This window comes from Saccharopolyspora elongata, from assembly GCF_004348985.1.
GTDB classification, from domain to species: Bacteria; Actinomycetota; Actinomycetes; order Mycobacteriales; family Pseudonocardiaceae; genus Saccharopolyspora; species Saccharopolyspora elongata.
Window position 1 is genome coordinate 1 of record NZ_SMKW01000057.1, and the last position, 56,897, is coordinate 56,897.

The following is a 56,897-nucleotide window of genomic DNA, read 5'->3' on the forward strand; positions in this document are numbered from 1 at the left end:
GGTGCGCGGTTGGCGTTGCATCTGGCGTTGGAGTTGAAGCGTCGTGGTGGTGGGGTTGGTGCGGCGGCGTTGTGCGGTGGTGGTGGGCAGGGTGACGCCCTGATCCTCCGCGTACCAACAGCCTGACCCCGGCCGTCCCTGAGATCTACCCGGAGATCCCGCACCGTCGGTGATCGACCGGCTCCGGCGTGGCTACCCTGGACGGCATGAAGTGGCTTCCAGGGGGATGGCAACGGGCCGACCGGGTCGAGCAGGAACGGGCGACCGTCCCGGCACGCCCCCGCAACACCGCCCGTTACACCTCGGACCACGCCGGAGCTGCCGAGCCCGCCACCCGGGTGCAGCCCGGCGGCGGGCACCGCCCGACGCTGCTGAGCGCTGACGCGCAGGACGTCGACGTCAGCGCCAGCAGCTTCAAGGCGCTGCTCATCGGTGGCGGCATCAGCGGGCTGCTCACCGTGCTGGTCGCCGCGGCGCTGGTCAACAACGGCAACAGCGTCGGCTTGTGGATCTGGCAGCTCATCTTCGGCGTGATCTTCCTCTGGTTCCTCACCGCCTCCCGGGGCATGCTCAACAGCCGTGGCTTCCTGCTCGACCGCAGCGGCTTCTACGCCCGCACCCGCGGCGAGGTGTTCGGCGTCACATGGGACGAGATCAAGGCCGTCGGGGTCGGCACGCTGCCGTGGATCCAGCACCGCCGCCCGGTCGCGCCGGAGCGCCGCCACGCGCTGGAGCTCTACCCCGCGGATCCGGGATTCGCGGCGCGGCACCCGGAGCTGGACCGCTGGCGGGTGGAGGAGCAGCCGTCGATGCCGGGGCTGCCCGGCGAGCGCTACCGGTTCCACCTGCCGCCGATCAGCAGACTGCCGAAGGAGCTGGAAGGCGCCGTGCAGACGGTCGCCCCGCAGAAGTGGATCGGCCGGTACAAGCGGGAGCTCCCGCCGCCGCAGGCCTGACGGCTACCAGCCGAGGCTGTCGATCGGGTCCGCCGAGGTCAGCTCCGGGGCGTCGATGGCGAAGGTGCGGGCCACCCCGCGGCCGCTGGCGGCGGTCTCGAACCGGACGGTGACGCGGCCGTGCCCGGCGCCCTGCACCCAGCCGTGCCCGAACTCGCTGTGCTGAACGTCGTCACCCGCCCGCCAGTGCCGGGTCAACGGCTCCGGGCTCGGTCCGGGGGCGGGCAGGGCGGCGGGCGCCGGGGATTCCTGCTGGTCGGCGGGGTTGTCGAACAGCGGCTCCTGCTCCGAGGCCGCCAATCCCGAGTAGGAGACGCCGACCAGCCGGACCGGCGTGCCCGGCGGGACTGCGACGGGCAGCAGCCGTCGCGCCGCCGCAGCGAGCGCACCGAGATCGCTGGTCGCCGACGAGAACGTCTCCGCGCGGCTGATCGTGGTGAAGTCGGAGTCCCGGACCTTGATCGTCACGGTGCGCGCGGCGCGCCCCGACGACACCAACCGGCGATGCGCCGACTCGGCCATCCCGGTCACCTCGGCCTGCAGCTTCACCGGATCGGTGATGTCGACGTCGAACGTCGTCTCGGCGCTGACCTGCTTCGCTTCGGCGCGCTCGGCCACCGGATGCTCGTCGATGCCGTGCGCGAGGCGGTGCAGCTCGGTGCCGTGCGCCTGCCCGAGCAGCGACGTCACGTCGTTGGGGCGCAGCGCGGCGAGCTCGCCGATCGTCTGGACGCCGATGCGGTGCAGCTTCGACTCCGTCACCGGCCCGATGCCCCACATCTTGCGCACCGGCAGCCCCGACAGCAGTTCCAGCTGCTGCTCCGGCGGCACCACGAGCATGCCGTCCGGCTTGGCCAGGCCCGAGGCGATCTTGGCGAGCTGCTTGCCGGCGCCCGCGCCGATCGACGCCGTCACGCCGACCTCGCGGTGCACCCGCGCGCGCAGCCGCGTGGCGAAGTCCTCGACCTGCGCCGTGGTGGCCCCGGCGAGCTCGGTGGGTTCCAGGAACGCCTCGTCGACCGAGACCTGCTCGACGACGTCCGAAACCTCCCGGACGATGCCGAGCACCCGCTTGCTCACCGCCTGGTAGACGCGGAACCGCGGCGGGAGCACCACCGCGACGGGGCAGCGGCGGCGCGCCTCGGCCATCGGCATCGCGGACCGCGCGCCGTACTCCCGGGCCTCGTAGCTCGCGCCGGCGACGGTGCCGCGCGGGCCGAGGCCGCCGACGAGCACCGGGCGCCCACCGACCGTGGGGCGGGTGAGCTGCTCCACGGATGCGAAGAACGCATCCATGTCCATGTGCAGCACCCACCTCGGCATGACCGTCATTCAACGGGATGCCTCTGACAGCCGCCGCCGCGGCCGGGCGAGGTGAGAGCAAGGGAACCTTTCTGTCACCGCAGGCCGCTGACCTCCGCGGCGGGGCGCGAGGATGGGAACCTTCCTGTCACCGCGAGCCGGGGCGCGTGCATGGGAACTTTCCTGTCACCCCGCGCTGCTCGGCGGCCGGTCAGCGGAGCTTCGCCCAGGCGTAGGTGATCATCGCGTCGCGCAGGTAGTCGGCCATGCCCTTCGGCTTCCGGCGTTCGATGCGGCGGCGGAACTTCGGCTGGTTCACGTACATCTCCGCCAGCCGCAGGTAGGAGGACCGGTCCGGGGTCCAGAAGTGGCAGAGCCAGCGGTAGTGCTCGTGGATCACCTGCTGGGTGCGGGGGTCGTTCTCGGGGACGCCGGTGGCGAACAGCTCGGCGACGGCCGAGCTGATCCGGTTCCAGTCGGCGCCGATGCGCTGCGCGAGCGCTTTGCGCTGCTCCGGGGGGATGGGGCCGTTGGCTCCGGCGGGGGTGAGGTTTCCGATCAGAGCGGTGCCGTCCTCGACGGCTTCGGCCTGATCGAGACCGGGGCTCCCAAACGGCTGCACGGCGTTCCTTCCTCCCCTGACGTGCGGGCACGACGCATGACGATCAAGTACGGATCGTGATCGACATTGCGGGTGATCACGGCCCTGATCACCTGCCCGTGGCACATTAACGGAGCGAAGTGGACGCTGCGTGTGATTGTGGCGATCCGCTACCAGCCTGTGATGCCCCGGTCCGGTGCCGCAGCGCTCAGTCGGCTTCCGGACCAGCGGCGTCGTCCTGCTCGTCGGCCGCGGACCGTTCGGGCGGCGCGAGGAACACCACACCGCTTTCCAGGTCCAGCGGCCCGCCGGGGTCGTGCCCTCGCGAGATGCCGGTCTGGTCGCCTTCGTGCTGGAGCTTCCGGCCGGGGAAGAGTTCGCCGTATTTGCCCATGCACCCAAGGTAGCCCGGCGCCGGTGCCGAGGCCGGTGCGATGAGGCCGGCCCCGGCACGGGCGATCAGCAGTGCGCCTTGTAGAAGTACTGCGCCTGCTGGTCGATGTTGTCCTTGGTGATGGCGATCATCTCGGTCTTGGTCTCCCGTTCGACCGGCTGACCCTTGATCGCCGCGATGGCGCGCTTGACGCCTTCCTGCCCGATCTTGCCGGGGTCCTGCGCGATCAGCGCCTGGACCCGGCCGTTGCGCAGGTCGTCCACCTGCTTCGGGCTGGCGTCGAACCCGACCAGCTGCACCTGCCCGGACTTGCCTGCGTTGAACAGCGCGGTGGCGGCGCCTTCGCCGGTGTTGAGGTTGGTGCCGAACACGCCGACCAGGTCGGGGTTCGCGGCCAGCGTCGCCGACACGATCTGCGCGGCGGTCGCCGCCTCGTTCTCGGTGTACTGGGTGGGCAGCAGCTTCAGGTTCGGGTGCTTGGCGATCTCCTCCTCGAAGCCCTTGGCCCGCGCGTCGGTGGTCGAGGTGCCCGCCTTCGTGTTCAGCGCCAGCACCGACCCCGGCTTGTCGCCGACCAGTTGCGCCAGCGTTTGCGCGGCCAGCCGGCCGCCCGCGTAGTTGTCCGACGACAGCGAGGTGACCGAGATGGACCGGTCCTCCAGCGCGGTGTCGACCTCGACGACCTGGATGCCGTTGCTCTTGGCCTGCTGCAGCGGCGCGGCCAGCGCCTTGTCGTCGGTGGGCGCGATGATCACCGCGCCGGGCTTGGTGCTGACGATGCCGCCCAGGATCTGCGACTGCTCGGCCTGCTCGAACTTCTCCGGGGCCTGCGAGTTCAGCTGGTACCCCTGCGCGCTCGCCTCCTGCTGCGCCGCGCATTCGATGGACACGTAGAACGGTTCGCCGCGCATCCCGGTGATCAGGGCGAGGTTCTTGTTGTTGGGATCGGTCTGCCCGCTGCCGGTGTCACCGATCTGGCCGGACCCGCAGCCGGCCAGCAGCAGCGCCGCACCCAGCGCCAGCGCGGTTTTGTGCGTTCTCATCAGCGATTTACCTCCACACGCCGTTGTGCCGAAGATCGAGTGTCAGCGGTTGTTGCGCGCCCGCCGCCTGCGCTGGTCCAGCCAGACCGCGGCGACCAGGACCGCGCCGACCGCGATCGGTTGCCAGAACGGCCGCACCCCGGTCATCACGAATCCGGCGTCGAGCACCGCGGGGATGAACACGCCGATGACGCTGCCGAGCACCGTGCCGATGCCGCCGAACAGGCTGGTCCCGCCCAGCACCACGGCCGCGATCGCGTTCAGGTTGTCGTTGCTGTGCCCGCTGATCGTGGTGGTGCCGAAGTAGGCCAGCGACATGAACCCGGCCAGCCCGGCCAGCACCCCGGTGAGGGCGTAGACGGTGACCAGGTGCCGGGTGACCTTGATGCCGCTGCGGCGGGCGGCTTCGGCGTTCGAGCCGATCGCGTAGGTGTAGCGGCCGAAGACCGTGGTGTGCAGCAGCCACAGCGCCAGCAGCGTGATCACCGCCGCGAGGATCACCAGGTTCGGGACCACCACGAACGACGTCCCGGTGCCGAGGGTCTTGCGCAGCGCGCTGGGCACCGTGCGCACGTCGATGCCGTTGGTGAGCAGCTGCGCGGCACCGAGTGCCGCGCCGAACGAGCCGAGCGTGACGATCAGCGCCGGGACCCGGGCGACGGCGACGAGCAACCCGTTCAGCAGGCCCCACAGCGCGCCGCCGACGAGCGCGACCAGCAGGCCGATCGCGATCACGCCCCAGCCGGCGTTCGTCGCGTCGCCGCCGCTGAGCCATTCCATGGTCATCGCCGACACGACGCCGGAGAACACCAGCACCGATCCCACCGACAGGTCGATGCCGGAGGTGATGATCACGAAGGTCATGCCGACCGCGAGCATCAGCAGGGGCGCCGCCTGCACCAGCAGGTTCTGGACGTTGAACAGGGTGGGGAAGGCGTCCGGGCGGAGCACGCTGAACAGCACGCACAGGACGATGAGCACCAGGCCGGTCCACAGCGTGTTCGAGGAGGCCAGCCGCGCGCCGAACCCCTTCGCCGGGGCCGGCGCCTTTTCTTCCACAGTGGACTCAGGTGTTTCCTGCTGGGTGGCCATCAGCTCGCGTCCTCCTGCGACAGTGCGCCGGTCATGGCGCCGACCAGGTCCTCCAGGGTCGCCTCGGCGGCGCTGAACCGCGCCACCCGGCTGCCGAGGCGCAACACCTCGACCCGATCCGCGACCGACAGCACCTCCGGCATGTTGTGGCTGATCAGCACCACCGAGATACCGGTGTCGCGAACCCGCCGGATCACCTCCAGCACGCGTTCGCGCTGCACGACGCCCAGCGCGGCGGTGGGCTCGTCCATGAACACGAGCTTGTCCGCCCAGGTGACCGAGCGCGCGACGGCGACGCTCTGCCGCTGCCCGCCGGACAGCGAGCCGATCGGCACCGACAGGTCTTGCAGCGACACGCCGAACTTCGCGAACTGCTCGGCGGCCTGCTCGCGCATCTTCGCCTTGTCCAGCATGCCGAGCCGGCCGAGCAGCCCGGGCCGCCGGATCTCACGCCCCAGGAACAGGTTCGCGGCCGGGTCGAGGTCCGGCGCCACCGCGAGGTCCTGGTAGGCGGTCTCGATGCCGTGCGACCGGGCGGCGGCGGGGGAATCGAGCGTCACCGGCTTGCCGCCGACCAGGATCTGCCCCGAATCCGGCAGCTCCACGCCCGAAAGGCATTTCACCAGCGTCGACTTGCCGGCGCCGTTGTCGCCGATGAGCGCGACGACCTCACCCGGGTCCACGGTGAACGACGCGCCGCGCAGCGCCTCCACGCTGCCGTAGCGCTTGACCAGGTTGCGGGCTTCCAAGAGCGGTTCGGTCATCTCGGGCTCCCGGCGGCCGGCGGGCGGCAGTGCACCACGGTGACGTCCCCTTCGAGCTGAGCGGCCCCAGCGGAATGCGGGATCACGGCTGTGCTGCCGCGGTGCAGCGGCAGTTCGGCGCCGCCGTCCGTGCGCAACTTCCCGCTGCCCTCCAGCGCGATGAGCACGCCGAACGACGGCTCAAGCTCGACGCCGCTGTGCAGGCGCTCGGCGCGGAAGAAGGGTGCCGCGTCGTCGGCCAGCAGCGGGACGCGGGGCTCGGACCGGTCCGCGGTTCGCTTGATCAGCGAGTCCAGCACCGCATCGCCGAAACCGTCGCGGTTGACCGTTTCGAGCGCGGTCTGCCGGTCCATGCCGAGGAAGGCGCCCTCGGCGTCGGCTAGGAAACCCTGCCATTCCAACGTGATCGAGAAGTCCGTCGGCTGCTGCAGCTCGACGATGAACACGCCTTCGCCGATGGCGTGCGGGGTGCCTGCGGGGACGTGCACGGTGTCACCGGGCCGGACCGGGATCTCGTTGAGCGAACCGAGCATCGCCGACGAATCCTGCGTGGCCACCCAATGCGCGACCGTCTCCGGCGCGACGTCCTCGCGGAAACCCAGGTACACCAACGGGTTCGCGCCGGACGTGCCGACCACGATCCACGCCTCGGTCTTGCCGAACCGGGAACCGAGGTGCTGCTGGGCGAAGGCGTCCGAGGGATGGCAGTGCACGGGCAGCCGCTGCCCTGCGTCCAGGAGCTTGACCAGCAGCGCGGTGCTGTCGCCGAAGGCGGCCACGTGCTCGGAGCCCAGCCATCGCTCGGGTTCGGCGGTCACCGCATCGCGCAGCAAACGCCCGTCCGGCAGGCGGGACAGGCCCGACTCGGCCTGGCCGAACCGCGTCGTGGTGGACGCGACCCAGTCCTCCGGGCCGAATTCGCGGTCGTCCGAGCCGCGCAGCGCGGCGATCGACGCACCGCCCCGGTAGAACTGGCGGGGCTGGTTGGCCGGCAGGGCGATCGGAACCGCCGGGCCGGACTGATCATTGTGGACAGAACTCAACGTGATACCTCTCCGGAACCTCTGGCGAGCAGCCGAGTGGGAACGACCAGGCGACGTGGTGGCGTGCGGTCGCCGTCCAGCCGCGCGAACAGCAGTTCTGCCGCCGACCGGCCCAGCGCCCAGGTGTCGTGGGTGACCACGCTGATCGGCGGGTCGAGGAGGTCGGCGAGCTCGAAGTCGTCGAAGCCGACGAGCGCCGGCCGACGCGGTCGACCGGCCAGCGCGCGCAGCGCGTGCACGGTGATCCGGTTGTTGCCGGTCACCAGCGCGGTCGCGCGCTGCAGCGTGGAGCGCAGCGCCTGCGCCACCGACTCGTCGGTGTGCGGGCCCATCAGGACCAGGTCGGGGTAGAACGGCACACCGGCTTGCGCGCAGCCTTCCCGGAAACCGCGCAGCCGCTCGGCGGCCGTGTGGATCTCCGGAGCGTCGCCGAGGAAAGCGATCTCGCGGTGCCCGTGTTCGGCCAGGTGGCGGGCGGCGAGCGCGGTGCCGCCCGCGTTGTCGATCAGCACGGTGTCGGCGTCGAGGTTGCCCGGCGGCCGGTCCACGAACACCACCGGCGTCCCGGCGTTGATCTCGTGCGCGATGTACCCGTGCTGGTGCCCGGCGGGAACCACGATCAGCCCGTCGACGCGGCGCGCGCAGAACTCCAGCACCAGCTCGCGTTCCCGCGCCGGGTCCTCATCGGACGAACCGGTCAGCACCTGCTTGCCGTGCACCCGCGCGATTTCCTCGACCGCGCGGGTCAGCACCGAGTAGAACGGGTTCGCCAGGTCTTCCAGGACCAGGCCCAGCGTGCCGGTCCCGGTGCCGCGGCGGAGGTTGCGGGCGCTGAGGTTGCGGCGGAACCCGAGCTGGTCGATGGCGGCCAGCACCCGCTCCGCGGTCGCCGGATGGACGCCGCTCTCGGCGTTGACGACCCGCGAAACGGTCTTGATGCTCACGCCCGCCAGCCGCGCCACGTCGTTCATCGTGGCGCGCCGGACGTTCCCGGACTCAGACAACGTTGTCATGATGGGCGGCATTGGATCGCAGCACCTCGCCGCCTGTCAATGCCACCACCCGGATCTGACTACGCCTGGCCCCGCGGCATCCGCTGATCGGCCCAACCCGGCCCCCGGCGTTCCGGGGCGGGGTGACAGGAAAGTTCCCATCCTCGCGCCCGCCGACCCCGGCCCGCACGACCCGCCGACCCGGCCGATCGACGACAGGAAGGTTCCCATCCTGCGGTTTTCCGGCCCTGGGTGACAGGAAAGTTCCCATGCTCGCAGCCGGGACCCGGGCCGGCGGGGTGTTGTCGCGGCCGCGCGGGTCAAGTCGTCGGGCGGCGGTATTCCGCGCGGCCGAACGCCGCGCCGCAGTGTCGAAACCGGACAAGAACGGCGATCCGCATTGACCTCCGCGGCGTCTCCGACGACGGTGAACCGGCCCGGCTTGACAAGGTTGTCCAGTGAGGAGGCGGCGATGCCCCGAAGCATGCCCAGGAGATCCGCGCTGCGTTTGTTCGGCGGCGCGGCCATTGCCGGCGGGCTGCTGGCTGCGGCGCCGGCGGTGGCGTCGGGGGCACCGGCCCGGCGGGACTGGAAGCCGGTCGCCGAGGCCGTCCGCCGCGAATTCCTGTGGGCATGGCAGCACTACGTCGAGCGGGCCATGGGCGCCGACCACATCAAGCCGATCTCCGGCGGCCGGGAGGATTTCTTCGTCGAGGGCCACTCCATCGGGCTGAGCCTCGTCGAGGCGATCGACACGTTGTGGCTGATGGAAGCCGACTCCGAAGTCGAGCGCGCCGTGCAGTGGGTCAAGGAGAACCTGAGCTTCGACGTCGACGCGTCGTTCCAGGTGTTCGAGACCAACATCCGGATGGTCGGCGGGCTCGCCGCCGCGTACCACTGCACCGGTGAGCAGCGGCTGCTCGAACTGGCCGTCGACGTGGCGGACCGGCTGCTCCCGGCCTTCACCGAATCCCCGACCGGCCTGCCCTACCGCTACGTGAACCTGGCGACCGGCGCGGTCAGCCGGCCGGAGACCAACATCGTCGAGGTCGGCACCTACGTCGCCGAGTTCGGGATCCTCTCGGAGTGGACTGGCGACCGGCGCTACTTCGACCTCGCCAAGCAGGCCATGCGGGTCGTCTACGACAAGCGGACCGAACTCGGCCTGCTACCGCACGACATCCACGCCGAAACCGGTGAGTGGCGGAACCGCCAGGCCACCGTCGGCCCGCCGGGCGACTCCTACTACGAGTACCTCTGGGACGGCTACGCGCTGTTCGGCGACGAAGAACTCCGCCAGTGGTACGACGCGCTCACCGACGCGATCCTCGCCCACCAGGCCGAACGCCACCAGAACATGCTGTGGTTCCCGCAGGTCGACGCGTTCACCGGGGAAGTCCTCAGCCGCGAGCAGAGCGTGCTCGCCTCGTTCTACGCCGGTCTGCTCGGCGAATCCGGCCGCGTCGCCGAGGGGCGCGCCTACCACGACGCGTTCAACACCGTGCAGGATGAGTTCGGGGTGATCCCGACCTCTGTGGACTACTCGACGATGTCGGCGAGCGACCGGAGCAACGCGTTGCGCCCCGAGTTCGCCGACTCGGCGCTCATGCTCTGGCTGGAAACCGGCGACGAGATCTTCCGGGAACGCGCGAACGTCCACTTCGATCACATGGTGAAGACGTCGAAGACGAAGTACGGCTTCGCCGCTCTCGCCGACGTCACGGGGAAGCCGCCGTCGCAAGAGGACACCTGTCCGGGCTACTGGTGGTCCGAGCAGATGAAGTACTACTGGCTGCTCTTCTCCGACACCCCGCGCTTCGACTACCGGAACAACTACCTGAGCACCGAAGCGAACCTCCTCCGCGGAGCCCGCCGCTGACGCAGGGGTGACAGGAAAGTTCCCATGCTCTCAGCCTGCCGCCGGCGGGAGTGGAGCATGGGAACCTTCCTGTCACCGCACCCGCCGCGGGCCGCTGGCTACGCTGGGCGCATGGCTGATCATGTGCAGGTCGTGACCACCACCGACTCCGAGCAGGCGGCCGCCGAGCTGGCCCGCGGCGTCGTCGAGGCGCGGCTGGGGGCTTGCGTTCAGGTCGTGCCGATCCGGAGCTTCTACGTGTGGGAGGGCGCCGCCCAGGACGACGCCGAGTGGCAGCTGCAGATCAAGACCTCGGCCGGGCGGCTCCCGGAACTCGTCGAGCACCTCAGGGCCAACCACGGCTACGACGTGCCGGAGATCATCGCCACCCCGATCGTCGGCGGCAACCCCGCCTACCTGGCCTGGGTCGACGACCAGACCCGCCCGTAGCGGACCGGCATCGGTGTGATCGGCGACACCCGGCACACTCGCAGGGGAGTGCCGTTGGAACGGAAGTGGGTTTGACGTGCCGCGTACGTATGCCGGGTGGTTCCGGGCGGTTGCGATCGCCGAGGCGTTCTCGTGGGTCGGTCTGCTGGTGGCGATGGCGTTCAAGTACGGCTTTCAGCAGCCGCTGGGCGTGACGGTCATGGGCTGGGTCCACGGGCTGGTCTTCACCGCCTACGTGGTGACCTGCCTCGTCGTGTTCAGCCCGCTGCGCTGGCGGTTCGGGGTGCTGGTGCTGGCGCTGGTGGCGTCCATCCCGCCGCTGGCGTCGGTGTGGTTCGAGCGCTGGGCGAACCGGCGCGGGCTGCTGACCGAATCGGACTCCGACGAGCCGACGTTCTGGGGTCGCGTCCGCTACGCGGTGCGCGAGCTGAACTGACTCAGAAGTCCCCGGCGGCGTGCCGCACCTTGCCGAGCAGCTCGGTGAGCTGCTGGGTCTGCCGCTCGGTGATGCCGCGCAGCCCGAAGTCGATCTCCGTGACCGACTCGGTCGCCTTCTTCATCAGGTCCAGGCCGTCCTCGGTGATCTCCACCAGGGTGGTGCGCCGGTCCGTGGGGTGCGGCACCCGCCGGACCAGGCCGTCCTGCTCCAGCCGGTCGACGATGTTGGTGACGCTGGTCGGGTGCAGTTGCAGCCGGTCGCCCATGACGCGCATCGGGAGGCTGCCGCGCCGCGAGAAGCTCAGCAGCACCAGCGCCTCGTACCGGGCGAACGTCAGGTTGTGCGGTCGCAGCGCACCGTCGACCGCCGATTGCAGGATCTGCTGGACCCGCATCACGCTCGTCACCGCGGCCATCGTCGTCGACGGGCCTACCCGGTCGGCCCAGATCTCGGCCGCGCGAGCGATTGGGTCGAAGGGCAGTGGACTACGGGTGCTCATGGTGTTCGACGCTAGCAGCGGTTACCGACGAGTTGGTGGCTGTGGTGCGGGTCGGGCGAAATCAGGAGACCGCGCCGCTGCCCGAGCATGATCGAGGTGACCGGCGGACCACGCCGCCGGTCCGGAATGGAGGAGCAGACGTGCTAGTTGCGTTCAGCGTGGCCCCGAGCGGGGCCGGGGACAGCGACAGTGTCAGCGAGGCGGTCGCCGCCGCGGTGAAGGTGGTGCGGGAGTCCGGGCTGCCGCACGAGACGACTTCGATGTTCACCACGATCGAAGGCGAGTGGGACGAGGTGATGGACGTCGTGAAGCGGGCCACCGAGGCGGCCTCGGCGAACGCGCCGCGCACCAGCCTCGTGCTCAAGGCGGACATCCGGCCGGGGCACACCGACCAGCTGCATTCGAAGGTGCGGCGGGTCGAGGAGCACCTGCGCGGGGAGTAGGCGCAGCAAAAGACCGGGGGCGGCGAGCAGCCGCCCCCGGTCCGGCGCTTTGGATGCGTCAGCCCTTGGGGTGGTCCACGACCGGCGCGTTGACGCAGTTGTTGGCCTGCGGCGACAGGATCGGCACGACAACACCGATGGCGGCACCGACGTTGTTGCCGCACGCCTGCACCGGGACGGCGCTGACGTTGTTGTCATTGACCGCGTTGATGCCGTCGTTGTCGGCGCTGTCCGCGAACGCGGCGGTGCCGAGGGTCAGGACACCGAGGGTGGCGGCACCGGCGACGCCGGCAACACGGGTAGCAATACGCACTGTTTCGTACCTCTCGTTGAACTACTGACTGAAGGTCCCCCAAACGGAGGCCCCGCAGACCCGTGAGAAAACAACCGTCACTCGCGGGCTCGGTTTCCACTTCGGTGGTCAAAGCCGCCGAGCCTTAGGGGTGAACCCGCTTAGTCACCTGTTCGAGCGACATTTCCTCACTGCTTCGGTTTGATCTCGGGAGCCGTCGGCGTGTCGGTTCTGGACGTGTGGTTTCGCAGGCCGCGGAAGATCTGCCGCCCAGCGACCACGCGACCGGCGGGACGTGTCAGGATGGAGGTGTGACGAGGCCGGATCCACGCCAGCAAGCAGCAGCGATGTCCGCCGCGATGGCGGGCGCAGTCGACCTGTCGGCCCTGAAGAACCGGGCCGACGCCACCGCCCGGGCCGCCGCCCAGCCGCCCGCCAACGGCGACAGCCCGGCGGCGCCGGCGAGCGCCGCGGTCATCGATGTCACCGAGGCCACCTTCCAGGCCGAGGTCGTCGAGCGGTCGCTGCAGGTGCCCGTGATCGTCGACCTGTGGGCGACGTGGTGCGGACCGTGCAAGCAGCTGTCGCCGGTGCTGGAGCGGCTCGCCCAGGAGAGCAACGGCGCCTGGGTCCTGGCCAAGGTGGACGTCGACGCGAACCCGCGCATCGCGCAGCTCTTCCAGGTGCAGTCGGTGCCCACGGTGATCGCCATCGCCGGCGGTCAGCCCGTGGACGCCTTCTCCGGCGCCCAGCCGGAACCGCAGATCCGGCAGTGGATCGACTCGCTGCTGAACGCCCTACGCGACCAGCTGCCCGGCATCCGCGCGGCCGAGGAGGGCGTCGAGCCCATCGCCGAGGAGCCCGAGGACCCGCGGTTCACCGCCGCCGAGGACGCGCTGGAGAGCGGCGACTACGCCGCCGCCGAGGCCGCCTATCAGAAGATCCTCGACAGCGAGCCGAACAACGAGCAGGCCAAGGCCGCGCTGGCGCAGGTCCGCTTCACCGCCCGCGCCGAACAGGCCGACCCGGCCGCGATCGAGCGGGCCGACGCGGCCCCCGATGATGTCGACGCGCAGCTCGCCGCCGCGGACGCGGAGGTCGCCGTCGGCCGGGTGGCGGAGGGCTTCGACCGGCTGATCCGCGCGATCAAGCGCACGTCCGGCGACGACCGGGACCGGATCCGCCGGCACCTGATCGAAATGTTCGAGGTCTTCCCCGAAGGCGACGACCGGGTCGCCGCGGCCCGCCGGGCGCTGGCCAGCGCCCTGTTCTGAGCGGGGTTTCCCGGGCGCCGATTTCACGCGAAGTCGGCGCCCGGTCTTTTGCGCCCTAGTCGAGGAGCCTGTTCCGCAAGGCGGTCACATCCGCGTCGGGAAGGCCGCCGGAACGCAGGTATCCCGCCATGTCGCGCGAGGTCGCGGCCTCGTGGATGAGGTCGCCCGCCGTCGTGCCGTGCTCGGCGATGAGCTCTTCGATCTTCGGTGTGTCGTCGCCCAGACCCACCTTGGCGCACTGCTCGGCGCGGCGGACGTGGCTGAGGGCGTAGTCATCGGCGATATCCGCTGGGTCGGCGCCGACCAGGGCGAGCAGCACGAGCACGATCAGGCCGGTGCGGTCTCGCCCGCCGCCGCAATGCACCAGCACGCCGCCCGGTTCTGCGCGGGCGATCGCTCCGCACACCTCCGCGGTGCGCTGCGGGAACCGGTCCAGGAACGCCCGGTAGTACAGCGGGGTGCAGGAGATTCCGCCGCCCCACCGGTCCCAGAAGTCGGTGTCGGAGTGGTCGTCCAGCGGTAGGTGCACCGTCGTCAGTTCGGGCGGGCGCGGTGCTGCGTCCGGCTCCTGCTCGTCGTCTCCGGTCAGGTCGATGATCGTGCGGATGCCGTGCTGCTGGAGCCCGGACCACCCTGCCGCGGTGAGGGCCGCCGGGTCCTCTGAGCGAACCACCGCTGCCCAGCGGGTTGCCCGGCCCTCGCCGGTGCGGAGGCCGCCGAGATCCCGCGCGTTCAGGAAGCCTTCCCAGTCGAGAACTCGTTCCGTCATACCCGTGGGACGTGCGTGGCCGGTTCGGGTTGTGCGCAAGGAAAAAGCGGTGCCGCCCCGATCCGGGACGACACCGCCGGTTCCGTCAGCTCACGCGCCGTACTTGGTGCTGCACGGGGCGAATCCTTCCTGGACGCCGACCCGGAAGGCCTCCACCCGGGCGAACCCGACGGGCACCTGATCGCCGTTGACGTTTGCCGAGATCAGGCTGTCCTCGCCGAGCAGCGCGGACACGCCCTCGTCGATGTCGTCCGGCGCGATCCGCAGGCTGCCGACCGGGTTGCGCTGCCCGAACGGGTCCTCGACCAGCAGCCCGCTCCACGAACCGACCATGCAGGCGGTGCGCAGGCCGGCGGCCTCGTCGTCCAGCGGCAGCCCCGTGGCCTTCTGCACCGACAGCGCATACCTGGATGCGACCTGGGCGTATGCGGCGAAATCGCCGTAGCCTGTGGAGTCCGCGTTCTTGCTCGGCGGTTGGCCGATCTTCTGCAACGCCGCCATGTCCAGCGAGATCGTGTTCGTGCTGGGGCAGTACGACGCCGGTGATGTGGCCTGCTGGCTGCCGCACGGCTTCAGCCCGGCGACGATCTTGGGCGGCTCGGCGCCGGTGTCGCGGAACACCGTGCGCAGGCTCTTCTCCACCGCGTCGAGGCTCTGCTGGTCCACGGGGAGGTTGGCGTTCTCCTTCTGGATGGGCTTCCACGCCTGGAAGAGCGTCGTGCGCCGCTGGACGTCGTTGAAGTCCATCTTGGCGCAGCGCTGCGGGCCCTCGCTGAACCCGAACTGGAACGCCGTGACCCGGTCGAACGCGGAACCGTGCGCGTTGCCGTCGCGGAAGTCGGCATCGCCCGGCGAGTCGCGGATGAAGTTCAGCACGCCCATGACCTCGTTGAGGCCCTGCCCGGTGGAAACCTGGAAGTACTTCGAGGAACCCTCGGCGACGTGCCGGAAGTACGCGCCGGTGAAGCAGTCCGCCTGCTGCTCCAGCACGATCACCTGGTCGTTCGAGGTGGCCGTGCTCGCGCGGTGCTGCACGGCGTGCCCGATCTCGTGCGCGAGCACCGTCACCACGGCCATCGGCCCGAAACTGTTGTTCAGCTCGGGGAGCAGGGTGCCCCGGTCCCACGCGATGGAGTCCTCCGGCGGGCAGTAGAAGGCGTTGACCACGCCCGCCGTGTTCTGCCCGCACAGCTGGAGGCCGGGACCGCCCGAGTCGTAGGACACCAGCCGCTTGACCGGCTCGAAGCGCTTGCCGGGGAAGGCCTTCGGGAACGTCTCGCTCCAGTACTCGTCGATGTCGGCGACCGCGTCGCGCGCGAGCTTGTCCATCGCGCCGTTGTCGGTGCCCTCCACCGGTAAGGACGAACTCGGCGCACCTTCCTTGGGGCCGCTCGGGCCGTTGGTGGCGGGCAGGCCGGCGACCTCGGTCGTCGAGTAGCCGCCGAGCGTCGTGGGGGTGCCGCTGATCGGCCGCGAGCACCCGCCGATCAGGGCCGCACACGCGAGCACGGAGACCGCGGTGCCGAGGATCCGCTTTCGCCGTCGGGTTCTTGTCGATACCGGTACCACTGACGCGCCCCATCCTGCTGGCCGAAGTCCTCCTGCGCCGGGCCGGCGGCAGTGCCACCCGGTGCCGGAGCAGCCTATCGGTTACCTGATCGACCTCACGTGCGATCTCGCCGGATCGCGGAGGGGCGGGGTGACAGGAAGGTTCCCATGCTCACGCCGGGCTGCGATGCGTGACAGGCACTGGTGGGCTGGGCGGTGCGCCACCCGCCCGGGATCATCCGGGCGCGCGCCGACTACGACGCAGGTCCTGATCAGCAGGCCGCCGCGCCGCCGAGCGCGCCGGTGCGGAAGGCTTCGAGCCGGGCGAATCCGGTCAGCGAGTTCGTGCCCTGCGCGTCGCGGGCGACGTCGTCGGACTCGAGCACGACCGCAACGGCCTCGTCGAGGTCGCCTTGCGACAGACCCGGCTGCGTGACGGTGTATGCGCCGGTCAGGCACATGATCTGCGTGCTCGCGGTGGCTCCGGTGGTGGGGCGGCCGAGTTCGGTCAGCGCGGCGAGCGAGAAGCGGGAAGCGAGCAGCGTCGTGGCTGCTTGGTCGCCGATCTTGCGGTGCGGTTCGGTGATCGCCGCGCGATCGATGGAGATCGCGGACGGCTGCGCGCAGAACGTGGCAGGGCCGGTCGCTCCGGGACAGGCAGGCGTCGAACGGACCTGCGGCGCGGTCCAGCGCCCGCCGCGCTGGGCGACGAGATCACCGAAGTAGCCGGAAATCCGGTCGGCGCGCAGTGCTTCGTCCAGCGGTTTGTTCGCATCGTCCGGGTCCGGCGCTGCCAGCGATGTCCCCGTCACGTCGGCGCAGCGTCGCGCGCCGTCGCGAAAACCGCTCTGGAACGCCGAAACGCGGTCGAAGGCAGTGCCGTGCGCCGCAGTGCTGCTCGTGCTCGCCGGGTCGCGGAAGACGACGATCGCGCGCAATGCCCGGTCCAGCTGCTCCGGGTTGATGCGCAGGTGCTCGGCGTGGCCGTCGACGACCCAGCGGATGAACGAACCCGAGTAGCAGTCGGCCATCGCTTCGAGGCGCACCGAGGCGTCGTCGACATCCATCCCGGCGCGCTGCTGCACCGCGTGGCCGATCTCGTGCGCGAGAACCACTACGACCGATGCGTCGCCGTAGTGCTCCCGCAGCACCGGGAGCAGCGCTGCGCGGTCCCAGGCGATCGCATCGACGGTGGCGCAGTAGTACGCGTTGCCTTCGATGTCCTTCACATCGGTCGCGCACGGTGGCGGGGCACCGGTGCCGTTGGTGTCGACCGAGAAGAACCCGCCGTCCAGGTCCCGCCAGGGCTTGCCGAACACCGCCGGGTACTGCGCGGCCCAGAAGCGCTGCACGTCGGTGACCACCGTGGCCGCGAGCCGGTCGGCGTCGCCGTGGTCGGTGCCGTGCACGAACGCCGGATCGACCGTGTGATCGGCCACACGGGCGGGCTCGGGCGGTGCAGCCGTGCAACCGCCGGCGATCACCAAGATCACCAGCGCCACCAGTCCAATCGCGCGCACGACGCCAAGCTTCCCATCGGTCGCGGCCGCGGGCGGCGCTGGCACGTCCGCGGACGGGCCGCGGCGTGCCGAGATATGGTCCGCTGCTGTGAGAGCAGTCCACCGCTTCACCGTGCGAGCCCACCTGCCCGAGCAGCTGAGCGCGCTCGGCACGCTGGCGACCAACCTCCGCTGGGCCTGGCACCCGCCGACCCAGGACCTGTTCGCCGCGGTCGATCCGCAGGTGTGGTCCGCGGTGGGGGCGGACCCGCTGCGGCTGCTCGCCGAGGTGCCGGCCGAGCGGCTGCGGCAGCTGGCCGGCGACCAGGACTTCCTGGCGCGCACCCGGGCCGTCGACGACGACCTGCGCCGATACCTGGCGGTGCCGCGCTGGTACCAGCAGCGGCAGGACGAGGACGCCGGGCTGCCCACCTCGATCGCCTACTTCTCGATGGAGTTCGGCCTCACCGAGGCCCTGCCGAACTACTCCGGCGGCCTCGGGGTGCTGGCGGGCGACCACCTGAAGTCGGCCTCCGACCTCGGCGTGCCGATGATCGGCGTCGGGCTGCTGTACCGGTCCGGGTACTTCCGGCAGTCGCTGTCGGCGGAGGGCTGGCAGGTCGAGCACTACCCGGTGCTGGATCCGCGCGGCCTGCCGCTGGAGATGCTGACCGAGCCGTCCGGGAAGCCGGTCCAGGTGCGGGTCGCAATGCCCGCTGGGCGCACCCTGCACGCGCGGATCTGGAAGGCGCAGGTCGGCCGGGTGCCGCTGCTGCTGCTGGACAGCGACCTGCCGGAGAACGACGACGACGACCTGCGCAAGACCACCGACCGGCTCTACGGCGGCGACGCGGCGCACCGGATCCGGCAGGAGATCCTGGCCGGCATCGGCGGCATGCGCGCGGTCCGCGCCTACTGCGAGCTGACCGGCCACCCGCAACCCGAGGTGTTCCACACCAACGAGGGCCACGCCGGGTTCCTGGGCCTGGAGCGGGCCCGCGAGCTGCAGGAGGACCCGGGGCTGCAGTTCGACCAGGCGGTGGCCGCGGTGCGGGCCGGGACGGTGTTCACCACCCACACCCCGGTTCCGGCCGGGATCGACCGCTTCCCGGTGGATCTGGTCCGGCACTACTTCGGCGACGGCTCGGCGCAGGCCCTGCTGCCCGGCGTGCCCACGGATCGGGTGCTCGCGCTGGGAGCCGAGGACAACCCGGGCATGTTCAACATGGCCCACATGGGGCTGCGGCTCGCGCAACGCGCCAATGGCGTCTCCGAGCTGCACGGCGAGGTCATCCGCAAGATGTTCCGCAACCTGTGGCCGGGCTTCGGCGTCGCGGAGGTCCCGATCCGCTCGGTCACCAACGGGGTGCACGGCCCGACCTGGTCGGCGCGGGAACTCGGCAAGCTGATCGGCGAGTCCGAAATGGACAGCGGCGCCGGGTTGCGCGGCATCGAGCCGGTCAGCGACTCGCTGCTGTGGGAACTGCGCTGCTCGCTGCGCCAGCGGCTGGTCGACGAGGTGCGCAGGCGGCTGCGCACCGCGTGGCTGCGACGCGGCGCCTCGGACCTGGAACTCGGTTGGTGCGACACGGTTTTCGACCCGGACGTGCTCACGATCGGCTTCGCCCGCCGGGTGCCGACCTACAAGCGGGCCACGCTGATGCTGCGCGACACCGAGCGGCTGCGGGAGCTGCTGCTCGACGCGGAACGCCCGGTGCAGATCGTGGTCGCGGGGAAGTCGCACCCGGCGGACGAGGGCGGGAAGGCGATGATCCAGCGGATCGTGCGCTTCGCCGACCAGGCCGACGTGCGGCACCGCATCGTGTTCCTGCCGGACTACGACATGTCGCTGGCCAAGTACCTGGTGTCGGGTTGCGACGTGTGGCTGAACAACCCCGTGCGGCCGCTGGAGGCGTGTGGCACCTCGGGGATGAAGGCGGCGCTCAACGGCGGCCTGAACCTGTCGGTGCGGGACGGCTGGTGGGACGAGATGTTCGACGGCCACAACGGCTGGGCGATCCCGAACGCCGACGGCGTCAGCGACCCGAACCGGCGCGACGACCTGGAGTCCGCCGCCCTGTACGAGCTGATCTCCGACCACGTGGCCCCGATGTTCTACGAGCGCAACACCGACGGCGTGCCGGGCAAGTGGATGTCGATGGTGCGGCACACCCTGGCGACGCTGGGGCCGCGCGTGCAGGCGTCCCGGATGATCCGCGAGTACGTCGACAACCACTACACCCCGGCCGCCCGGTCGGTGCGGGCCGTGTCGGCGGACGACTACCGCGGGGCGCGGGAGATCGCGGACTACCGCGCCCGGCTGCAGGCGGCCTGGACCTGGGTGCGGATCAGCGACACCGAGATGTCCGTCGACGACGGCGGCACGCCGCTGCTCGGCGGGCAGGTCACGGTGCGGGCGCGGGTCGACCTGGCCGGGCTCGATCCGTCCGATGTGGACGTCGAGGTCGTCGTGGGGCGAGTGGACGACTCCGACGTGCTGCACGACTTCGTCACCGCGTCGATGCGGCCGGCGGAGGGCGGCCGCTACGAGGCGGCCGTGACCCTGCCGCACGCCGGCCCGGCGGGCTACACCGTCCGGGTCCTGCCCCGGCACCCGCTGCTGTCCGGCCCGGCCGAGCTGGGCAAGGTCGTCCTGGCCGGCTGACCCGTGAGCGTTTCGGGGCGCCATAGCACCCCGAAACGCTCACGGGTCGGCTCAGGTCACGCTTCTGCCCGGACCGGCACCGGGGTTTCGTCCACGCTGACGCCCGGCGCGTGCTGAGACCGGCGCTGCAGGTAGCCGGCCCACACCGCGGCCAGCAGGCCCGCCGCGCCGATCGCGGCGCCCACCCAGGCCACCGAGGCGAAGCCGAACCCGGCGCTGATGGCCATGCCGCCCAGCATCGGCGCGAGCGTGTTGCCGATGTTGAACGCCGAGGTGTTGACGGCTCCCACGAGCGTCGGGGCCCCGGGTGCGAGGGTGAACGCCCGCGACTGCAGGGCCGGGTTGGTGACGAACCCGCCGACGCCCAGGACGAAGACGAGGATGGTGGTGGTGATCGCGTTGCCCGCCGTGACGGCGAGGAGCGCGGAGGCGATCACCAGGGTGCCGAGGCCGACGAGGAGCGTGCCGACCGGGCGCGCCTGCGCGGTGCGCCCGCCGATCGTCATGCCGATCAGGCCGCCCAGCCCGAACAGCGCCAGCTCGGCGGGAACCCACGCCTCGGGCAGCCCGGTCACCTCGGTCAGCACCGGAGCGAGGTAGCTGAAGGTCACGATGACCGCGCCGAAGGCGAAGGTCGTGATCGCGTACGACAGCCACAGCTGGGGTCGGGCCATCGCGCGCAGTTCGGCTGCGGCGCTGCTGGGCTGCTCGGGCGAGGCCGCGTCGTGGATGGTGAACAGCGAGCACACCAGGCTCACCGCCGTGAGGACGGCGACGGCCCAGAACACCGCTCGCCAGCCGGCGAGCTGGCTGAGGACGGTGCCCGCCGGAACCCCGACGATGGTGGCGAGGGTCAGGCCGCCCGCGACGATCGCGACGGCCCGGCTCCTGGCGCCGGGCGGCACGAGGCTGACGGCGGCGGCCACCGCGACGCCCCAGAACCCCGCGTAGGACAGGGCGCTCACGATGCGGGTGGCCATCAGCACCCCGTAGCCGGGAGCCAGCGCGCCGACGATGTGCGCGGCGATGAAGACGCCTTGCAGCGCCACCAGCGCTTTCCGGCGCGGCCAGCGGATGGTCGCGATGGCCAGCAGCGGGGCGCCGACGACCATGCCGACGGCGAACGCGGAGATCAGCAGGCCCGCGTCCGGGATGGACACGCCGAGATCTGCGGCCATGCCGGGCAGCAGCCCCGAGAGCATGAACTCCGAGGTTCCCTGGGTGAAGATGCCCAGGCCGAGGATGTAGACGGCAAGGGGCATGGACGGTCCTCCAACGAGTCGGTGATCACTGCCGGGCCGACGCTAGCAATGTTTTGAAGCGGTCGATTCAAAATGTGACCGAGGTTTCGTTGCGATCGCTTCAAAACTGCTACGGTGGGGGCATGGCCCGGCCGAGGAAGTTCGACGACGCCCGCGTCCTCGACGCCGCGATGGACACGTTCTGGCGCAACGGGTACGAGGCGACGTCGACCCGGGACCTGAGCGACCGCACCGAACTGGGGCCGTCGAGCCTCTACAACGCGTTCGGCGACAAGCACCAGCTGTACCTGAAGTCGTTGCGCAAGTACTACGAGACCGCCACCGCGGAACAGGCCGCGGTGCTGCAAGGTCCGGGGCCGGTCAAGGACAGGGTGCGGGAACTGCTGGCCGACGCGATCGACGCCGACCTCTCCGGGACCGACCGGCCGGGCTGCTTCGCGATCAACGCGGCCATCGAGCGCGCGAGCTCGGACCCGGACGTCCGCGCCGAGGTGCGGCGGAACTTCGCGGCGGTCGAGGAAGCGCTGCGCGAAACCCTCGCGCACGGACAGCGCTCCGGCGAGATCGACCCGACGCGCGACGCGGAAACCCTGGCGCGCCAAGTGCTCAGCACGTACTACGGGCTGCGCGTCCTGGCCCGGGTCCAAGACGACCGCCAGGTGCTGATGAGCATCGTGGAGAACCTGCTGGACGGGCTCTGACCGCCAACATGTTGCCGGCCGGTTCGCCGATTTCGACGTGGATGCCGCCGATCCCGGCGAAGCGTTCGCGATCTGGCACCGGGAGTGCGTGCGATCCCGGGAGATCGTGTCCGCCGCCGAATCCCTCGACGCCACTTGTGAATACCGCGGCGAGGTCATCTCGTTCCGCGACATCCTGGCGCACATGATCGAGGAATACGCGCGGCACAACGGGCACGCCGATCTGCTGCGTGAACGCATCGACGGAACCACCGGCGAATAGCGGTTCGTTCGTTCGCAACCAGCCGGTCGGCTGCGGGAGTACTGTTCGAATTGTGTCCCGCAACGCGGAATCCACCAGAGCCCGGATCTTCGGGGCGGCGGTCACCGAATTCGCCGCCCACGGCATCGCCGGTGCCCGCGTCGACCGGATCGCCAAGCGGGCGCGGGCGAACAAGCAGCTGATCTACGCCTACTTCGGCAGCAAGGACGCGCTGTTCTCGGCGGTGCTGGAACGAACGATGGACGCACTGGCCGCCGAAGTCCCGATCGAGGGCGACGACCTGCCCGGCTATGCCGACCGGCTCGCCGCCTACCACCTCGCGAACCCCCACGTGCTGCGCCTGCTGCTGTGGGAATCCCTGGAGCGCGGCGATTCCGGCGTCGTCACCGGCTCCGAACGCTGGGCGCACTACCGCGAGAAGGTGGCCAGCGTCCGCCGCGCCCAGGAAAGCGGAACGGCCACCGGCGAATTCGACGCGGGGATGCTCGGATTGCTCTCGATCGGCATGGTCGGCTGGCCGCTGGCCGTGCCGCAGCTGCGCCGCATGATGCTCGGCGACGCGGAGCCGGCGGATCTCCGGGCGGCGGCCCGCAAAGCCGTCGAGCGCCTCGCCGAACCGCGCTGATCCCGCGGGCTTCAGGCGCCGGCGCGGAAGGTGCGGCGGTAGGTCAGCGGAGCGACGCCGATCGCGGTGTGCAGGTGCTGGCGCAGGGACGCGGCCGTGGCGAAACCGACCTGGGCGGCGATCTCCTCGATCGGCAGATCGGTGGATTCGAGCAGGTGGCGGGCCCTGGCGACGCGCTGCTGGATGAGCCACCGGCCGGGGCTGAGCCCCACCTCGTTGCGGAACCGGCGGGCGAACGTGCGACCGCTCATCCGGGCGTGCTCGGCGAGGTCGGCCAGCGTCAGCGGCAGGTGGAGGTTCGCGGCCGCCCAATCCCGGGTCGGCGCGGTGCCCAGCTCGGACGGTTCGGGGACCGGCTGCTCGATGTACTGCGCCTGGCCGCCATCCCGCCACGGCGGCACGACGCACCTCCGCGCCACCTGGTTGGCCACCTCGCTGCCGTGGTCGGAGCGCACGATGTGCAGGCACACGTCGACCCCGGAGGCCGCGCCCGCGGAGGTCAGCACGTCGCCGTCGTCGACGAAGAGCACGTCCGGGTCGAGGAGCACGTTCGGGAACATCCGCCGGAACGGCTCGACCAGGAACCAGTGCGTGGTCGCCGGACGGCCGTCGAGCAGCCCGGCCGCGGCCAGCACGAACGCGCCGGTGCAGATCGACACGATTCGGGTGCCGGGACGGATGAGCGCCAGCGCATCGGCCACCGGCTGCGGCAGTTCGGTGGTCACCTCGGTGAGGTCGTACGGCGGGATCACGACGGTGTCGGCGGTGCTCAGCACCTCCGGGCCGTGCTCGACCGAGATCGTGAAGTCGGCGTCGCTGCGCACCGGGCCACCGTCGGCGGTGCAGGTCAGCACCTCGTACCGGCTGCCGGCGCTGCCGAAGATCCGCTTGGGAATGCCCAGCTCGAACGGGTACACGCCGTCGAGCGCCAGGACCACGACCCGATGCATGGCACGATCCTATCGAATGTTGGCAATCAAGCCATTTCGTCGGGCTTGGCCGGGAGGCAGGCTGGAAGGCATGAGTGAAGCCAGCAAGATGCGCGCCATCAGCCAGGACGTCCTCGGCGGACCCGAGGTGCTCCAGGAGGTGCGGCTCGACCGGCCGGTTCCGGGCCCGGGCGAGGTGCTGATCCGGGTGCGCGCTGCCGGGCTCAACCCGACGGACTGGAAGCACCGGGCGTACAAGGTGTTCCTCGGCGAACCGCCGCTCGTCCTCGGCTGGGACGTCTCCGGCGTCGTCGAGGCCGTCGGGGTCGGCGTCACCCTGCACAAGCCGGGCGACGAGGTCTTCGGGATGCTGCCCTACCCGCACGGCGTCGGCTCCCACGCCGAGTACGTGACCGGCCCGGCCCGGGCCTTCGTCCCCAAGCCGTCCAATGTGGACCACGTGCAGGCGGGAGCCATCCCGCTCGCCGCGCTGACGGCCTGGCAGGCCCTGGTGGACACGGCCCGCCTGCAGCCGGGGCAGCGCGTCCTGATCCACGCGGCCGCAGGCGGAGTCGGGCACTTCGCCGTGCAGATCGCCAAGGCGCGCGGCGCGCACGTGATCGGGACGGCCAGCGCGGGCAAGCACGAGTTCCTGCGCGGCCTCGGCGCCGACGAGCTGATCGACTACCAGGAGGTCGATTTCGCGGACGTCGTCAGCGATGTCGACGTCGTGCTGGACCCGCTCGCAGGCGACACCCGCACCCGCTCACTGCGCACGCTCCGGCGCGGCGGCGTCCTCGTGTCGATCCTGCCGTTCGGGCGGGAAGAAGATGCTGCCGAAGCGGAGCGTCGCGGCGTGCGGGTGGAGCTGATGCTGGTCGAGGCGGACCAGGAGGGCATGCGCGCCATCGCCGAACTCGTCGAGTCGGGCCGGCTGCGCCCGGAAATCGCCGGGGTGTTCCCGCTGGCGGACGCGGCCAAGGCCCACGCCCTCGGCGAAACCGGCCGCACCACTGGGAAGCTGGTGCTCGAGGTGGCGTGATCCGTTCTGGATGGGATCACGCCACCGAAAGCCGCTGGCGGGTCTCGGCGACCCGGGGCGACCACGGTGCCAGCTCCTCAGCCTTGGCCAACGCGGCCCGCGCGGCGGCGTTGTCGTGGCAGGCCATGTGCGCGCGGGCGAGCGTGGCCAGATCGTCGGCGCGGGAGAGCGGGGAGTGGTTGTACTCGGCGCCGGTCGTGGCGAGGTGGACAGCGCGGTCCGCGTCGCCCTCGATCAGCGCGAGGAGTCCATTGGTGCCGCTCAGCTCGAACTCCGGGTAACCGAGCCGGATCGCGTCCTCGAGCGCCTTCTTGGCGGTCGGCAGCAGGGTTTCCGCAGGCAGCTGGCCGGCTTCCACCGCCTTGAACCCGAGTCCCGCCAGGCCCGCCAGCAGGTAGGGCATCTTGCGCGGCGGGATCTCGTCGCTGTTCGCCAGCAGCTTCAGCATCATCATGACCCCCGTTGCGTAATCGCCGCGCGACTCCAGCACGGAGATCTGGCACGTGACCGTTCCGTTCAGACCCGGATACTGCGCGGCGAGTTCATCGGCGTGCTCCTGCGCGCGATCGATGTCGCCCTTGCGCAGGGCCTCGTACGCACGAGCGGCAAGCGGTGCGGACAGGAAGTCGGAGCGTTCGGGATCCTTCAGGCGAGGAAGCGAGAAGAGCAACCAACCGGTCGACGTGGTCAGCGGAACCCGCATCGGCCACAACTTGTAGAGCATCAACGGCGTTGCGGCGAGCACGAAGCCGCGCCCGAACGGGCCGTCGGCGAGCAGCCAGCCCGCCACGACCACCGCGACACCCACCAGCGCCGACAGCAGTCCGGCCAACCAGCAGCGCAAGATCACCGGCGAACGCCACGGGCCGATCTGAGCCCGCAGCGTGATGGGCAAGGAGCGGATCGTGAAGGTCACGTGGCCAAGCCGCCACGACGCGACCTCCCGCATCGCGCCGAAGATCACCTGCCGGACCCGCAGCCCGAAAACCACCGAACCCAAGAGCAAACCCAGCTGCGTCGCCATCGGAAGCAAGGCCACCCCGACCAGGGCGCCGAGCCAACCGATGGCCGCCCCGGCCGGCCCGCTGCCGGCGATCAGCTCCACGGCCGCCACGGCGACGGCACCCGCCACGGCGGCTATGACCCAAGGGCGGAACAAAAGACTCTGAGCTCGCACAAGGACGAAAGCGTACGGGACCGGGCCGCCGCCGATACCCGCTTTCGACCAGGCGCACGACCACCACCGCCGGCGCCAGCACCGGGCGCAAGCATGGGAACTTTCCTGTCACCGACCGCGGACGCGGTGCGAGCATGGGAACTTTCCTGTCAAACCAGCGCGGCGGGGATCGCCCGGACCGGAGCGCGAGGATGGGAACTTTCCTGTCAACGGCGGCGCCTTCGAGCTGGTTGGTCGTGGCGTGAGCAAGGGAACCTTCCTGCCACAGGTGGCAGGAAGGTTCCCTTGCTCGCAGTTGGTCGGAGTGTCAGACGTTGGTGGTGACCGGGAGGCCGGCCGCCTTCCAGGCCCGGAAACCGCCCGCCAGGTCCGTCGCCTTGGTCAGGCCGAGCCCCTTCGCCTGGGCGGCCGCGAGGCTGGAGGCGTAGCCCTCGTTGCACACCAGGACCACTGGGCGGTCGGGGTGCAGGCCGTCCAGCCGGTGGCCGCCGGCCGGGTCCAGTCGCCACTCCAGCACGATCCGCTCCACCGTCAGCGAGCCCGGGATCTCGCCTTCGGTGAGACGGTCGGACTGCGGCCTGATGTCGATGATCAGGCCGCCGTCCTGCTGCAACGCGAACGCCTCCCGCGGGGAGACGCGGGTGAGCTTCGCGCGCGACTCGGCCAGCAGGTGGTCGATGCCGTACGGGCCGGCTGTGATGCTGGCCTGGCGCTGGATCGGGATCTCGCTCATCCGAGCTCCTTCGGCTGCGGGGCGGGCGGCTGCGGCGCGTGGATCCGCTGCGGCGGGACCGGCGGCACTTCGGCCAGATCCGAGTAGTAGCGGACCGGCAGCAGCGGCGGCGAGTACGCGTGCACGCTCGCCGAGTTCACCGAGCTGACGTTGCGGACCTGGTGGGCGCGCCCACTGCCGAAGCCGACGCCCGAGCCGACGTCGTGGTGCACGGTGCGCACCGGGCCCGCGGGATAGCGGTAGTCCTCCCGGAGCGCGCCGAACAGCACGGAGAACGAGCCGGACGCACCGCCGTGGTCGTGCGGCTCTGTGCCCTGCCCCGGCGCCCACGACAGCAGCCACAGCTCGACGCCCGCGGTCAGGCCGAGCTTGGCCCACCAGCGTTGTCGGTCGTCGACCCGGACGATGTCGAGCAGCGGGCCGGTCAGTTCGGACGTGACCAGGCTGGTGAGGTCGCGCAGTTCGCGTGGGCTCCACAGCAGGTGGTCGGGGCGGATCAGGTCGTGCAGCAGCGGCAGGTCGAGGCCGGGGTGCAGCTCGACCGCGCCGGGCGCGGGAACCGGCTCGGTCGGGGTGTATTCGGAAGCGGGGGCGGTCGGGTTGTCGTTGGACGGATGCTGTCGCACAGCGCTCATGCGTGTCTCCAAGTTCGTGTCTTGCAAATGAGCACGGCACGACACGCACGCCCCGCTATGGGGCGTGATTCGGTGGATTGATTCGTCGGGCCGCGCGATGAGCCTGGAAGGCGGTAGCAGAACCGCTTCAGCGACAGGCGGAGGTGACGACCAGGAACAGGTCGATCACGCGATCGCGGGTAAGAAACGAATCGGACACGCTTGCGATCGTGGCACGGCCGCGGGGATCGTGCCAGCACGATCGCGGTCGTCCCGGTATCTGGGCACCCGGCGCGCGCTCGCGCGGCCGGGATCTGCCGACCGGGCGAGCACAGGATGCGCCCGGCCGCAACTGCTGACGGAGCAGACGGAACAATGGGGCTCCGGAGGGGCCTGCCGGAATCTGCGGCGGTCCGGACGGAGACGAACCGCCTGCGCGTCGCCCGCGGCGCCGCGGTCGGTCACGGCTGGGAGGTAGACGTGGACGACCTGGTCATCCGGATGGATGGCGTCGGTGTTCGGCGAGGCACGACGACGCTGGTGGCCGACGTGAACTGGTCGGTCGAGCTCGACGAGCGCTGGGTGGTGCTGGGGCCCAACGGCGCGGGCAAGACGACGCTGCTGAAGATGGCCAGCACCGAGATGCACCCGAGCGAGGGCAGCGTCGACGTGCTCGGCGAACGGCTCGGCAAGACCAACGTGTTCGACCTCCGTCCCCGCATCGGCCTGTGCTCGGCTGCGCTGGCGGCCCGCATCCCCGGCGACGAGCTGGTTCGCGACGTCGTGGTCAGCGCCGGATATTCGGTCGTCGGCCGGTGGCGCGAGGAGTACGACGCGATGGACACCGACCGGGCGGCCGAGCTGCTCGACCTGCTCGGCGTGGCGCACCTCGCAGAGCGCGAGTACGCGACGTTGTCCGAAGGGGAGCGCAAGCGCACCACCATCGCGCGTGCTCTGATGACCGACCCCGAGCTGCTGCTTCTCGACGAGCCGGCCGCGGGGCTGGACCTCGGCGGCCGGGAGGATCTGGTGGCGCGGCTGTCCGCGCTGGCCATGGATCCGGACGCGCCCGCGTCCGTGCTGGTCACCCACCACGTCGAAGAGATCCCGCCGGGCTTCACGCACGGCCTGCTGCTGCGCGACGGCGGCATCGTCGCGCAGGGACTGCTCGAAGACGTGCTCACCGAGGACAACCTGTCGAAGACCTTCGACCAGGACCTGGAGCTGCAGCGCAGCGGCGCCCGTTACTTCGCCCGGCGGCGCGGCTGAGTTCAGGGCAGGAGGCGCCGCTGTGGGATCGGGCGGCGTTCCGGGTCGAGCGGATGCTGAGATCCGTGACACAGCAGCCGTGGGGCGGCGCGCGATAGCCTGCCCGGCGAGGTGGCGGTTCGACGAGGAGGTTGCTGCGTGGGCGAGTTCGTCAGGCTTGAGGTGGACGGCGCGATCGGGACGATCCGGTTGGATCGGCCGCCGATGAACGCCTTGAACCGGCAGATCGAGGTCGAGCTGCGGGAAACGGCGATCGAGGCCGCCGAGCGCTCCGATGTTCGCGCCGTGATCGTCTACGGCGGCGAGAAGGTCTTCGCGGCGGGCGCGGACATCAAGGAAATGGCCGACATGTCCTACACCGACATGGCGCGCAAGGAGGAGCGCGGCCTGTCGGACGCGATGAGCCAGGTCGCCGCCATCCCGAAGCCGACCGTGGCAGCCCTCACCGGGTACGCCCTCGGCGGCGGCTTCGAGCTGGCGCTGAGCTGCGACCGGCGCATCGCCGGGGAGAACGTCAAGGTCGGCCAGCCGGAGATCCTGCTGGGCGTCATCCCCGGCGCCGGCGGCACGCAGCGGCTCGCTCGCCTGATCGGGCCCAGCAAGGCCAAGGACATCATCTACACCGGGCGTTTCGTCGACGCCCAGGAAGCGCTTTCGCTGGGCATGATCGATGAGGTCGTCGCGCGCGACGAGGTGTACGCGGCGGCACGCCGCTGGGCCGAGCAGTTCACCGGCGGCGCGGCCCGTGCGCTGGCCGCGGCGAAGGCCGCGATCGACGGCGGGCTGGACGTCGACCTGGACACCGGGCTGAAGCTGGAGACCCACCTGTTCGCGGGCACCTTCGCCACCGAGGACCAGAAGATCGGCATGCGCTCGTTCGTCGAGAATGGTCCCGGCAAGGCGAAGTTCACCGGGAACTAGGCCCGGACGGAACGAATCGTGACAGCCCACCCCACCAGTCCGCCCTGCGCTTCCGTTGCCGGAGCGCGGTCCCGGCGACGGCGTTGAGGAGTTCTGGTGGGGTACGGCTTCGATCTCGATGATGTTGCGTTCCTGCGCTCGGCGGCCGGACGGGACGCCGTCGCCGAGCTTTCCGAGCTCGGGCTGACCAATTCGACGCGGCTCAACGACGTCGCCGCCGCCCGCAAGCTCGTCGGCGAGCGATTCGCGGCGGCCGCGCTGGAGACGGCCGTGCTGCGGCGCAAGGCGGAGTCCAAATTGGACGACCCCGCCGGCTGGTTGTTCACCGATCCGGCGCTGCAGCAGGCGACGGCGAGCGTGGTGGCGCGGCATCGCGCGCAACGGCTTGCCGGGCGCGACGTGCACGACGTGACCTGCTCCATCGGCGCGGATCTGGCCGCGTTGGCCGCCGTCGCCCGCCGCTGCGTGGGCTCCGATCTCGATCGAGTCCGGTTGGCCATGGCCCAGCACAACCTCGCGGTTGCCGGGCGGTCGGTGGCGCTCGTGGAAGCCGATGCGCTGCGCCCGGTGACCCGCGGCACGGCCGTGGTCGCGGACCCGGCGCGCCGGGACGACGCCGGCCGGCGTCGCTGGAACCCAGCGGATCTCGTTCCTCCGCTGGACGACCTGCTCGACGTCTACGCCGGCCGCGATCTCGTGGTGAAATGCGCCCCGGGGCTGGATTTCGCGGCGGTCCCGGACACCGCCGAGGCCGAGGTGGTGTCGCTGGCCGGGCAGGTTCGGGAGGCCGCGTTGTGGTTCGGCGGGCTGGCGGACCCGCAGGTTCGGCGCCGGGCGACGGTGCTGCGGCCGGACGGCACCGGTTGGACGATCACCGACGCCGAGCCGGACGACTGCCCGGCAGTCGAGGTCCGGCAGTGGATCGTGGACCCGGACGGCGCCGTGGTGCGCGCCGGGCTCGTCCGGCACTACGCCGCGCGGCACGGGCTCGCCCAGCTCGACCCGCACATCGCCTACCTGACCGGCGACGAACCGCCCCCGGGCGTCCGTGCCTTCCGGGTCTTCGAGCACTGCCGCTACCACGAGAAGTCGCTGCGCGCCCTGCTGCGCAGGCACGAAGTGGGCAGGCTGGAGATCCTGGTCCGCGGCGTCGATGTGGATCCGGATGCGCTGCGCCGCCGCCTCAAGCTCAAGGGCTCGCAGGAAGCCACCGTGGTGCTGACCAGGGTCGGCGACACCGCGATGGCGTACGTGTGCCACGCCGAGCGCACCTGATGCCTGTCGGCGGAAGTGCATGAACACTTCGCGGCCGGGTGCGGTCGGTACCAGTAGCGGCACACCACTGCTGATACCGACCGCGAAACGGCAGCGTCAGCCGATCGGCTGCGATCGGAGGCTCGCCGCACGCCGCGACATGACTCGGGCGATGACGATCATCCAGACGTCGAGGACGAACACGGTGATCACGAAGAGTTCGATCGGCAGGACATCGAGTCCGACGAAGTTCGTCGTTCCGGCGATGAAGGAAACCGCACCGGCCGCCGCAGCGATCCAGCCGAGCCACGACGGGTAGTTCGTGCTGAGTACGATCGCGATGCCGAACAGGATGAACGGAAGCCCGAGCAGCAACGTAACGTAAAGCGGGAACATCGCGTTGGTGGCCATGGTGAGCACGGTGCCGCGTTCGAGGTGAACCGCCTGCTCCGCACCAGAGGATGCCGCCCATGCATCGGCAACCTGTTCCAGTGCCGGCCCGTCGATGTTGTAGTGCCACAACAGGACTCCCATGCCCAACATGGCACAGCCCAGACCCAAACGGCCCAGCACCCACGCCCCGCTGCGCTTCAGCGACTGGGCGAGGCCGGTCAATGCGACGATCCAGAGCAGGAAGCAGAAGACGATCGCCATGTGGTGCAGTGCCCACGGCCGCCGAGCGATGTAGGTGAGCAGCGATTCGGTCGTCTCATCGGGAAGGTTGCCGTGCAGAAGGAAGGCCACCAGATAACCGACCGTCCCCACCACCGCGCACACTGCGCCGAATCGGAGGAATGTCACTTCCCTCGCTCGTACCTCCGTTGCCAGCTGATTCTCGGTTGCAAGGTTGGTCATGCTGCTCTCATTTCCTCATTCTGATCCCCGGCTCGTTCGATGCCGGGTAGGAATCGGACAGGTGTCCGCTGTGGACATCGGGGCGGCCCGTCCGCGTCGCTGACGGCTGGCCGTACTTCCCTTCCACGCCGGGGAGTGCCGGGTTCGGGTCTGGCCAGGTGGATGGGGCAACCGCGATCTCCTCTGGAACCGGGCCCACCGAGATCAGCGGCCCGTCGGGTGCGCGCTTGCCGGAAGGCCACGGCTGAGCACGAACCCCAGGGCGAACGCGGCGACCGGATACCAGAGCGCCCACTGCGTCGCCGTGTCGAAATCGCCCGTGTGGCCAAGGAACGTGGTGAACAGGGCACCGACGATTGCGACCCCCGCCGACCCGGCGACCTGGATCACGGTGTTCGTGACGCCGGATGCCGCGCCCGCCGCGTTCGGCGGCACCGAAGACAGCACCATGTCGACCAAGATCGGCGCCACCAGCCCGAAGCCAACGCCGCCGGTGAACAACGCGGGCACCAGATCCCAGCCGCCGATGTCGCCCCCGGCCACGCCGATCGTCGCGTTCAGCGCCACCATCGCCGCCGTGAGCAGCAGCGCGCCGATCGAGATCAACGCGCGGCCCTTCCTCGCAACGAACCGCACGGCAACGCCGGATGTGGTGGCCAGGCCGATCGGCCACGCGGTGAAGATCAGCCCGACGTCCAGTGCGGAGAATCCGTGCCCGATCTGCAGCTGGAGGGTCAGGACCATGAAGAACGAGGCGACCGCGGAGAACATGACCAGGGCCGCGATCAGCCCTGCAACGAACGAACGACTGCCGAAAAGTGACAACGGGACGAGTGGATCGCCCACCCGTTCGCGCGACGCCTGGTATCGGACGAAGTACACGAGGACCGGCGCCGATGCCGCCATCATCAGCCACGCCCAAGCGGGCCAGCCGCTTTCTGGGCCCTGGATCAGGGGGTGAAGCAGCAGCAACAATCCGGCGGTCACCACCGCAACCCCCGGGAGGTCCAGCCTCGGTCGGTCGGCCGAGCGTGATTCCCTCATCAGCACGGCCCCCGCCACCAGCGAGAACAGCCCAACAGGCAGGTTGATCCAGAAAACTGAGCGCCATTCGAGGCCGAGGACGTTGCTGCCGACGAGCATTCCGCCTACGACCGGGGCCGCTGCCGCCGCCAGCCCGGTGACCGCTCCGTAGAGCCCGAACGCCTTGGGGCGCTCCGCCGGTGAGAAGCCGACCTGGATGGTCGCCAGGACCTGCGGCACCATCATCGCGGCCCCAGCACCTTGAACGACTCGGGCAGCGATGAGAGCGCCGATGTCCGGCGCCACCGCGCACAGCGCCGAGGCGGCGGTGAAGACCGCGACGCCCGCCAGGAACATCCGTTTGCGTCCGACGATGTCACCGAGGCGGCCGCCGGTGATCAGTCCCAGGCCGAGCGCGAGCGAGTACGCCGCGATCACCCACTGGGTGCTCGAATAGCCCGCCTTCAGATCCAGTTGCATAGCGGGCGCGGCGATCAGCACGATCGTGGTGTCGACCAGGTCCATGAACACAGCCAGCAATGCGACCCCGAGCGCGGCCCACCGGCGTGGATCGGGCGTCGCCGCCGAATGCGAGTCCGCACTCCGTGCTGCGGTCATATGCCCGATCCCTTCCGCGAAGCGCGACTTCCGACAGCCACGAGAATTGCGGTAAGGCGGCAGGCGTCGCCTCCGACAGATGCCCTATCAACCTCCTTAGATCGGTTCCGGCCCTCTTGGAACTGGCCGATCATGTGCTGGCGGAACTGCGTATGCTCGCCCGGTGGGGAAGGGCAAGTTCGTCGGTCGGCTACGCGAGCTGGCGATTCTCGACAACGCGCTGCGCACGGCGGGCACCGGGGAAGCGCAGTTCGTGGTGCTCAGCGGCGATGCGGGCACGGGAAAAACGCGACTGCTCGAGCACTTCGCTGCTCGGGCGGAGCAGGCCGGAGCCCGCGTGCTCCGCAGCGCGTGCATCGAACTGGGCGCAGAAGGCCTGCCCCTCGCGCCGGTGACCGCTGTCTTGCGCGCGTTGGTCGACGACGCGGGACCGGAGTCGGTCACCGATCTGCTGCCCGGAGCGGGCGCTCTCCTCCGACTGTTGCCTGAGCTCGGAGTGCCCAGCCACGGGCACGACAGCCAGGCACACCTGTTCGACCTCTTCGGCGCATTGCTCCGGAGGCTCGGCCGCGACGATGTCGTCGTGCTGGCGATCGATGATCTCCAGTGGGCGGACCGATCGACCCGGGAGTTGCTCGGGTTGTTGGTTCGCACCCTGCGCGCATCCCGGGTCCTGATTGCAGCGGCATACCGTTCCGAGGACGTCGGGCACGGCCACCCGCTGCGCCCGTTCCTCGCGGAGCTCGAACTCCTGCCTGCGGTGCACCGATTCGAAGTGGGGCGGTTCTCGCGGGCCGAGACGAGTGAACTCATCGAGGTGGTGCTCGGCGCCGCGCCGTCGCAGTCGGTGCTGGACCAGGTGTTCCGGCGGTCCGGCGGAAATGCCTTCTTCGCGCGGGCCCTGGCATCGGCCCCGGCGGGCGATGCAGTGCCTGAGTCGCTGCGAGACGTGCTGGTTCATCGAATCGAGCGGCTTCGTCCGCCTGCGGACCGCGTAGTCCGGCTGGCTGCGATCGGCGGCCAGCACGTTTCGCACGCTCTTCTCGCCGCGGTCGCCGACATTGAAGAGGGCGATTTGCTGGCTGCGGTGCGCGTTGCAGCCAAGGCGAGTGTCCTGCGAGTGGATCCGCGGGGGTACGCCTTCGGCCACAGATTGCTGCGCGAGGCGGTCGTTGACGACCTGCTTCCCGCAGAACGCGCCCGCCTACACCTCGCCTACGCCGAGGCCCTGGGGCGCACACCGGACCTCGTGCCGCAGGACCGGCTCGCCGCACAGACCGCGTTCCACTGGTACGAGGCGGGGAAAGCGGCGGAGGCCCTGCCCGCGCTGTTGCGCGCAGCGAGCGAGGCCGAGCGCATTTACGCGCACGCAGAGCAGGTGCAGATGCTCGACCGAGCTTTGCGGCTACCGGAATCGGTACCCGTCGTCGATCGGCTCCCGCTGTTCGAGAAAGCGATCGCGGCAGCGACCTGGGGAGGCGAGTACTTCAAGGCGCTGGACCTCATCGATCGCGCCCTTGCCGAAACGGACCGGACGCGCGAGCCTGCGGGTACCGCGATGTTGTTCGCCCACCGGGGCATGATCATGCACAACCTGAACCGCGATGGCTCGCTGGCGGCGGTAGGGGAGGCATTGGAGATCCTTCCCCGCGATCGATCCGTCGCCCGTGCTCGCGTTCTTGTGCTGGCCGGTGCGGTGCTCGCCGGGCAGGGCCGGCATGAACACGCCCATGAGCTGGTCGAAGAGGCTGCAAGCATCGCGGGTGAACACGGTGCTGCGGAACTCGAAGCGAACGCTCGCGTCACCCTGGGCCGGGTGCTCAATCAGGCCGGACGATACGAGGAGGGCATGGCCGCGCTGCGATCCGCTCGCGAGCTCGTCGCTGAGGACAGCGATCCCCTGCTCCTGGTTCGCGTGCACCTGAACCTCGCCGTTGCGGGGCGGTCCCTCGGTGATCACGAAGCGGTCATCGATGCGGCGCGTGCCGGTCTCGGCGAGGATGCGGCCGGCGTCGGCCGCACCTTGGGGATGCAACTGGCCGCCTGCCTCGGCGCCGCGCTTTTCGCAGTTGGCAGGTGGGACGAGGCGGACGAGGTGTGTCGGCGGTCCATAGCGTTGGACCCGGCGGGCGTCCGAGGCGCTCCGCTGCATCTTCAACGGGCCGAGATCGCGCTCGCGCGTGGAGCGGACGACCGGGCCCGTTCGGAACTGTCCTTGGCGCGAACGTTGCTCGATCAGCCGTCGCAGACGCCGAACCTGTCGGTGGCGCGGCTCGAAGCGGAGCTGGCGCTGTCGGACGAACGGGTCGACGACGCGCGCGAGGTGGTTGTCGCATCGCTGCGGGGTGACCCCGGTTCCGCCCCGCCAGATGTCTGGCCGCTTCTCACCACTGCGGCCCGGGTCGACGCGCGCATTACGATGCGCGCGCGTATGAAGCCGGTGCCCGACCCGGACGCGACGGTGGCCGACCTCGTGCGGAGCGCGGTCACCCGCCTGCCTGCCGACACGCCGTTGTTTTCGGCATTCGCCGACCAGGTCGCGGCCGAACTCGGCGAGCCCACGTCGTGGACCCGCGTGGCCATGGCCTGGGACGAGCTCGGCTCGGCGCAACCTGCGGCCTACGCACGAATGAGAGCGGCCGAAACCGCCCTGCGGTCGGGTGACGTCGCAACGGCGGGGCAGCTGTTGTGCACCGCGGAAAAGCAGGCTCTCCAGTTGGGCGCGATGCCGTTGCTGGAAGAGGTGCGCACGCTCGCCCGTAGCGCACGGATCAAACTCGGGAGAGACGCGGACGCCCCGACGTCGGCGACCGCTCTCGAACGTATTGGTCTTACCGAGCGGGAGACCGAAGTGCTGCGGCTGGTCACCATCGGTCGGTCGAACCGGCAGATCGGCGAGGAGCTGTTCATCAGTCCCAAGACGGTCAGCGTCCACGTCACCCACCTGCTGGAGAAGCTCGGTGTCGCCAACCGCGGTGAGGCCGCCGCAGCCGCTCACCGGCTCCGGCTCTTCAACCATGAGCAGGGCGTCGAATACTCCGGCCGAAGTCCGGGGTGAATCGGCTCCGGCCCACTCGACGGGTGAAGCGCCCGAGTGCGCTAGGTCACTCGAGTATCCCGTCCGGGCGCGGGAGTTGTGAGGGCGGCGAAAACCAGAGGCAAGGGCCGTGGCGCCTTCTCTATGCTTGGGCGAAGTATGGGTACGTCGTCTGTTGAATCTCCGCTCGTCGATCTGCGCGAACGGTTGTCCGAGCTGATGCTGCACGACCAGCGTCGGCTGCGTCGTCGCATCGAGGGAGCCCGCAAGCTCCGCGACCAGCAGGCCCTGGCGGCCGTGACCGCGGAGATCACCGGCGACATCGAGGCCGCGGAGCGGCGGGTCGAGCAGCGCCGCGCGAACGTGCCCGAGATCAGCTATCCGGAGGCGCTGCCGGTCAGCCAGCGCCGGGACGACCTGCTCGCGGCCATCCGCGACAACCAGGTCGTCATCGTCGCAGGTGAGACCGGTTCGGGGAAGACGACGCAGCTGCCGAAGATGTGCCTGGAGCTGGGCCGCGGCATCCAGGGCCTGATCGGGCACACCCAGCCCCGGCGGCTGGCCGCCCGCACCGTCGCGGAACGCGTCGCCGAGGAACTCGACACCGAGCTCGGCGACGCCATCGGCTACCAGGTGCGCTTCACCGAGCGGGCCGGCACCGACACCCTGGTCAAGCTGATGACCGACGGCATCCTGCTGGCCGAGATCCAGCACGACCGGCTGCTGCGGCGCTACGACACGCTGATCATCGACGAGGCGCACGAGCGCAGCCTGAACATCGACTTCATCCTCGGCTACCTCAAGCAGCTGCTGCCGCGCCGCCCCGACCTGAAGGTGATCATCACCTCGGCCACCATCGACCCGGAGCGCTTCTCGCGGCACTTCGACGACGCACCGGTGATCGAGGTCTCCGGGCGCACCTATCCCGTCGAGGTCCGGTACCGCCCGCTGCTGGACGACTCCGACGAGAACGAGGACGTCGTCCGCGACCAGACGCAGGCCATCTGCGATGCCGTGGGCGAGCTCTGCGCGGAAGGGCCCGGCGACATCCTGGTCTTCCTCAGCGGTGAACGGGAGATCCGGGACGCCACCGACGCGCTGAAGCAGCAGAACCTGCGCAACACCGAGGTGCTGCCGCTGTACGCGCGGTTGACGGCCGCTGAGCAGCACCGCGTGTTCCAGCCGCACTCCGGCCGGCGGATCGTGCTGTCCACCAACGTGGCCGAGACCTCGCTGACCGTGCCGGGCATCAAGTACGTCATCGACCCCGGCACCGCGCGCATCTCCCGGTACAGCTTCCGGACGAAGGTGCAGCGGCTGCCCATCGAACCGATCTCGCAGGCCTCGGCGAACCAGCGCAAGGGCCGCTGCGGCCGGGTTTCCGAAGGCATCTGCGTCCGGCTGTACTCCGAGGAGGACTTCGAGTCCCGCCCGGAATTCACCGACCCGGAGATCCTGCGCACCCACCTGGCCTCGGTCATCCTGCAGATGACCTCGCTGGGGCTGGGCGAGATCGAGTCGTTCCCGTTCCTGGAGCCGCCGGACCGCCGCCAGATCACCGACGGCGTCAACCTGCTCCACGAGCTCGGTGCCCTGGACCGGTCGAAGACCGAGCTGCACAAGCGGCTGACCCCGGTCGGCCGCAAGCTCGCCCAGCTGCCGATCGACCCGCGCATCGCGCGGATGGTGCTCGAAGCGGAGCGCAACGGCTGCGTGCGCGACATGCTGGTGATCGCCGCCGCACTGTCCATCCAGGACCCCCGCGAGCGACCCGCGGACAAGCAGCAGGCCGCCGACCAGAAGCACGCGCGCTTCGTCGACAAGGACGCCGAGTCCGACTTCGTCACCTACCTCAACATGTGGCGGTACCTGCGCACCCAGCAGAAGGAACTGTCCTCCAACCAGTTCCGGAAGCTGTGCCGGACCGACTTCCTCAACTACCTGCGGGTCCGCGAGTGGCAGGACCTCTACGGCCAGCTGCGGCAGATGGTCAAGTCGATGGGCATGACGCTCGGCGACGAGCAGGCCGAGGCGTCGCGGATCCACCAGTCGGTGCTGGCCGGCCTGCTGTCGCACATCGGCCTCAAGGACGTCGAGAAGAAGACCGAGAAGAAGCCGGGGCAGTCCGGGCGCGGTTCGAACGAGTACCAGGGCGCGCGCAACGCCAGGTTCGCCGTGTTCCCCGGCTCGTCGCTGTTCAAGAAGCCGCCGCGCTGGGTGATGGCGGCGGAGCTGGTGGAGACCTCCCGCCTCTGGGCGCGCATCGCCGCCCGCATCGAACCGGACTGGGTGGAGCAGCTCGCGCAGCACCTGGTCAAGCGCAGCTACAGCGAACCGCACTGGGAGAAGGACCGCGCCGCGGTGGTCGCCGTCGAGCGCGTCACCCTCTACGGCGTTCCGCTGGTGGTCGGCCGCAAGGTCAACTACGGGCGCATCGACCCGGAGCTGAGCCGGGAGCTGTTCATCCGGCACGCGCTCGTGGAGGGCGACTGGGACACCCGGCACGCGTTCTTCCACGAGAACCGGGCGATGCTCGACGAGGTCGAGGACCTCGAGGAACGGGCCCGGCGGCGCGACATCCTGGTCGACGACGAGACGCTGTTCGAGTTCTACGACCAGCGCATCGGCGCCGACGTCGCCTCCGGCAGGCACTTCGACTCGTGGTGGAAGAAGGCCCGCCAGGAGCAGCCGGACCTGCTCAACTTCGAGAAGTCGATGTTGATCAACCAGGAATCGGCGGCGGTCAGCGACCAGGACTACCCCGACTTCTGGGCGCAGGGCGGGCACCGGCTGCCGCTGTCGTACCAGTTCGAGCCGGGCGCCGACGCGGACGGCGTGACCGTGCACATCCCGCTGGCGGTGCTCAACCAGATCGAACCGGATGGTTTCGACTGGCAGATCCCCGGCCTGCGCGAGGAAGTCGTGACGGCCCTGCTGAAGTCGTTGCCGAAGAACGTGCGCCGGAACTTCGTCCCGGCTCCGGACTTCGCCAAGGCGGCGTTGTCCCGGATGCCCTCGCCGGACGGCCCGCTGCTGGACGCCTTGCAGCGACAGCTCCAGGGCATGACCGGCGTCGCAGTGTCGCGCTCCGAATGGGACCTCGAGCGGGTGCCGGAGCACCTGAAGATGACCTTCCGCGTGGTGGACGGCAAGGGCCGCAAGCTCGCCGAGTCCAAGGACCTGGAGTCGCTCAAGCAGCGGCTGAAACCCAAGCTCCGCGCCGAGATCTCCGCCGCCGCCGACGACGTCGAGCAGCGCGGGCTGCGCTCCTGGAGCTTCGGCTCGTTGCCTCGCACCTTCGAGCAGCAGCGCTCGGGCCACGCGGTGAAGGCGTATCCGGCACTGGTGGACGAGCAGGACAGCGTCGCGGTGCGGATGTTCGACACCGAGGAGGAGCAGCGGCAGGCGCTGTGGGACGGCACCCGGCGAATGCTGCTGCTGAACCTCCCGTCGCCGGTGAAGTCCATCCAGCGCGGGATGAGCAGCACCGCCCGGCTCGTGCTGGGCAGCAGCCGGTACGGCGACCTCACCGCCGTGCTCGACGACTGCGTGAGCTGCGCAGTCGACAAGCTCATGGCGGACTACGGCGGCCCGGTGTGGGACCAGGCTGCCTACGATTCCCTGCAGGCCAAGGTCCGGGCACGGCTGGGCGAGGTCACCGTCGACGCGGTGTCCAAAGTGGAGCAGGTGCTGATGGCGGCACAGCGGGTGGAGACGCTGCTGGCCGACCAGCCCCGGAACCTGAATCCCGCCGCGCTCGCCGACATCCAGGATCAGCTGGGCGGGCTGCTCTACCCCGGCTTCGTGACCGGGACCGGCTTCGCGCGGCTGTCCGATCTGACGCGCTACCTGCGCGGGATCGAGCAGCGGCTGGACAAGCTGCAGCACCATCCGCAGCGCGACCGGGACTGGATGCAGCAGGTGGACGAGGTCGAGCAGCGCTACCGGGACATGCTGGCGGACCTTCCGCCGGGGCGCGCCCCGGGCGAATCCCTGCGGCAGATCGGGTGGCTCATCGAGGAGCTGCGGGTGAGCCTCTTCGCGCAGACGCTCGGCACGTCGCAGCCGGTGTCGGTGAAGCGCATCCACCGCGCGATGGACAAGTTGGAGCGCTGATCCGGCGCTCGCTGCGACTGCCGGCGAGCCGGACAAGTGCTTGAGCACGGTCGTGACATGCATGGCTGGTCCCTCCGGGTGCGAACTGGTGCGTCGGGCGGGCACCGCAGCCGGTCGGCCCGGCTCGGTGCATTCGAGGCGCGACCGCTTCGAGCTCGCGTGATTCATCGGGAATTGCGTGCTCGAACGGCCGTGATCTCCGAAAAGCCTTGCTCTGCAAGGTCATGTGCCTGCAAAGGCCATGCCTGCCCAGCTGTGTGCCTGCAAGTCGTGTGCTTTGCGAAGTCGCGTACGGCGAAGGCTTTGCAGGGCCGGAGTTCCGGAGAAAGGCGCCTCAGGCCGCCCAACATCGAGTATTCGCGCTCGAACTGCCGTTCGCATCACTCGACGGGGTGGAACCCGCTGCGAGATTGCGGTTTCGGCTCCTCACGCGCGGCCGCGGCCGGAAACCCGTTGGGAATGGGGAAGATCCGCGTCCGCCGCGAACTCGGCGGCGAACGCGGCGGAGCGCTGCCGTGCCGCTCAGGTAGCGGGCGAGACCGTCACGCCCAATGCGCCCGGCCCCGCGTGGGCGCCCAGGACCGCGCTCGTCTCCTCCAAGGTGACGCGGCGGATCTGGGGCAGCTGGGATCGCAGGTCGTCCAGCACGCGCTGAGCTCGGTCGGCGAACTGGAAGTGCTCGACGCCGATGTCGACCGGTCCGCTGCCGGCCCGCTGGACCGCGTTCGCGACCGCCTTCTTGAGCGCTCGGTCCGGCCCGATGCCCTTCGTCAGCTGGTCTATGACGCCTTCCTTGAGGACGAGCACCGGCTTGATCGACAGGGTCTGGCCGAGCCAGGCCTGCGCGCGCCCGATCCGGCCGCCGCGCTGCAGGTATTCCAGGGTGTCCACGTAGAGCAGCTGCGTGGTGGTGCGCAGGCGCCGGTCCAGCACGCCCATCACGCCCTGCGGGGTCGCGCCGGAGACGGCGGCTTCGGCCGCGGCCATCACCGGGAAGCCGAGGCCGAGCCCGACCAGCCGGGAGTCGACCACGTAGACCGGGATGCCGATCTCCGCCGCGGCGGTGCGGGCCGATTGGCAGGTCTGGGACAGTCCTTCGGAGATGTGGATGGAGATGATCGCCTCGGCGCCGGAGGCCGCGGCGTCCGTGTAGTTCCAGAAGAAGGCCGGCGGTGGCGGTTCGCCGGTGGCCACCGGGATTCCGTCGCGCATCGCCTGGGCCAGCGTCGGGTGCGGTACCCGGCGCTCGTCGTTGTACTCGTCGCCGACCTTGAGCTCCAGCTGGACGACGGAGATGCCCAGCTGTTCGGCGACGTCGTGCGGTATGGAAGCCGTCGAGTCGGTCACGATGGCGACGCGTTGCCTCATGCGAGCCAGGCTACTAACTGGTAGCCGGTCGGCGTGCGTGCCCCGGCAGAAATACCGTCATCGGCACCCGGCGTTCTGGGGTACGGCGAGGTGAGTACCGTCACGTCAGGGGCCTGGTTGCACCGGTGCTACCGGCTAGTAACATTCTGGGTGGTTGGCGTCACTGTGCTTTTCGAACAGGGACGTGGCAAGGTCAACCTACCCGGACAAAACAGCGCCGGGTCCACAAGCAAAGCCGCTGGAGGACCAGCGAGCGTCGTCTGTCCGCAGGAGGTCGAAGAGGGCCCATGAACATCGTCGTCCTGGTCAAGCAGGTGCCCGACACGTATTCCGAGCGGAAGCTGTCTGCGGCGGATCACACGTTGGATCGCGAGTCGGCCGATGCGGTGTTGGATGAGATCAACGAGCGCGCGGTGGAGGAAGCGCTGTTGATCAAGGAGGCTCAGGGCGGCGAAGTGACCGTCGTCTGCATGGGCCCGGATCGTGCCACGGATGCGATTCGCAAGGCGTTGTCGATGGGGGCGGACAAGGCGGTGCACCTCTCGGACGAGGCGTTGCACGGCACGGACGCGCCGTCGACCGCGCGGGCGTTGGCGAAGGTGATCGGCACCGTCGAGTCGGTTGATCTGGTGATCGCCGGTAACGAGGCCACGGACGGTCGCACGGGTGCGGTGCCGGCGATGGTGGCCGAGGTTTTGGGCTGGCCGCAGCTGACCTTCGCGCGCAAGGTCGTCACCGATGGTTCGAGCGTGTCGATCGAGCGGGAGACCGACGCGGGGATCCTGAACGTCGAGGCCGCGTTGCCTGCGGTGGTCAGCGTGACGGAGAAGATCAACGAGCCGCGGTACCCGTCGTTCAAGGGCATCATGGCCGCGAAGAAGAAGCCGGTCAGCGTGTTGTCGCTGGCGGATGCGGGGATCGACGCGGGCGAGGTCGGCTTGGCCGCGGCGGGTTCGCAGGTGGTGGAGTCCGCGCCGAAGCCGCCGAAGTCCGGTGGTGTGAAGGTCACCGACGAGGGCGAGGGCGGCGTGGCCGTCGCGGAGTTCCTGGCCGGCGAGAAGCTGCTCTGAGTCGTTCACGGGTTTTCGAGGAGGCATTGATTCATGGCTGAGGTTCTGGTCCTCGTCGATCACGTGGACGGCGAGGTCAAGAAGGTCACGCACGAGCTGCTGACCGCGGCGCGGCGGCTGGGTGAGCCGTCGGCGGTGGTGGTCGGTGAGCCGGGTACCGCTGGGAAGCTCACCGACGCGCTGGGCGCCTACGGTGCGGCGAAGGTCTACGCCGCGGAGTCCGCGGAGGCCGCGCAGTTCCTGGTGACCCCGCAGGTCGACGTGCTCGCCGCGCTGGTGGGCACGGTGTCGCCGGCGGCGGTGCTGGTGCCGGCGTCGATCGACGGCAAGGAGATCGCCGGTCGGCTGGCGATCCGCATCGGTTCCGGTCTGCTGTCGGAGGTCGTGGACCTCGACGGTGAGGGCGTGGCGTCGCACTCGCTGTTCGGTGGCACCTACGACGCCAAGGCCAAGGTCACCAAGGGCACGCCGGTGATCACCGTGCTGCCGGGCGCGATCGAGCCCGAGCAGGCCGCGGGTGCCGCGGCGGTGGAGTCGGTGGAGGTTCCGGCCGCCTCGGGCGCGAAGATCACCGGTCGGCAGCCGGCCGAGGCCGGGGACCGTCCCGAGCTGACCGAGGCCAGCATCGTGGTCTCCGGTGGTCGTGGTGTCGGTTCCGCGGAGTCCTTCGAGGTGGTGGAGAAGCTCGCCGACTCCCTGGGTGCTGCGGTGGGCGCCTCGCGTGCGGCGGTGGACTCGGGTTACTACCCGCATCAGTTCCAGGTCGGCCAGACCGGTAAGACCGTGTCGCCGCAGCTGTACATCGCGTTGGGTATCTCGGGTGCGATTCAGCACCGGGCGGGGATGCAGACGTCGAAGACGATCGTCGCGGTGAACAAGGACCCCGAGGCCCCGATCTTCGAGATCGCCGACTTCGGCGTCGTCGGCGACCTGTTCAAGGTCGCCCCGCAGCTCACCGAGGAGATCGGCAAGCGCAAGGGCTGAGCCCCGAGCTGATCTGACGCAGAAGGCGGGCCGCACCCAGGTGCGGCCCGCCTTCTGCTCGTCAGCCTGCGCGAGCTTCGTCGCGGCCCTGGCAAGCGAGCCGGTCGGCGCGTTCGTTCTCCGGGTGGCCGTTGTGCCCCTTGACCCATTCCCACTGCACGTCGCCGTGGCGCGCGCATTCCGCGTCCAGGCGCTGCCACAGATCGGCGTTCTTGACCGGCTGCTTGGCCGACGTCAGCCAGCCGTTGCGCTTCCAGCCGTGCACCCACTGCGTGATGCCCTTGAGCACGTACGTGCTGTCGGTGAAGATGCGCACGGCGGGCATCGGCCGGGTCAGCGCGGCCAGCCCCTCGATGACCGCCATCAGCTCCATCTTGTTGTTCGTCGTCGCCGCGTCCTTGCCGTAGAGCTCCCGCTCGTGGTCGCCGTACCGCAGCACGACGCCCCAGCCGCCCGGGCCGGGATTTCCGCTGCATGCGCCGTCGGTGTAGAGGGCGACGTGGTCCGTCGTTCGCTGCATGCCCCGGAATCTAATCGTCGGCGCCGTTGCGTCGGTCCGGTGGTGGGTGACAGGAAGGTTCCCTTGCTCGCGCCCGGGCGCTCGGGGCAAATGGCAGGAAGGTTCCCTTGCTCCGCATTCCAGGTTCGGCGGATGACAGGAAAGTTCCCTTGCTCTCGCGCCTGTGACAGGAAGGTTCCCTTGCTCGCATTCGGTGTCGCCTGTGACAGGAAGGTTCCCTTGCTCGCATTCGGTCACGAGCGTGACAGGAAAGTTCCCCTGCTGTCGGGGGTTCGAAAATCGGGTGCGGGGGTTGGTGGGGAGTGGCATGCTCGGCGGGCGTGCGAATACTGTTCACCGCCGGGCCCGGTTATGGGCTTGTGCTGCCGATCGTCCCGTTGATCTGGGCTGCTCGGATCGCCGGTCATGAAGTGCTGGTCGCCACCACTGCCGAAATGCCCGATGTCGTTGCGCGGGCCGGGCTTCCCGTCGTGGACGTCTTCCCGGAGCACGACGTGTGGGACGCGTTGCTGCGCGGGATCACGTCGGAGGGGGATTCGCCCGAGGTCCAGCGGGTGGCCGCTGCCACGGGGTTGTCCGAGGCCTACGAGAAGGTGTCCCAGGCGGGCAATCCGTTCGGGCTGTTCACCTTGACCATGACCGAAGGCACCATCGACGCGGGCCGGGCGTTCGGCGCGGACCTCGTCGTGCACACCACCGATCACGCGGCCGGGCGGTTGGCCGCTGCCGCGCTCGAGGTGCCGGTACTGGAGGTCGGCAACCGGATTTCCTGGTCGTCGCGGGACCCGGAGTTCCGCAACGGGCGCAACCTCTACGACGATGACGACGTCACCCTTGCCCTGCGGGACAAGCTCGGCATTCCCGGCGGTCCGCCGCGGGTGATCGCGCGGATCGATCCGCGGGCGCCCAGCATGGGCGGGCTCGTCGCGGACGAGCCCGATCCGCTGGACGGCGTCCCGTGGTGGTCGATGCGATTCGTTCCCTTCAACGGCGGTGCCGTGGTTCCCGACTGGGCGTTGCGGCGGCCGGAGCGGCCGCGGGTCGGCGTCACCCTCGGCACCGTGGTGCCGGTCATGAGCGGCACCAGCAACCTCTCGGCCGTGATCGAGGCACTCGGAGGCATGGACGTGGAGGTGGTGCTGGCCGCGGGCAAGGCGGATCTGGCCGATCTCGGGACGCTGCCGGCCAACGTGCGTTCCGCCGGCTTCCTGCCGCTGTCGACGTTCTTGCCGACCGCTTCGCTGATGGTGCACCACGGCGGCTCCGGCACCACGGCCGCGCCGCTGCACTACGGCGTTCCGCAGCTGGTCCTGCCCGCTTTCGCGGACAACCCGATGTCCGCAGAGCGAGTGGTGGCCCGGGGCGTGGGGCTCTCCCACGATCCGGCCACTGTGGACGTCGCCACGGTGCGGGCGATGGCCGAGCGGCTGCTCACCGAGCCCGCGTTCCGCGCGGCGGCGCGCGAGGTGAGGGAGGAGATGGCCACCCAGCCCAGCCCCTCGTCGATCATCGAGCGAGTGATCCCGCTGGTCGGCGCGTGAGCCCGTCCCGAGGAGCCGACCCTCGCGCCGGGTCCCGCTCCTCGGGGCGACGCCGTCGAATATCTGCTGTTCGGGCGGGGTTTCAGGGCTCCGTTCGGGGCAATGGTCCGGCGTCGCACCTGGGATTCACCGAAAGTTCCTGCTCCGTGTCATCGACTGGTGTGTTGGGTGTTCGCCGCGCGGCGATACACCTGCGGCATGTCCGAGACGCAGCTGCTGGCCAGCGCCGCACCGAGTGCGGCGGCCGACGCCCACTACTCGCTGCTGGTCGCCAGAGACTCCGATGAAGTGCACGCCGCGCAACGCCTGCGCTACCAGGTGTTCGCCGAGGAGATGGGGGCCACGGTCACCGGTCGCGAGTTCGGCGTCGACCGGGATTCCTTCGACGAGCACTGCGACCACCTGATCGTCCGGGACGACCGTTCCGGCGCGGTGGTCGGGACCTACCGGATGCTGCCGCCGGAACGGGCGAAGGCAGCCGGAATGCTGTATTCGGAAACCGAATTCGACCTCTCCGCGCTCGACGAGCTGCGCCCCTCGCTGGTGGAGACCGGCCGGTCGTGCGTCCACCCGGACCACCGCAACGGCGCCGTCGTCAGCCTCGTGTGGACGGGGATCGCGCGGTACATGCTGTTGCACGGCCACACGATGCTCGCCGGCTGCGCGTCGGTGGCGTTGGACGACGGAGGCGTTCAGGCCTCGCACGTCTGGAACGCCGTGTCGGCGAAGCACTACGCGCCGGCGGACCAGCGCGTGCACCCCTACCGGCCTTGGGAGCCCTTCGAGGTCACTGGGCGCGCGCCGCTGCCGCCGCTGCTGAAGGGTTACCTGCGGCTGGGCGCACAGGTGTGCGGCCGTCCGGCGCACGATCCGGACTTCGGGGTGGCCGACTACTTCGTGCTCCTGGACCTCAAGCGCGCCGACCAGCGCTACCTGCGGTTCTTCCTGGGCGATTCGGCATGAGCCAGTGGATGCCCACCTCGCCGTGCGGGCCGGGGTGCCTTCCACCGCGGGACAAGCAGGCGGAAGTCGGGCTGCCTCGGGTGGTGCTGCGGCTGGGCGGGACCGCCGGGTTGCTGCTGATCGGGTGCTTCCTCGTGCTGGCGCTCTCGGTGTTGCGGGCGGCGTGGCGCGATCGGGCGCTTGCGTTGTGGTTCCGGATGTTGTTGCGCACCTTGGGGATCGGTCTCGTGTTCGGGGAGCGGATCCCGCCGGGCGGTGCGCTGGTCGTCAGCAACCACGTCTCCTGGCTGGACATCGTCGCGCTCCAGGCGCTTCGCCCGATGCGGATGCTGGCCAAGGTCGAGGTCCGGTCGTGGCCGTTCCTGGGGCCGCTCGCCGGCCGGGTCGGCACCGTGTACATCGATCGCGACCGGCTCTCGGCGTTGCCCGGCGCGGTTCGGACCATCGCCGACGAGTTGCGCGCCGGGGCCGTGATCGGGGCCTTCCCGGAAGGGACGACCTGGTGCGGGCGGGCTTCCGGGCGGTTCCGGCCCGCCGTCTTCCAGGCCGCCATCGACGCGGGCGTGCGGATGCAGCCGGTTGCGCTGCGGTTCCGGACCGGCGCCGGGGAGCCGACCACCGCGGCTGCGTTCCTGGGCGATGCCACGCTGGTCGATTCGGTCCTCGCGGTGGCGAGGATGCGGGACCTGGTCGTCGAGCTGGTGGTGCTGCCCGAGTTGGTCGGCACCGACCGCCGCGAGCTGGCCAGGCAGGCGCAGGACGCGATCGCCGCGGCCACCGGTTCCGCCCCGGGCCACCAGGTGCCGGCGGAACACCTCGCAGCCCAGCGCATCGCCGCCTGACCACCCCGTGCGTGCTTTCGGGTGCCATGACACCCGGAAAGCACGCACGGGTCTTGATCCGCTTACGCAGAACGAGTGTGGAAATCGCCGCTTTGGCGACAAAGGCTGGACCTCGACCGGGGTGCAGGTTGCAGGCTAGCCGGGTGGCCACTGTCGAGAAGTCCCAGAGCGCCCTGTGGAATCCCCAACGACGGACCTTCACCGCCGGACTGATCCTGGTCATCACCCTGGTCGCCTTCGAAGCCATGGGGCTGGGCACCGCGTTGCCCACGATCGTCGCCGAGCTCGATGCGCAGCACTGGTATTCCTGGCCGTTCACGGTCTTCCTGGCGGCCGCCGCCATCGGCACGGTGATCGGCGGGAGGCAGTCGGACCGGCGCGGGCCCGCGCTTCCGCTGCTGCTCGCCCTACCGACGTTCGCGGTCGGGCTGGTCGTCGCCGCCGCTGCGCCGAACATCCTGGTCCTGCTGGTCGCGCGGGTGCTGCAGGGCCTCGGCGGCGGGGTGCTGATCGTCGCGCTCTACGTGATGATCGGCAGGGTCTTCCCCGAGGAGGACCGGCCCGCGGCGTTCGGCGCGCTGTCGTCGGCGTGGGTGGTGCCCGCGCTGGTGGGGCCGTTGATCGCGGGATTCCTCACCGAGCACGCGAGCTGGCGCTGGGTGTTCCTCGGCCTCGCTCCGCTGGTGTGCATCGGCACGCTCTTGCTGGTCCCGACGGTGCGGCGCTTCGGTGCCCGCTCGGGCGAACCGTCGCCGCAGCGGCGCGGGCTGCCGCTTGCGGCGGTGGGCGCCGCGGCCGGTGTAGTGGCGTTGAACTTCGCTGCGCAGAACCCGTCGCTGCCGTCGCTGTTCGTTGGCCTGGCCGGGATCGTGGTGGTAGCGCCGTCGATCCGCCTGCTGCTGCCCAAGGGCACGCTCCTCGCGCGGCCCGGGCTTCCGGTGATGGTGCTGTCGCGCGGATTCCTCGCCGGGTTGTTCTTCACCGCACAGGCGTTCGTGCCGCTGACGCTGTCCGTGGTGCACCACTATTCGCCGACCACCGCGGGAATGCCGCTGACCGTCGGGTCGCTCGGCTGGACCGTCGGTGCCCTGTGGCAGAGCAGGCAGCGCAACCTGCGCCGGGAGTACGTGGTCGCGGCCGGATTCCTGCTGGTCGGCTTCGGGATCGCCGGGCTCGCGCTGACCTTGCCCGCATGGGGACCGCACTGGCTGCTGTCCGCCTTCTGGTTCGTCGCCGGCGGCGGGATGGGCATCGCGGTGGCCAGCACCGCGGTGCGGGTGCTCGCGCTGTCGCCGGAGGGCGAGCGCGGGTTCAACTCGGCGGCGCTGCAGATCTCCGACATGCTGGGGCAGGCGTCGCTAGTGGGCCTCGGCGGTGTCGTGGTCGGTGCGCTGGCCACCGCGACCGCGCCGACCAGGGGCGTCGTGCCGCTGGATCTGGTGCTGGTGGTGGGCGCTGTGCTGGGGGCCCTGCTGCTCGTCCGTTCGGCCCGCGGCCGAACGTCCTGACCTGCGCCTTCCGCCGGACCGCGAGGCGGGCTCGGGTTCGCCCTGCATTACCCTGGACAGCGCGATGACATACCTCGACCACGCAGCCACGACACCGATGCGGCCTGGGGCGGTCGCAGCGATGAGCGAGGCGTTGACCAGGATCGGCAACGCCTCGTCCCTGCACACCTCGGGTCGCCGGGCGCGCCGTGCGGTGGAGGAGTCGCGCGAGGACATCGCCGATGCGCTGGGTGCGCGGCCGTCGGAGGTGCTGTTCACCGCGGGCGGCACCGAGAGCGACAACCTGGCGGTCAAGGGGATCTTCTGGGCGCGGCGGGCCGCCGACCCGGCCCGGCGCCGCGTGCTGGCCTCGACGGTCGAGCACCACGCGGTGCTGGACGCCGTCGAATGGCTGGCCGAGCACGAGGGTGCCGAGGTGACCTGGCTGGCGGCCGACTCGCACGGCCGGGTGCGTCCGGAGGTGTTCGAGGCGGCCCTCGCCGAGAACCCGGACGACGTGGCCGTGGCCACCGTCATGTGGGCCAACAACGAGGTCGGCACCGTCAACGAGATCTCGGAGCTGGCCGCGATCGCCGACCGCTACGGGGTGCCGCTGCACACCGATGCAGTGCAGGCCGTCGAGACGCTGCCGGTGGACTTCGCGGCCGCCGGGGTGGCGGCGCTGACCATGACCGGGCACAAGGTCGGCGGACCGTACGGGGTCGGCGTGCTGCTGCTGTCGCGGGACGTCAAGTGCACCCCGGTGCTGCACGGCGGCGGCCAGGAGCGCGAGGTGCGGTCCGGCACCCTGGACACGCCCGGCGTGCTGGGCTTGGCGTCGGCCGTGCGCGAGGCGGTCGACGCGCGCGAATCGCATGCGCCGCAGCTGATCAAGCTGCGCGACGAGCTGGTCGCCGGAGTCCGCGCCGTGGTGCCGGACGTGGTGCTCAACGGCGACCCGGGGCACGACGTCGTGGGCGGCGGGCCGTCGCGGCTGCCCGGCAACGCGCACTTCACGTTCCCCGGTTGCGAAGGCGACAGCCTGCTGATGTTGCTGGACGCCAAGGGGATCGAGTGCTCCACCGGCTCCGCCTGCACCGCGGGGGTCTCGGAGCCCAGCCACGTGCTGCTGGCGATGGGGGCGGACCCGAAGGCCGCGCGCGGGTCGCTGCGCTTCTCGCTGGGGCACACCTCGACCGCGGCCGATGTACAGGCACTCACCGAGGCCATCGGGCCGGTGGTGCAACGAGCGCGTAGCGCCGGTCTGGCCGGGTTGCGCCGATCTTCGGCGGGGCCGACGAGCACCGCCACGGAGGTGTGAGGCGTGCGAGTACTGGCAGCCATGAGCGGCGGGGTGGATTCCGCCGTCGCAGCCGCCCGGGCGGTCGCCGCGGGCCACGACGTGGTCGGCGTGCACCTGGCGCTGTCGGCGAAGCCCGGCACGCTGCGCACCGGCGCCCGCGGGTGCTGCACCATCGAGGACTCCCGGGACGCGCGCCGCGCCGCGGACCTGCTGGGCATCCCGTTCTACGTGTGGGACTTCGCGGAGCGGTTCACCGAGGAGGTCATCGAGACCTTCGTCGGCGAGTACGCCGCGGGCCGCACCCCGAACCCGTGCCTCACCTGCAACGAGAAGATCAAGTTCGAGGCTTTGCTGGACAAGGCGATGGCGCTGGGCTTCGACGCGGTCTGCACCGGCCACTACGCCCGGCTGTCCATCGTGGACGGCGTGCCGGAGCTGCGGCGCAGCAGGGACGACGGCAAGGACCAGTCCTACGTGCTGGCCTCGCTGACCGCCGAGCAGCTGCGGCACTCGATGTTCCCGCTCGGCGACTCGCTGAAGTCCGAGGTGCGGGTCGAGGCCGCCGAGCAGGACCTGGCGGTGGCCAAGAAGCCGGACAGCCACGACATCTGCTTCATCCCGGACGGCGACACCAAGAAGTTCCTGGAGAACAAGCTCGGCCAGGCGCCGGGCAAGCTGGTCGACGACGAGACCGGCGCGGTGCTCGGCGAGCACACCGGGGTGCACGGGTTCACGGTGGGCCAGCGCAAGGGCCTCGGCATCGACGCGCCGGCGGCGGACGGCAGGCCGCGCTACGTGCTCTCCCTGGAGCCGGTGTCGGGAACCGTCAAGGTGGGTTCGGCGGACCGGTTGTCGGTCACCGAGATCGACGCGAAGCGGCCGATCTGGCCGTCCGAGCAGCCGCTGGACGGGCCCACGGAGTGCGTGATCCAGGTGCGTGCCCACGGCGGCACGGCGGAGGCGGTCGCCGAGGCCGACGAGGACGGCATCCGCGTCCAGCTCCGCCAGCCGCTGCGCGGCGTGGCGCCGGGGCAGGCGATCGTCCTGTACCGCCCGGACGCGGCGGGCGACCTCGTCCTCGGCAGCGCCATCATCTCGGCCACCCGCTGACGCCTCATCCTCGCGGCCCGATCGGACAGCGGGAGCTGCCCGTCCGGGCCGCGAGGATCAGCCACCGAGCCGGCGAAGAAAGCCGGTAATCACTCGGTCGAGCCCGGCCACGGCTTGGCCTTTCAGGGCTTTCGGCCCAGCGATGTCGCCGCGTGGCGTTGCCCTTCGTTCGTGGCTGCGAGACCTGTTCACGGGGCCGGTGCGTAGTCGCGGAGGTTGATCGCGTTGGCCGCGTTCTGGATTCCCTTGGACATGCCGTTCAGCTGCGGGAAGTGGCTCATCAGGCGGAACACCTGGTTGCGCAGCCACAGGCCGGTGGCCGTCTTCGGGATCAGCGTCTTCGCGCCTTCCGTCGCCACGTTCTGGTTCTGCGTCACGAAGTTGCGCATTTCCGCTTCGTAGCGGCGGAATGCGGTCCGGTGGTCGCCGTCGGCCGCGAGCAGTTCGCCGGCCAGCACGTAGGCGCCGACCAGCGCGAGGCTGGAGCCCTGGCCGGACAGCGGCGACGGGCAGTAGCCCGCGTCGCCGAGCAGCACCACCCGGCCTCGTGCCCAGTCGTCCAGGTGGATCTGGGAGATCGAGTCGAAGTAGAAGTCCGGTGCCCGGCGGGCCTCTTCGAGCAGCCTGGGCACCTCCCAGCCGCCGGTGAAGGCCTTGTCCAGCAAGGCGAACTGGGTCTGCGGGTCGCGGGGGTCGAAGCGCAGTTCCGGCGACTTGAAGCCGAGGATCGCCTTCGCGCCGGCGTCGGTGCGCGCCCCCCGGTACAGCCCGGCGAGCCTGCCCGGCGTGTTGTAGACCTCGGTCCAGCGGTCCAGGCCCAGGAAGTTTTCGACGCTGAAGATCGAGATGTGGTAGCCGAGGTAGCGGCGGAAGCCGGCTTCCGGGCCGAACGCCAGCTGCCGGACGGTGGAGTGCATCCCGTCGGCGCCGACTACGAGGTCGAATTCGCGCGGCGAGTGGTGCTCGAACGTCACGCGGACCGCGTCGGCGTGCTGCTCGATGCCGGTGATGGAGTCGCCCAGCAGGTACTCGGTGTCGTCGGTGCGCTCGTAGAGGATCCGGCTGAGCGTGCCGCGCATGAGCTCGATGTCGCCGTCGTCGCCCATCAGCTCGTCCATGCGCACCTCGACCAGCGGCCGGCGCGCGCTGTCGACGACGGTCATGCCGCGATTCTCGGTGCGGGCCGCCTGCAGGTCCGCGAGGACGCCCATCCGCTCGGCGACCTCGACCGCTGCTCCGCGGACGTCGATGGCGTAGCCGCCGTGGCGGATCGCGGGTGCGCGCTCCACCACGGTCGGGTTGAAACCGTGCCTGCGCAGCCAGAACGCGAGTGCCGGCCCGGCGATGCCGGCGCCGGAGATCAGGATGTCCATGTGCCCCAAGCTAGCGTCCTTACTTACCGGTCGGCAAGTAAATTACCGGTCGGCAGGTAGTAGGATCCGCGGGGAGGAGGACGCCGATGCCGAGGACACGGGTCGACACCCGCACCGAGATCCGCGCGGTCGCCGCGGAGCTGTTCGCCCGCCAGGGGTTCGAGAAGACCAGCCTGCGGGAGGTCGCCGAGCGGCTCGGCATCACCAAAGCCGCGCTGTACTACCACTTCCCGTCCAAGGCGGACCTGGTGCGCGGCATCGTCCAGCCGTTCGTCGACGAGGTCGAGGACCTGCTGGCCGACCGCGAAGCGGCCGCCGACGTCGACGCGCGGCAGTTCCTCGCCGACTACTTCGACGTGGTCCTGCGGTACCGGCAGGTGTTCGAGATGGTCCTGCGGGATGTTTCGGCGCTGGCGCAGCTCGACCTGATGCGGCAGATGCTCGACTGGCGCGAACGGACCTACGCCCTGCTGGTCGGTCCCGGCGCGTCGCCGGCCCGGATCGCACGGGCGACCGTCGCGATCGGTGGCCTGCAGGACTGCGCGACCACCGACGGCCCGGTGGAGGAATTCCGCGACGCCGCGCTGGAAGCGGCCGTCGCCGCGCTGGGTTCGTAATCTTATCGGCCGCAGCCGCGCTGCGACAGGATGTGCGCATGACTGCACTGAACGTGACGGAGCTGGGTGACGGTGTTCGCGCGGTTTTCGTGCACGGTTCCGGCGCCTGGGCCATGCACGAGACATTCGGGTTCGGCGCTCAGCTCCCGCTGGCCGAGGAATTCCGCCTGGTGCTGCCGGATCGGCGCGGTTACGGGGACAGCCCGGACGTCGAGCGCAGCGACTACGCCCAGGACGCCGACGACATCGCGGGGCTGCTCGACGGCGGCGCGCACCTGGTCGGTCACTCCTCCGGGGCCGTGGTCGCGATGCTCGCCGCCGCGCGAAATCCGGAGTCCGTCCGCTCCCTGACGCTCATCGAGCCGGCCTGCTTCCAGGTTGCCACGGACGCTCCGCTGGTGGCCGCGGCGCTGGAGCGCAATCGGGACGCCCTCGAGTCGGTGCCGCCGGATCTGTCCGATGAGGACCTGGTTCGGCTCAACTTCGAATCCGTGGGCTTCGAGGCGCCGCCGGTGACGCCGGAGCTCGTGCGGGCGACGCGCAGCGCGCTGCACGAGATTCCGTCCTGGGGCGCGGAAATCCCGGTCGAGCAGCTCGCCGCGGCGACTTGGCCCGCGCTGGTCGTCAACGGCGGCTGGGACGAGGCTCCGCAGGCATACCGCGAGCACGGCGGGGAACCGATCATGGAGTGCGCGCGCGTGACGGCGGAGCGCATCGGCGCCGATCGCCTCCAGGTGCCGGGCGCGTCGCACTGGCCGCACAGCCAGCAGCCCGACGTCGTCAACGACGCGCTGCGCGAGTTGTGGCGTCGTTGACGGTCATACGATAAGTCGGGGATCCCACAGCGAGAAGACGGCCGTAATTCCCGCAGGGGGCCGCTACCCGCACCGCCACGCAAGACGCGTGTGGAAACAGGCTCTCTGGTGCGGGGCCGGTTTCGCGGTTAGTGTCTGGCATCACGCCGCGAACGGGGAGGTCCTGTGCTCGATCTTCGTGCCAGCACGGTCGCAGACGTCTTGCGGCGCAGCGCCGCGCGAGTCCCGGATCGCGAGGCGTTGCGCTTCGTCGACGGTGCGGGGCAGGAGCGGGCCTGGACCTACGCCGAGCTCGACGCCGCCGTCACCCGCGCCGCCGCCGCGCTGCTGGCCGCCGGGGCGCGCCAAGGCGACCGGATCGCGGCCTACGGCAAGAACTCCGACGCCTACCTGATCGGATTCCTCGCCTGTGCCCGCGCCGGCCTGGTGCACGTGCCGATCAACTACAACCTGACCTCCGGCGAACTCGCCTACCTGCTGCAGCAGTCCGGCAGCAGCACCGCGCTGGTGGACCCGGCCCTGGCGGACCGGCTCGGCGAAGTCCGCCCGCAGACGTCGGTCCAGCGCGTGATCCCGTTGCGGGACAGCCCGGATTCGCTGCTGGCGCAGTGCATCGACGGCCCGGTGCCGGAGCTGGAAGTCGCCGTCGCCGATGACGCACTGGTCCAGCTGCTCTACACCTCGGGCACGACCTCGCAGCCCAAGGGCGCGATGATGACGCATCGCGCGCTGCTGCACGAGTACGTGTCCTGCCTGGTGGCGCTGGACTTCCGCGAGGACGACCGGCCGCTGCACGTGATGCCGCTGTACCACTCGGCTCAGATGCACGTGTTCCTGTTGCCGCAGCTGATGATCGGGTCCACCAACCGGCTGGTGGAAGTGCCCGATCCGGGCGACGTGCTGCGGCGGATCGAGGACGAGGGGATCAGCTCGTTCTTCGCCGCGCCAACGGTTTGGGTGGCGCTGGCCAACCACGCCGAGTTCGCCACCCGCGACCTGACGACCCTGCGCAAGGCCTACTACGGCGCCTCGATCATGCCCGGACCGGTGCTGCAGCGGTTGCGGGAACGGCTGCCGGAGCTCGGTTTCTACAACTGCTTCGGGCAATCCGAGATCGCTCCACTCGCGACGGTGCTGCGGCCCGAGGAACACGACGAGCGGCCGGATTCCGCCGGCCGGCCGGTGCTCTTCGTGGAAGCGAAGGTCGTCGATGAGCAGGGCGACGAGGTCGCGCCGGGGGAGCTGGGCGAGATCGTCTACCGCTCGCCGCAGCTGTGCACCGGGTACTGGAACAAGCCCGAGGAGACCGCCGAGGCGTTCCGCGGCGGCTGGTTCCACTCCGGCGACCTCGTGCGGCGCGACTCGGCGGGCTACTGCTTCGTCGTCGACCGGATCAAGGACGTGATCAACACCGGCGGAGTGCTGGTCGCCTCCCGCGAGGTGGAGGACGCGCTGTACACCCACCCGGCGGTGGCCGAGGTCGCGGTGATCGCGGTGCCCGACCCGAAGTGGATCGAGCGCATCGCGGCGGTGGTGGTCGCCAAGGCCGATGTGTCGGAGGCGGAGCTGCTGGAGCACGCGCGCGGCGGCCTGGCCGGTTTCAAGGTGCCGAAGGAGATCCGCTTCGTCGACGACCTGCCGCGCAACAGCTCGGGCAAGCTCCTCAAGCGCGTCCTCCGCGACAAGTTCACCGGCTGACCCGGGCCAGGAGCGGCGTTTCCGCAGGCCAGGGGCCGTGCGTGCTTTGTGTCGCCATAGCAGCAGAAAACGCGCACGGCCGGTGTCCAGCGCACCGAGAAGCTCAGCGGGCGACTGCGCCGGAAGGTGCTCGTGGGCCTGGTGGGCACTGAGCGACCCAGTGCGATGGCCGGTCGGGCGGGTGCCGGGAGCCCGTCGATAATGGCGGGGTGAGTGACGCAGCTTGGGGCCCCGGGATCGCCACCGCCATCGGCTCGATGCCCGGGGCCGATCCGGTCGAGGTGGCGCGCACGGTCGTCGGCGAGCTGCCGGGCCTGATGCCCTTCCCGGAGTTGCCGGGACGCGGGGTCGGTGCCGACATCCTCGGCCGCACCGCCGGCCTGCTGGTCGACCTCGCCGTCGAAGTGGTGCCCTCCGGTTACCGGGTCGCCTCCCGGCCCGGCCGGGACCAGCGCCGCGCCGTCGACCTGCTGCGCTGGGACCTGGACGCCGTGGAGCAGGCGGTGTCCGAAGCGGGCGCGCCGCGCGCGGTGAAGGTGCAGGCGGCGGGCCCGTGGACGCTGTCGGCCGGGATCGAGCTGCACCGCGGGCACCGGGTGCTGACCGACCAGGGCGCGCTGCGCGACTTCGCCGAGTCGCTGACCGAAGGCCTGATCCGGCATGCCGAGCAGGTCGCCGCCCGCACCGGCTCCCGGGTCGTCGTGCAGCTCGACGAGCCCGCCCTGCCCGCGGTGCTGGCCGGGGCGCTGCCCACGCCCTCCGGCTACGGCAAGGTGCCCGCCGTCCCGGAACCGGACGCACAGCGCCTGCTGACCGAGGTGATCGAGAAGCTCGCAGCAGCAACG

Annotated in this window: 52 protein-coding genes (1 of these 52 running past the window's edge); 29 read left to right on the plus strand and 23 right to left on the minus strand. The window is 70.4% G+C overall.

Annotation, left to right across the window (positions count from 1 at the left end; translation table 11 throughout):
- The first annotated feature begins 9 nt into the window (after positions 1–9).
- Positions 10–126, plus strand: coding sequence for a hypothetical protein (locus tag E1288_RS32145; RefSeq protein ID WP_268951839.1), 117 nt, complete (start codon positions 10–12; stop codon positions 124–126).
- Between the two features lie 80 nt (positions 127–206).
- Positions 207–956 (plus strand): hypothetical protein, encoded by a 750-nt coding sequence (locus E1288_RS32150; protein WP_132491959.1) that lies wholly within the window; start codon positions 207–209, stop codon positions 954–956.
- Between the two features lie 3 nt (positions 957–959).
- Here E1288_RS32150 and E1288_RS32155 read toward each other — a convergent pair whose 3' ends face one another.
- From E1288_RS32155 to E1288_RS32190, 8 genes are all read right to left on the minus strand, one after another.
- A complete protein-coding gene (locus tag E1288_RS32155; RefSeq protein WP_132491961.1) occupies positions 960–2,279 on the minus strand; it encodes a DNA polymerase IV in 1,320 nt (439 codons plus the stop codon).
- 190 nt (positions 2,280–2,469) lie between these two features.
- A complete protein-coding gene (locus E1288_RS32160) occupies positions 2,470–2,880 on the minus strand; it encodes a TipAS antibiotic-recognition domain-containing protein (RefSeq protein WP_132491963.1) in 411 nt (136 codons plus the stop codon).
- Between the two features lie 187 nt (positions 2,881–3,067).
- Positions 3,068–3,253, minus strand: a complete 186-nt coding sequence (locus E1288_RS32165; protein ID WP_132491965.1) for a hypothetical protein — start codon at positions 3,251–3,253, stop codon at positions 3,068–3,070.
- A gap of 65 nt (positions 3,254–3,318) precedes the next feature.
- Positions 3,319–4,296 carry an ABC transporter substrate-binding protein gene (locus E1288_RS32170; RefSeq protein WP_132491967.1) on the minus strand — a complete coding sequence of 326 codons (978 nt, stop codon included), beginning with the start codon at positions 4,294–4,296 and terminating at the stop codon, positions 3,319–3,321.
- A gap of 42 nt (positions 4,297–4,338) precedes the next feature.
- Entirely contained in the window at positions 4,339–5,388 is a 1,050-nt protein-coding gene (locus E1288_RS32175) for an ABC transporter permease (RefSeq protein ID WP_132491969.1), read from the minus strand.
- Complete coding sequence (locus E1288_RS32180) at positions 5,388–6,152, minus strand: ATP-binding cassette domain-containing protein (protein ID WP_132491971.1); 765 nt, start codon at positions 6,150–6,152, stop codon at positions 5,388–5,390. Before E1288_RS32180 ends, E1288_RS32175 begins: the two co-directional genes overlap by 1 nt.
- Positions 6,149–7,195 carry a class I mannose-6-phosphate isomerase gene (locus tag E1288_RS32185; protein ID WP_132491973.1) on the minus strand — a complete coding sequence of 349 codons (1,047 nt, stop codon included), beginning with the start codon at positions 7,193–7,195 and terminating at the stop codon, positions 6,149–6,151. Before E1288_RS32185 ends, E1288_RS32180 begins: the two co-directional genes overlap by 4 nt.
- Positions 7,192–8,166: a LacI family DNA-binding transcriptional regulator gene (locus E1288_RS32190; protein ID WP_132492047.1), complete on the minus strand. Its 975-nt coding sequence runs from the start codon at positions 8,164–8,166 to the stop codon at positions 7,192–7,194. Before E1288_RS32190 ends, E1288_RS32185 begins: the two co-directional genes overlap by 4 nt.
- Before the next feature lie 493 nt (positions 8,167–8,659).
- Here E1288_RS32190 and E1288_RS32195 point away from each other — a divergent pair, with 493 nt between their 5' ends.
- From E1288_RS32195 to E1288_RS32205, 3 genes are all read left to right on the plus strand, one after another.
- Positions 8,660–10,066: a glycoside hydrolase family 47 protein gene (locus E1288_RS32195; protein ID WP_235883948.1), complete on the plus strand. Its 1,407-nt coding sequence runs from the start codon at positions 8,660–8,662 to the stop codon at positions 10,064–10,066.
- 111 nt (positions 10,067–10,177) lie between these two features.
- Positions 10,178–10,495, plus strand: a complete 318-nt coding sequence (cutA, locus tag E1288_RS32200) for a divalent-cation tolerance protein CutA (RefSeq protein WP_132491975.1) — start codon at positions 10,178–10,180, stop codon at positions 10,493–10,495.
- A gap of 76 nt (positions 10,496–10,571) precedes the next feature.
- Positions 10,572–10,931 carry a DUF3817 domain-containing protein gene (locus tag E1288_RS32205; protein ID WP_132491977.1) on the plus strand — a complete coding sequence of 120 codons (360 nt, stop codon included), beginning with the start codon at positions 10,572–10,574 and terminating at the stop codon, positions 10,929–10,931.
- 1 nt (position 10,932) lies between these two features.
- Here E1288_RS32205 and E1288_RS32210 read toward each other — a convergent pair whose 3' ends face one another.
- Positions 10,933–11,433, minus strand: a complete 501-nt coding sequence (locus E1288_RS32210) for a MarR family winged helix-turn-helix transcriptional regulator (protein WP_132491979.1) — start codon at positions 11,431–11,433, stop codon at positions 10,933–10,935.
- 140 nt (positions 11,434–11,573) lie between these two features.
- On the opposite strand from E1288_RS32210, the gene E1288_RS32215 reads away from it, so the two are divergent.
- Positions 11,574–11,876, plus strand: a complete 303-nt coding sequence (locus tag E1288_RS32215; RefSeq protein ID WP_132491981.1) for an MTH1187 family thiamine-binding protein — start codon at positions 11,574–11,576, stop codon at positions 11,874–11,876.
- A 58-nt stretch (positions 11,877–11,934) separates the two neighbouring features.
- On the opposite strand, the gene E1288_RS32220 is transcribed toward E1288_RS32215, so the two are convergent.
- Positions 11,935–12,189: a hypothetical protein gene (locus tag E1288_RS32220; RefSeq protein WP_207954674.1), complete on the minus strand. Its 255-nt coding sequence runs from the start codon at positions 12,187–12,189 to the stop codon at positions 11,935–11,937.
- Positions 12,190–12,515: 326 nt separating this feature from the next.
- Here E1288_RS32220 and trxA point away from each other — a divergent pair, with 326 nt between their 5' ends.
- Positions 12,516–13,442: a thioredoxin gene (gene trxA, locus E1288_RS32225; RefSeq protein ID WP_207954675.1), complete on the plus strand. Its 927-nt coding sequence runs from the start codon at positions 12,516–12,518 to the stop codon at positions 13,440–13,442.
- A 55-nt stretch (positions 13,443–13,497) separates the two neighbouring features.
- On the opposite strand, the gene E1288_RS32230 is transcribed toward trxA, so the two are convergent.
- The 3 genes from E1288_RS32230 to E1288_RS32240 all read right to left on the minus strand — a co-directional run bounded on the left by E1288_RS32230 (position 13,498) and on the right by E1288_RS32240 (position 17,279).
- A complete protein-coding gene (locus E1288_RS32230) occupies positions 13,498–14,211 on the minus strand; it encodes a tyrosine-protein phosphatase (RefSeq protein WP_132491983.1) in 714 nt (237 codons plus the stop codon).
- 90 nt (positions 14,212–14,301) lie between these two features.
- A complete protein-coding gene (locus tag E1288_RS32235) occupies positions 14,302–15,720 on the minus strand; it encodes a neutral zinc metallopeptidase (RefSeq protein ID WP_235883949.1) in 1,419 nt (472 codons plus the stop codon).
- Positions 15,721–16,031: 311 nt separating this feature from the next.
- Positions 16,032–17,279: a neutral zinc metallopeptidase gene (locus E1288_RS32240; RefSeq protein ID WP_235883950.1), complete on the minus strand. Its 1,248-nt coding sequence runs from the start codon at positions 17,277–17,279 to the stop codon at positions 16,032–16,034.
- Positions 17,280–17,367: 88 nt separating this feature from the next.
- Between E1288_RS32240 and glgP the strand changes: the two genes are divergently transcribed.
- Positions 17,368–19,923 (plus strand): alpha-glucan family phosphorylase, encoded by a 2,556-nt coding sequence (gene glgP, locus E1288_RS32245; RefSeq protein ID WP_132491987.1) that lies wholly within the window; start codon positions 17,368–17,370, stop codon positions 19,921–19,923.
- A 56-nt stretch (positions 19,924–19,979) separates the two neighbouring features.
- On the opposite strand, the gene E1288_RS32250 is transcribed toward glgP, so the two are convergent.
- On the minus strand, positions 19,980–21,185 hold the full coding sequence (locus tag E1288_RS32250; protein ID WP_132491989.1) for a Cmx/CmrA family chloramphenicol efflux MFS transporter: 1,206 nt from the start codon (positions 21,183–21,185) through the stop codon (positions 19,980–19,982).
- A 122-nt stretch (positions 21,186–21,307) separates the two neighbouring features.
- On the opposite strand from E1288_RS32250, the gene E1288_RS32255 reads away from it, so the two are divergent.
- The 3 genes from E1288_RS32255 to E1288_RS32265 are packed head-to-tail and all read left to right on the plus strand — an operon-like array spanning position 21,308 to position 22,773.
- Positions 21,308–21,886, plus strand: a complete 579-nt coding sequence (locus E1288_RS32255; RefSeq protein ID WP_132491991.1) for a TetR/AcrR family transcriptional regulator — start codon at positions 21,308–21,310, stop codon at positions 21,884–21,886.
- A gap of 37 nt (positions 21,887–21,923) precedes the next feature.
- Positions 21,924–22,148 carry a mycothiol transferase gene (locus E1288_RS32260; protein WP_132491993.1) on the plus strand — a complete coding sequence of 75 codons (225 nt, stop codon included), beginning with the start codon at positions 21,924–21,926 and terminating at the stop codon, positions 22,146–22,148.
- A gap of 52 nt (positions 22,149–22,200) precedes the next feature.
- Positions 22,201–22,773, plus strand: coding sequence for a TetR family transcriptional regulator (locus E1288_RS32265; protein WP_132491995.1), 573 nt, complete (start codon positions 22,201–22,203; stop codon positions 22,771–22,773).
- An 11-nt stretch (positions 22,774–22,784) separates the two neighbouring features.
- Here the strand turns inward: E1288_RS32265 and E1288_RS32270 are convergent, their stop codons facing one another.
- Complete coding sequence (locus E1288_RS32270; RefSeq protein WP_132491997.1) at positions 22,785–23,723, minus strand: GlxA family transcriptional regulator; 939 nt, start codon at positions 23,721–23,723, stop codon at positions 22,785–22,787.
- Positions 23,724–23,811: 88 nt separating this feature from the next.
- Between E1288_RS32270 and E1288_RS32275 the strand changes: the two genes are divergently transcribed.
- The gene (locus E1288_RS32275) at positions 23,812–24,744 is read left to right on the plus strand and encodes an NADP-dependent oxidoreductase (RefSeq protein ID WP_207954680.1); all 933 of its coding nucleotides are present in this window, start codon (positions 23,812–23,814) and stop codon (positions 24,742–24,744) included.
- 16 nt (positions 24,745–24,760) lie between these two features.
- Here the strand turns inward: E1288_RS32275 and E1288_RS32280 are convergent, their stop codons facing one another.
- The 3 genes from E1288_RS32280 to E1288_RS32290 form a co-directional block, all read right to left on the minus strand.
- On the minus strand, positions 24,761–25,876 hold the full coding sequence (locus E1288_RS32280) for a hypothetical protein (RefSeq protein ID WP_235883951.1): 1,116 nt from the start codon (positions 25,874–25,876) through the stop codon (positions 24,761–24,763).
- Between the two features lie 352 nt (positions 25,877–26,228).
- Entirely contained in the window at positions 26,229–26,654 is a 426-nt protein-coding gene (locus tag E1288_RS32285) for a rhodanese-like domain-containing protein (protein WP_132492003.1), read from the minus strand.
- A complete protein-coding gene (locus tag E1288_RS32290) occupies positions 26,651–27,289 on the minus strand; it encodes a cysteine dioxygenase (protein WP_132492005.1) in 639 nt (212 codons plus the stop codon). Before E1288_RS32290 ends, E1288_RS32285 begins: the two co-directional genes overlap by 4 nt.
- A 480-nt stretch (positions 27,290–27,769) precedes the next feature.
- Here E1288_RS32290 and E1288_RS32295 point away from each other — a divergent pair, with 480 nt between their 5' ends.
- The 3 genes from E1288_RS32295 (at position 27,770) to E1288_RS32305 (ending at position 30,733) form a co-directional block, all read left to right on the plus strand.
- Positions 27,770–28,537 carry an ABC transporter ATP-binding protein gene (locus E1288_RS32295; protein WP_132492057.1) on the plus strand — a complete coding sequence of 256 codons (768 nt, stop codon included), beginning with the start codon at positions 27,770–27,772 and terminating at the stop codon, positions 28,535–28,537.
- Positions 28,538–28,675: 138 nt separating this feature from the next.
- Positions 28,676–29,458 carry an enoyl-CoA hydratase/isomerase family protein gene (locus E1288_RS32300; RefSeq protein WP_132492007.1) on the plus strand — a complete coding sequence of 261 codons (783 nt, stop codon included), beginning with the start codon at positions 28,676–28,678 and terminating at the stop codon, positions 29,456–29,458.
- A 96-nt stretch (positions 29,459–29,554) separates the two neighbouring features.
- On the plus strand, positions 29,555–30,733 hold the full coding sequence (locus tag E1288_RS32305) for a THUMP-like domain-containing protein (RefSeq protein WP_132492009.1): 1,179 nt from the start codon (positions 29,555–29,557) through the stop codon (positions 30,731–30,733).
- A 96-nt stretch (positions 30,734–30,829) separates the two neighbouring features.
- On the opposite strand, the gene E1288_RS32310 is transcribed toward E1288_RS32305, so the two are convergent.
- Complete coding sequence (locus E1288_RS32310; protein ID WP_132492011.1) at positions 30,830–31,567, minus strand: hypothetical protein; 738 nt, start codon at positions 31,565–31,567, stop codon at positions 30,830–30,832.
- A 204-nt stretch (positions 31,568–31,771) separates the two neighbouring features.
- A complete protein-coding gene (locus tag E1288_RS32315; RefSeq protein ID WP_132492013.1) occupies positions 31,772–33,208 on the minus strand; it encodes an MFS transporter in 1,437 nt (478 codons plus the stop codon).
- Between the two features lie 163 nt (positions 33,209–33,371).
- Between E1288_RS32315 and E1288_RS32320 the strand changes: the two genes are divergently transcribed.
- Positions 33,372–36,266, plus strand: coding sequence for a helix-turn-helix transcriptional regulator (locus tag E1288_RS32320; RefSeq protein WP_165968375.1), 2,895 nt, complete (start codon positions 33,372–33,374; stop codon positions 36,264–36,266).
- A gap of 138 nt (positions 36,267–36,404) precedes the next feature.
- On the plus strand, positions 36,405–40,361 hold the full coding sequence (hrpA, locus tag E1288_RS32325) for an ATP-dependent RNA helicase HrpA (RefSeq protein ID WP_132492017.1): 3,957 nt from the start codon (positions 36,405–36,407) through the stop codon (positions 40,359–40,361).
- 522 nt (positions 40,362–40,883) lie between these two features.
- Here hrpA and E1288_RS32330 read toward each other — a convergent pair.
- Complete coding sequence (locus E1288_RS32330) at positions 40,884–41,729, minus strand: DegV family protein (protein WP_132492019.1); 846 nt, start codon at positions 41,727–41,729, stop codon at positions 40,884–40,886.
- 287 nt (positions 41,730–42,016) lie between these two features.
- Here E1288_RS32330 and E1288_RS32335 point away from each other — a divergent pair, with 287 nt between their 5' ends.
- Together E1288_RS32335 and E1288_RS32340 are read left to right on the plus strand one after the other, a co-directional pair.
- A complete protein-coding gene (locus E1288_RS32335) occupies positions 42,017–42,799 on the plus strand; it encodes an electron transfer flavoprotein subunit beta/FixA family protein (RefSeq protein ID WP_132492021.1) in 783 nt (260 codons plus the stop codon).
- A gap of 33 nt (positions 42,800–42,832) precedes the next feature.
- A complete protein-coding gene (locus E1288_RS32340) occupies positions 42,833–43,783 on the plus strand; it encodes an electron transfer flavoprotein subunit alpha/FixB family protein (RefSeq protein WP_132492023.1) in 951 nt (316 codons plus the stop codon).
- Positions 43,784–43,844: 61 nt separating this feature from the next.
- On the opposite strand, the gene rnhA is transcribed toward E1288_RS32340, so the two are convergent.
- Complete coding sequence (rnhA, locus tag E1288_RS32345) at positions 43,845–44,303, minus strand: ribonuclease HI (protein WP_132492025.1); 459 nt, start codon at positions 44,301–44,303, stop codon at positions 43,845–43,847.
- A 320-nt stretch (positions 44,304–44,623) separates the two neighbouring features.
- Between rnhA and E1288_RS32350 the strand changes: the two genes are divergently transcribed.
- The 6 genes from E1288_RS32350 to mnmA all read left to right on the plus strand — a co-directional run bounded on the left by E1288_RS32350 (position 44,624) and on the right by mnmA (position 51,549).
- Entirely contained in the window at positions 44,624–45,844 is a 1,221-nt protein-coding gene (locus E1288_RS32350) for a glycosyltransferase (protein ID WP_165968376.1), read from the plus strand.
- 198 nt (positions 45,845–46,042) lie between these two features.
- Complete coding sequence (locus E1288_RS32355; RefSeq protein ID WP_132492027.1) at positions 46,043–46,807, plus strand: GNAT family N-acetyltransferase; 765 nt, start codon at positions 46,043–46,045, stop codon at positions 46,805–46,807.
- The gene (locus tag E1288_RS32360; RefSeq protein WP_207954676.1) at positions 46,804–47,649 is read left to right on the plus strand and encodes a lysophospholipid acyltransferase family protein; all 846 of its coding nucleotides are present in this window, start codon (positions 46,804–46,806) and stop codon (positions 47,647–47,649) included. Before E1288_RS32355 ends, E1288_RS32360 begins: the two co-directional genes overlap by 4 nt.
- 143 nt (positions 47,650–47,792) lie before the next feature.
- Entirely contained in the window at positions 47,793–49,157 is a 1,365-nt protein-coding gene (locus tag E1288_RS32365) for an MFS transporter (protein ID WP_132492029.1), read from the plus strand.
- Between the two features lie 64 nt (positions 49,158–49,221).
- Positions 49,222–50,457: a cysteine desulfurase family protein gene (locus tag E1288_RS32370; protein WP_132492031.1), complete on the plus strand. Its 1,236-nt coding sequence runs from the start codon at positions 49,222–49,224 to the stop codon at positions 50,455–50,457.
- 3 nt (positions 50,458–50,460) lie between these two features.
- A complete protein-coding gene (gene mnmA / locus E1288_RS32375; RefSeq protein ID WP_132492033.1) occupies positions 50,461–51,549 on the plus strand; it encodes a tRNA 2-thiouridine(34) synthase MnmA in 1,089 nt (362 codons plus the stop codon).
- A gap of 188 nt (positions 51,550–51,737) precedes the next feature.
- On the opposite strand, the gene E1288_RS32380 is transcribed toward mnmA, so the two are convergent.
- Positions 51,738–52,922, minus strand: coding sequence for an FAD-dependent monooxygenase (locus tag E1288_RS32380; RefSeq protein WP_207954677.1), 1,185 nt, complete (start codon positions 52,920–52,922; stop codon positions 51,738–51,740).
- A gap of 86 nt (positions 52,923–53,008) precedes the next feature.
- On the opposite strand from E1288_RS32380, the gene E1288_RS32385 reads away from it, so the two are divergent.
- The 4 genes from E1288_RS32385 to E1288_RS32400 all read left to right on the plus strand — a co-directional run.
- Positions 53,009–53,539: a TetR/AcrR family transcriptional regulator gene (locus tag E1288_RS32385; protein WP_132492037.1), complete on the plus strand. Its 531-nt coding sequence runs from the start codon at positions 53,009–53,011 to the stop codon at positions 53,537–53,539.
- A gap of 38 nt (positions 53,540–53,577) precedes the next feature.
- Positions 53,578–54,354, plus strand: a complete 777-nt coding sequence (locus E1288_RS32390; protein WP_132492039.1) for an alpha/beta fold hydrolase — start codon at positions 53,578–53,580, stop codon at positions 54,352–54,354.
- A 165-nt stretch (positions 54,355–54,519) separates the two neighbouring features.
- The gene (locus tag E1288_RS32395) at positions 54,520–56,052 is read left to right on the plus strand and encodes a fatty acyl-CoA synthetase (protein ID WP_132492041.1); all 1,533 of its coding nucleotides are present in this window, start codon (positions 54,520–54,522) and stop codon (positions 56,050–56,052) included.
- Positions 56,053–56,261: 209 nt separating this feature from the next.
- Positions 56,262–56,897, plus strand: partial view of a methionine synthase gene (locus tag E1288_RS32400; protein ID WP_132492043.1) — the 5' portion only. Its footprint extends 396 nt past the window's final position; the window shows 636 of its 1,032 coding nt (coding positions 1–636); it begins with the start codon at positions 56,262–56,264; its stop codon lies beyond the right edge, outside the window.

What these genes read in the sequence shown, in the direction of transcription:
- E1288_RS32360 (WP_207954676.1), top strand. Translation starts at nt 46,804, where the DNA reads ATGAGCCAGTGGATGCCCACCTCGCCGTGCGGGCCGGGGTGCCTTCCA.
- E1288_RS32335 (WP_132492021.1), top strand. Translation starts at nt 42,017, where the DNA reads ATGAACATCGTCGTCCTGGTCAAGCAGGTGCCCGACACGTATTCCGAG.
- E1288_RS32255 (WP_132491991.1), top strand. Translation starts at nt 21,308, where the DNA reads ATGGCCCGGCCGAGGAAGTTCGACGACGCCCGCGTCCTCGACGCCGCG.
- E1288_RS32355 (WP_132492027.1), top strand. Translation starts at nt 46,043, where the DNA reads ATGTCCGAGACGCAGCTGCTGGCCAGCGCCGCACCGAGTGCGGCGGCC.
- E1288_RS32190 (WP_132492047.1), bottom strand. Translation starts at nt 8,166, where the DNA reads ATGAACGACGTGGCGCGGCTGGCGGGCGTGAGCATCAAGACCGTTTCG.
- E1288_RS32210 (WP_132491979.1), bottom strand. Translation starts at nt 11,433, where the DNA reads ATGAGCACCCGTAGTCCACTGCCCTTCGACCCAATCGCTCGCGCGGCC.
- E1288_RS32175 (WP_132491969.1), bottom strand. Translation starts at nt 5,388, where the DNA reads ATGGCCACCCAGCAGGAAACACCTGAGTCCACTGTGGAAGAAAAGGCG.
- trxA (WP_207954675.1), top strand. Translation starts at nt 12,516, where the DNA reads ATGTCCGCCGCGATGGCGGGCGCAGTCGACCTGTCGGCCCTGAAGAAC.
- E1288_RS32340 (WP_132492023.1), top strand. Translation starts at nt 42,833, where the DNA reads ATGGCTGAGGTTCTGGTCCTCGTCGATCACGTGGACGGCGAGGTCAAG.
- E1288_RS32195 (WP_235883948.1), top strand. Translation starts at nt 8,660, where the DNA reads ATGCCCCGAAGCATGCCCAGGAGATCCGCGCTGCGTTTGTTCGGCGGC.
- E1288_RS32270 (WP_132491997.1), bottom strand. Translation starts at nt 23,723, where the DNA reads ATGCATCGGGTCGTGGTCCTGGCGCTCGACGGCGTGTACCCGTTCGAG.
- rnhA (WP_132492025.1), bottom strand. Translation starts at nt 44,303, where the DNA reads ATGCAGCGAACGACGGACCACGTCGCCCTCTACACCGACGGCGCATGC.
- E1288_RS32385 (WP_132492037.1), top strand. Translation starts at nt 53,009, where the DNA reads ATGCCGAGGACACGGGTCGACACCCGCACCGAGATCCGCGCGGTCGCC.
- E1288_RS32330 (WP_132492019.1), bottom strand. Translation starts at nt 41,729, where the DNA reads ATGAGGCAACGCGTCGCCATCGTGACCGACTCGACGGCTTCCATACCG.
- E1288_RS32180 (WP_132491971.1), bottom strand. Translation starts at nt 6,152, where the DNA reads ATGACCGAACCGCTCTTGGAAGCCCGCAACCTGGTCAAGCGCTACGGC.
- E1288_RS32165 (WP_132491965.1), bottom strand. Translation starts at nt 3,253, where the DNA reads ATGGGCAAATACGGCGAACTCTTCCCCGGCCGGAAGCTCCAGCACGAA.
- E1288_RS32150 (WP_132491959.1), top strand. Translation starts at nt 207, where the DNA reads ATGAAGTGGCTTCCAGGGGGATGGCAACGGGCCGACCGGGTCGAGCAG.
- E1288_RS32230 (WP_132491983.1), bottom strand. Translation starts at nt 14,211, where the DNA reads ATGACGGAACGAGTTCTCGACTGGGAAGGCTTCCTGAACGCGCGGGAT.
- E1288_RS32250 (WP_132491989.1), bottom strand. Translation starts at nt 21,185, where the DNA reads ATGCCCCTTGCCGTCTACATCCTCGGCCTGGGCATCTTCACCCAGGGA.
- hrpA (WP_132492017.1), top strand. Translation starts at nt 36,405, where the DNA reads ATGGGTACGTCGTCTGTTGAATCTCCGCTCGTCGATCTGCGCGAACGG.
- E1288_RS32155 (WP_132491961.1), bottom strand. Translation starts at nt 2,279, where the DNA reads ATGCCGAGGTGGGTGCTGCACATGGACATGGATGCGTTCTTCGCATCC.
- E1288_RS32315 (WP_132492013.1), bottom strand. Translation starts at nt 33,208, where the DNA reads ATGACCGCAGCACGGAGTGCGGACTCGCATTCGGCGGCGACGCCCGAT.
- E1288_RS32390 (WP_132492039.1), top strand. Translation starts at nt 53,578, where the DNA reads ATGACTGCACTGAACGTGACGGAGCTGGGTGACGGTGTTCGCGCGGTT.
- E1288_RS32370 (WP_132492031.1), top strand. Translation starts at nt 49,222, where the DNA reads ATGACATACCTCGACCACGCAGCCACGACACCGATGCGGCCTGGGGCG.
- E1288_RS32170 (WP_132491967.1), bottom strand. Translation starts at nt 4,296, where the DNA reads ATGAGAACGCACAAAACCGCGCTGGCGCTGGGTGCGGCGCTGCTGCTG.
- E1288_RS32380 (WP_207954677.1), bottom strand. Translation starts at nt 52,922, where the DNA reads ATGGACATCCTGATCTCCGGCGCCGGCATCGCCGGGCCGGCACTCGCG.
- cutA (WP_132491975.1), top strand. Translation starts at nt 10,178, where the DNA reads ATGGCTGATCATGTGCAGGTCGTGACCACCACCGACTCCGAGCAGGCG.
- E1288_RS32290 (WP_132492005.1), bottom strand. Translation starts at nt 27,289, where the DNA reads ATGAGCGCTGTGCGACAGCATCCGTCCAACGACAACCCGACCGCCCCC.
- E1288_RS32295 (WP_132492057.1), top strand. Translation starts at nt 27,770, where the DNA reads ATGGATGGCGTCGGTGTTCGGCGAGGCACGACGACGCTGGTGGCCGAC.
- E1288_RS32275 (WP_207954680.1), top strand. Translation starts at nt 23,812, where the DNA reads ATGCGCGCCATCAGCCAGGACGTCCTCGGCGGACCCGAGGTGCTCCAG.
- E1288_RS32285 (WP_132492003.1), bottom strand. Translation starts at nt 26,654, where the DNA reads ATGAGCGAGATCCCGATCCAGCGCCAGGCCAGCATCACAGCCGGCCCG.
- E1288_RS32310 (WP_132492011.1), bottom strand. Translation starts at nt 31,567, where the DNA reads ATGACCAACCTTGCAACCGAGAATCAGCTGGCAACGGAGGTACGAGCG.